The sequence below is a fragment of the Bacillus sp. FSL R5-0560 genome (assembly GCF_037966305.1).
In the GTDB taxonomy this organism is placed as follows: Bacteria; Bacillota; Bacilli; order Bacillales; family Bacillaceae; genus Bacillus; species Bacillus mojavensis.
The window spans coordinates 3187672-3245342 of record NZ_CP150195.1 but is presented as its reverse complement, the minus strand read 5'-3'; the positions used below and the strand labels follow the sequence as shown (position 1 = coordinate 3245342).

General features: G+C 45.0%; 51 protein-coding genes (2 of these 51 only partly in view). 30 read left to right on the top strand and 21 right to left on the bottom strand.

Going from position 1 to position 57671, the window contains the following annotated elements; all coding sequences use genetic code 11:
- The 6 genes in view from NST56_RS17100 to NST56_RS17075 are tightly spaced (at most 28 nt apart) and all read left to right on the top strand, a layout consistent with a single transcriptional unit that may run on beyond the window.
- Positions 1-390, top strand: the end of a protein-coding gene (locus NST56_RS17100) for a 2,3-dihydro-2,3-dihydroxybenzoate dehydrogenase (RefSeq protein ID WP_339177965.1). 396 nt of this gene lie to the left of the window's left edge; the window shows 390 of its 786 coding nt (coding positions 397-786); its start codon lies beyond the left edge, outside the window; the stop codon is at positions 388-390.
- Positions 391-415: 25 nt separating this feature from the next.
- Complete coding sequence (gene dhbC / locus NST56_RS17095; RefSeq protein WP_326218272.1) at positions 416-1612, top strand: isochorismate synthase DhbC; 1197 nt, start codon at positions 416-418, stop codon at positions 1610-1612.
- Between the two features lie 28 nt (positions 1613-1640).
- Entirely contained in the window at positions 1641-3260 is a 1620-nt protein-coding gene (locus NST56_RS17090; protein WP_339177961.1) for a (2,3-dihydroxybenzoyl)adenylate synthase, read from the top strand.
- 25 nt (positions 3261-3285) lie between these two features.
- The gene (locus NST56_RS17085) at positions 3286-4221 is read left to right on the top strand and encodes an isochorismatase (protein WP_339177958.1); all 936 of its coding nucleotides are present in this window, start codon (positions 3286-3288) and stop codon (positions 4219-4221) included.
- A gap of 18 nt (positions 4222-4239) precedes the next feature.
- Positions 4240-11379, top strand: a complete 7140-nt coding sequence (locus NST56_RS17080) for an amino acid adenylation domain-containing protein (RefSeq protein ID WP_339177956.1) — start codon at positions 4240-4242, stop codon at positions 11377-11379.
- A gap of 13 nt (positions 11380-11392) precedes the next feature.
- Positions 11393-11602, top strand: coding sequence for an MbtH family protein (locus tag NST56_RS17075; RefSeq protein ID WP_010331714.1), 210 nt, complete (start codon positions 11393-11395; stop codon positions 11600-11602).
- A 52-nt stretch (positions 11603-11654) separates the two neighbouring features.
- Here NST56_RS17075 and NST56_RS17070 read toward each other — a convergent pair whose 3' ends face one another.
- The 3 genes from NST56_RS17070 to NST56_RS17060 form a co-directional block, all read right to left on the bottom strand.
- Positions 11655-12332, bottom strand: a complete 678-nt coding sequence (locus tag NST56_RS17070) for a YukJ family protein (protein WP_010331713.1) — start codon at positions 12330-12332, stop codon at positions 11655-11657.
- A 113-nt stretch (positions 12333-12445) separates the two neighbouring features.
- Entirely contained in the window at positions 12446-13582 is a 1137-nt protein-coding gene (gene ald / locus NST56_RS17065; RefSeq protein WP_339177954.1) for an alanine dehydrogenase, read from the bottom strand.
- Positions 13583-13683: 101 nt separating this feature from the next.
- Positions 13684-14907: a PucR family transcriptional regulator gene (locus tag NST56_RS17060; protein ID WP_029441141.1), complete on the bottom strand. Its 1224-nt coding sequence runs from the start codon at positions 14905-14907 to the stop codon at positions 13684-13686.
- A gap of 498 nt (positions 14908-15405) precedes the next feature.
- On the opposite strand from NST56_RS17060, the gene NST56_RS17055 reads away from it, so the two are divergent.
- From NST56_RS17055 to NST56_RS16980, 16 genes are all read left to right on the top strand, one after another.
- Positions 15406-15699 carry a WXG100 family type VII secretion target gene (locus NST56_RS17055; protein WP_003220661.1) on the top strand — a complete coding sequence of 98 codons (294 nt, stop codon included), beginning with the start codon at positions 15406-15408 and terminating at the stop codon, positions 15697-15699.
- A 69-nt stretch (positions 15700-15768) separates the two neighbouring features.
- Positions 15769-16008: an ESX secretion system protein YukD gene (gene yukD, locus NST56_RS17050; protein ID WP_010331710.1), complete on the top strand. Its 240-nt coding sequence runs from the start codon at positions 15769-15771 to the stop codon at positions 16006-16008.
- 14 nt (positions 16009-16022) lie between these two features.
- A complete protein-coding gene (gene essB, locus NST56_RS17045; RefSeq protein ID WP_326329810.1) occupies positions 16023-17378 on the top strand; it encodes a type VII secretion protein EssB in 1356 nt (451 codons plus the stop codon).
- 60 nt (positions 17379-17438) lie between these two features.
- Positions 17439-21926: a type VII secretion protein EssC gene (gene essC / locus NST56_RS17040; RefSeq protein WP_339177949.1), complete on the top strand. Its 4488-nt coding sequence runs from the start codon at positions 17439-17441 to the stop codon at positions 21924-21926.
- Positions 21923-25150, top strand: coding sequence for a type VII secretion protein EsaA (gene esaA, locus NST56_RS17035; RefSeq protein WP_339177946.1), 3228 nt, complete (start codon positions 21923-21925; stop codon positions 25148-25150). Before essC ends, esaA begins: the two co-directional genes overlap by 4 nt.
- 31 nt (positions 25151-25181) lie before the next feature.
- Entirely contained in the window at positions 25182-25634 is a 453-nt protein-coding gene (essA, locus tag NST56_RS17030; RefSeq protein ID WP_268504756.1) for a type VII secretion protein EssA, read from the top strand.
- A 63-nt stretch (positions 25635-25697) separates the two neighbouring features.
- Positions 25698-26429 carry a (S)-benzoin forming benzil reductase gene (locus tag NST56_RS17025; protein WP_229149099.1) on the top strand — a complete coding sequence of 244 codons (732 nt, stop codon included), beginning with the start codon at positions 25698-25700 and terminating at the stop codon, positions 26427-26429.
- Between the two features lie 197 nt (positions 26430-26626).
- On the top strand, positions 26627-27157 hold the full coding sequence (locus NST56_RS17020) for an HD domain-containing protein (protein ID WP_010331704.1): 531 nt from the start codon (positions 26627-26629) through the stop codon (positions 27155-27157).
- A 176-nt stretch (positions 27158-27333) separates the two neighbouring features.
- The gene (locus NST56_RS17015; RefSeq protein WP_010331703.1) at positions 27334-27570 is read left to right on the top strand and encodes a YuzF family protein; all 237 of its coding nucleotides are present in this window, start codon (positions 27334-27336) and stop codon (positions 27568-27570) included.
- 259 nt (positions 27571-27829) lie between these two features.
- A complete protein-coding gene (locus tag NST56_RS17010) occupies positions 27830-28939 on the top strand; it encodes an AI-2E family transporter (RefSeq protein ID WP_339177942.1) in 1110 nt (369 codons plus the stop codon).
- Between the two features lie 59 nt (positions 28940-28998).
- The gene (locus NST56_RS17005; RefSeq protein ID WP_010331701.1) at positions 28999-29220 is read left to right on the top strand and encodes a spore germination protein; all 222 of its coding nucleotides are present in this window, start codon (positions 28999-29001) and stop codon (positions 29218-29220) included.
- Positions 29221-29293: 73 nt separating this feature from the next.
- Positions 29294-29542, top strand: coding sequence for a YueH family protein (locus tag NST56_RS17000; RefSeq protein WP_010331700.1), 249 nt, complete (start codon positions 29294-29296; stop codon positions 29540-29542).
- A gap of 70 nt (positions 29543-29612) precedes the next feature.
- On the top strand, positions 29613-30011 hold the full coding sequence (locus tag NST56_RS16995) for a DUF1694 domain-containing protein (protein ID WP_168748645.1): 399 nt from the start codon (positions 29613-29615) through the stop codon (positions 30009-30011).
- A gap of 96 nt (positions 30012-30107) precedes the next feature.
- Complete coding sequence (locus tag NST56_RS16990; RefSeq protein WP_168748644.1) at positions 30108-30659, top strand: isochorismatase family cysteine hydrolase; 552 nt, start codon at positions 30108-30110, stop codon at positions 30657-30659.
- 15 nt (positions 30660-30674) lie between these two features.
- Complete coding sequence (locus NST56_RS16985; RefSeq protein WP_010331697.1) at positions 30675-32144, top strand: nicotinate phosphoribosyltransferase; 1470 nt, start codon at positions 30675-30677, stop codon at positions 32142-32144.
- Between the two features lie 135 nt (positions 32145-32279).
- Positions 32280-33509 carry an EAL and HDOD domain-containing protein gene (locus NST56_RS16980; RefSeq protein WP_010331696.1) on the top strand — a complete coding sequence of 410 codons (1230 nt, stop codon included), beginning with the start codon at positions 32280-32282 and terminating at the stop codon, positions 33507-33509.
- On the opposite strand, the gene NST56_RS16975 is transcribed toward NST56_RS16980, so the two are convergent.
- Positions 33485-33853, bottom strand: coding sequence for a hypothetical protein (locus NST56_RS16975; protein ID WP_010331695.1), 369 nt, complete (start codon positions 33851-33853; stop codon positions 33485-33487). The genes NST56_RS16980 and NST56_RS16975 overlap by 25 nt on opposite strands.
- A 460-nt stretch (positions 33854-34313) precedes the next feature.
- Between NST56_RS16975 and degQ the strand changes: the two genes are divergently transcribed.
- The 6 genes from degQ to NST56_RS16945 all read left to right on the top strand — a co-directional run bounded on the left by degQ (position 34314) and on the right by NST56_RS16945 (position 39111).
- Positions 34314-34454: a degradation enzyme regulation protein DegQ gene (gene degQ, locus NST56_RS16970; RefSeq protein ID WP_010331694.1), complete on the top strand. Its 141-nt coding sequence runs from the start codon at positions 34314-34316 to the stop codon at positions 34452-34454.
- Between the two features lie 184 nt (positions 34455-34638).
- Positions 34639-35499, top strand: a complete 861-nt coding sequence (locus tag NST56_RS16965; RefSeq protein WP_268471516.1) for a polyprenyl synthetase family protein — start codon at positions 34639-34641, stop codon at positions 35497-35499.
- Positions 35500-35511: 12 nt separating this feature from the next.
- Positions 35512-35676 (top strand): competence pheromone ComX, encoded by a 165-nt coding sequence (comX, locus tag NST56_RS16960; protein WP_268471515.1) that lies wholly within the window; start codon positions 35512-35514, stop codon positions 35674-35676.
- Between the two features lie 11 nt (positions 35677-35687).
- Complete coding sequence (locus NST56_RS16955) at positions 35688-37988, top strand: histidine kinase (RefSeq protein ID WP_339177936.1); 2301 nt, start codon at positions 35688-35690, stop codon at positions 37986-37988.
- A gap of 80 nt (positions 37989-38068) precedes the next feature.
- Positions 38069-38713, top strand: a complete 645-nt coding sequence (gene comA, locus NST56_RS16950; protein ID WP_010331690.1) for a two-component system response regulator ComA — start codon at positions 38069-38071, stop codon at positions 38711-38713.
- 17 nt (positions 38714-38730) lie between these two features.
- Complete coding sequence (locus tag NST56_RS16945; protein ID WP_339177933.1) at positions 38731-39111, top strand: hotdog fold thioesterase; 381 nt, start codon at positions 38731-38733, stop codon at positions 39109-39111.
- A 38-nt stretch (positions 39112-39149) separates the two neighbouring features.
- On the opposite strand, the gene mnhG is transcribed toward NST56_RS16945, so the two are convergent.
- The 7 genes from mnhG to NST56_RS16910 are packed head-to-tail and all read right to left on the bottom strand — an operon-like array spanning position 39150 to position 44918.
- Positions 39150-39524, bottom strand: a complete 375-nt coding sequence (gene mnhG / locus NST56_RS16940) for a monovalent cation/H(+) antiporter subunit G (protein ID WP_010331688.1) — start codon at positions 39522-39524, stop codon at positions 39150-39152.
- A complete protein-coding gene (locus tag NST56_RS16935) occupies positions 39508-39792 on the bottom strand; it encodes a Na(+)/H(+) antiporter subunit F1 (protein ID WP_024122677.1) in 285 nt (94 codons plus the stop codon). The genes mnhG and NST56_RS16935 overlap by 17 nt, the downstream gene beginning before the upstream one ends.
- On the bottom strand, positions 39792-40268 hold the full coding sequence (locus NST56_RS16930) for a Na+/H+ antiporter subunit E (protein WP_010331686.1): 477 nt from the start codon (positions 40266-40268) through the stop codon (positions 39792-39794). The genes NST56_RS16935 and NST56_RS16930 overlap by 1 nt, the downstream gene beginning before the upstream one ends.
- Positions 40269-40273: 5 nt before the next feature.
- Positions 40274-41755, bottom strand: a complete 1482-nt coding sequence (locus NST56_RS16925; RefSeq protein WP_326334359.1) for a Na+/H+ antiporter subunit D — start codon at positions 41753-41755, stop codon at positions 40274-40276.
- Positions 41748-42089 carry a Na(+)/H(+) antiporter subunit C gene (locus NST56_RS16920; protein ID WP_010331684.1) on the bottom strand — a complete coding sequence of 114 codons (342 nt, stop codon included), beginning with the start codon at positions 42087-42089 and terminating at the stop codon, positions 41748-41750. Before NST56_RS16920 ends, NST56_RS16925 begins: the two co-directional genes overlap by 8 nt.
- Positions 42089-42520 carry a Na(+)/H(+) antiporter subunit B gene (locus NST56_RS16915; protein ID WP_024122673.1) on the bottom strand — a complete coding sequence of 144 codons (432 nt, stop codon included), beginning with the start codon at positions 42518-42520 and terminating at the stop codon, positions 42089-42091. Before NST56_RS16915 ends, NST56_RS16920 begins: the two co-directional genes overlap by 1 nt.
- Positions 42513-44918, bottom strand: a complete 2406-nt coding sequence (locus NST56_RS16910; RefSeq protein ID WP_010331682.1) for a Na+/H+ antiporter subunit A — start codon at positions 44916-44918, stop codon at positions 42513-42515. Before NST56_RS16910 ends, NST56_RS16915 begins: the two co-directional genes overlap by 8 nt.
- A 233-nt stretch (positions 44919-45151) precedes the next feature.
- On the opposite strand from NST56_RS16910, the gene NST56_RS16905 reads away from it, so the two are divergent.
- Positions 45152-45367, top strand: coding sequence for a hypothetical protein (locus NST56_RS16905; protein ID WP_010331681.1), 216 nt, complete (start codon positions 45152-45154; stop codon positions 45365-45367).
- Between the two features lie 36 nt (positions 45368-45403).
- Here NST56_RS16905 and maeN read toward each other — a convergent pair whose 3' ends face one another.
- From maeN to maeL, 7 genes are all read right to left on the bottom strand, one after another.
- Positions 45404-46750 carry a sodium/malate symporter MaeN gene (maeN, locus tag NST56_RS16900; RefSeq protein WP_229149082.1) on the bottom strand — a complete coding sequence of 449 codons (1347 nt, stop codon included), beginning with the start codon at positions 46748-46750 and terminating at the stop codon, positions 45404-45406.
- Between the two features lie 153 nt (positions 46751-46903).
- Entirely contained in the window at positions 46904-47863 is a 960-nt protein-coding gene (gene nupQ, locus NST56_RS16895) for a guanosine ABC transporter permease NupQ (RefSeq protein ID WP_010331679.1), read from the bottom strand.
- Positions 47864-48910: an ABC transporter permease gene (locus tag NST56_RS16890; protein ID WP_339177923.1), complete on the bottom strand. Its 1047-nt coding sequence runs from the start codon at positions 48908-48910 to the stop codon at positions 47864-47866.
- Positions 48903-50435, bottom strand: a complete 1533-nt coding sequence (locus tag NST56_RS16885; protein ID WP_339177920.1) for an ABC transporter ATP-binding protein — start codon at positions 50433-50435, stop codon at positions 48903-48905. Before NST56_RS16885 ends, NST56_RS16890 begins: the two co-directional genes overlap by 8 nt.
- Before the next feature lie 130 nt (positions 50436-50565).
- Positions 50566-51645 carry a guanosine ABC transporter substrate-binding protein NupN gene (nupN, locus tag NST56_RS16880; protein ID WP_339177917.1) on the bottom strand — a complete coding sequence of 360 codons (1080 nt, stop codon included), beginning with the start codon at positions 51643-51645 and terminating at the stop codon, positions 50566-50568.
- 469 nt (positions 51646-52114) lie between these two features.
- Positions 52115-52822, bottom strand: coding sequence for a two-component system response regulator MaeM (gene maeM / locus NST56_RS16875; protein ID WP_010331675.1), 708 nt, complete (start codon positions 52820-52822; stop codon positions 52115-52117).
- Positions 52815-54416, bottom strand: a complete 1602-nt coding sequence (gene maeL, locus NST56_RS16870) for a two-component system sensor histidine kinase MaeL (protein ID WP_029441167.1) — start codon at positions 54414-54416, stop codon at positions 52815-52817. Before maeL ends, maeM begins: the two co-directional genes overlap by 8 nt.
- Positions 54417-54593: 177 nt before the next feature.
- Between maeL and NST56_RS16865 the strand changes: the two genes are divergently transcribed.
- A complete protein-coding gene (locus tag NST56_RS16865) occupies positions 54594-55151 on the top strand; it encodes a YufK family protein (RefSeq protein ID WP_268471507.1) in 558 nt (185 codons plus the stop codon).
- A gap of 17 nt (positions 55152-55168) precedes the next feature.
- On the opposite strand, the gene NST56_RS16860 is transcribed toward NST56_RS16865, so the two are convergent.
- The 3 genes from NST56_RS16860 to NST56_RS16850 all read right to left on the bottom strand — a co-directional run.
- On the bottom strand, positions 55169-55582 hold the full coding sequence (locus NST56_RS16860) for a thiol-disulfide oxidoreductase DCC family protein (RefSeq protein ID WP_229149077.1): 414 nt from the start codon (positions 55580-55582) through the stop codon (positions 55169-55171).
- Between the two features lie 18 nt (positions 55583-55600).
- Complete coding sequence (locus tag NST56_RS16855; protein ID WP_168748634.1) at positions 55601-57475, bottom strand: transglycosylase domain-containing protein; 1875 nt, start codon at positions 57473-57475, stop codon at positions 55601-55603.
- Positions 57476-57567: 92 nt separating this feature from the next.
- On the bottom strand, positions 57568-57671 hold the 3' end of the coding sequence (locus tag NST56_RS16850; RefSeq protein ID WP_339177910.1) for a multidrug efflux MFS transporter. Its footprint extends 1075 nt past the window's final position; the window shows 104 of its 1179 coding nt (coding positions 1076-1179); its start codon lies off the right edge, out of view; its stop codon occupies positions 57568-57570.

Genomic DNA, 57671 nt, shown 5'->3' with positions numbered 1-57671 from the left:
AACCGCAGATCCGGTTCGATTGTAACAGTAGGATCAAATGCAGCCGGTGTGCCAAGGACATCTATGGCGGCATACGCCTCATCAAAGGCAGCGGCCGTGATGTTTACAAAGTGCCTTGGCCTTGAGCTTGCAGAATACAACATTCGCTGCAATATTGTTTCTCCCGGATCAACGGAAACAGACATGCAGTGGTCTTTATGGGCTGATGAAAATGGAGCAGAGCAAGTCATCAAAGGATCGCTTGATACATTTAAAACGGGAATTCCGCTCAAAAAACTGGCCCAGCCTTCGGATATTGCAGATGCCGTGCTCTTTTTGGTTTCTGAGCAGGCAGGCCATATTACGATGCATAATTTATGTGTAGATGGCGGCGCGACCTTAGGCGTATAAGTTAACTCAAAGGAGGTTTATGAAGATGTTGGAACAAAACGTTATATCTGAAACGAAGGCGGAGCATTTGCTTCATGAGTATCAGCCGGGCGCTTTTTTCTTGGCTTCCCCTCATCGTGTGCTGCTTGGAAAAGGAATAAGTGAAGCCGTGCCGGATGCAGACGGACAAAACCAATTAGAAACCTTACCCGGCCGCATTGCTGAGGCGCTAAACAAAGCAAAGCAATTGGGGCAAAGCCGTCCGGTTGTTGTGGGAGCTGTTCCATTTGATTATTTAAAACCGCCCCGGCTCGTCGTTCCGGAGGAGGTACGGTGGTCGGGACCGCTTCAATTCGGTGATGCCAAGATTGAACAGCAGCCGGAACATACATATCACATACAGCCTGTTCCTGCACCGGAGGACTATAAAAAAGGTGTAGAACAAGGATTGGCAAGCATTGCTGACGGCACACTCAGCAAAATCGTCCTGTCCAGATCGCTGCATCTGACATCACCTGAAGCGATACAAACGGGTGAACTGCTTCACCATCTGGCGCGGCATAATACACACGGTTATACTTTTGCAGCCGAGGTATCAGGCCCAGATGACTCATCTTCCCATCGGACATTACTCGGAGCAAGTCCCGAGCTTCTCGTTTCAAGAATGGGAACTCAGGTGGTATCCAATCCGTTAGCGGGATCTAGACCTCGCAGTGATGATCCTGTTGAGGACAAGCGCCGGGCCGATGAATTGCTTTCTTCCGCAAAGGATCTTCATGAGCATGCTGTTGTGGCTGATGCGGTTGCCGCCGGGCTGCGGCCTTTTTGCCGGACGCTGGACGTTCCGGAAAAGCCTTCGCTGATCCAAACGGAGACGATGTGGCATTTGTCCAGTGTCATTAAAGGAGAGCTTTCTGACCCGACTGTAACCTCGCTGGAGCTAGCCGCCGCGCTTCATCCTACGCCGGCAGTCTGCGGTACACCGACTGACCTTGCAAGAGAAGCCATCCGGGAAATTGAACCTTTTGACCGCGGTTTCTTCACCGGCATGGTAGGCTGGTGTGACGATGCAGGCGATGGCGAATGGATCGTTACGATTCGCTGTGCAGAGGCTGAAGAACGTTCACTTCGTCTTTTTGCAGGGGCCGGTGTTGTAGCTGGATCAAAAGCAGAGGACGAGCTTCAGGAGACATCCGCAAAGTTTCGGACGATGCTTCGCGCAATGGGTGTCAATCACATATGATCAGAAATAATTGCAGGAGGGAAACAGCATGCTGAATGGATTTACGCCGTGGCCTAAGGAGTTTGCGGAAAAGTACCGGGAGAACGGTTGCTGGGCCGGTGAGACTTTTGGAGACATGTTAAGAGACCGGGCTGCCAAACATGGCGATCGAATCGCGATTACATGCGGGGACACCCATTGGAGCTATCAAGAGCTTGACACAAGGGCTGACCGTCTGGCAGCCGGATTGCAAAAGCTCGGTATTAAACCAATGGATCGTGTAGTCGTGCAGCTGCCGAATATCGCGGAGTTTTTTGAAGTCATCTTTGCACTTTTTCGGCTGGGAGCGCTCCCGGTCTTTGCACTGCCTTCTCATCGAAGCAGTGAGATTACATATTTTTGCGAGTTTGCTGAAGCGGAGGCTTATATTATCCCCGATTCCCATTCGGGATTTGACTACCGTACACTTGCCAGACAGGTTCGAAGCAAGCTGCCGTCCTTGAAACACGTCATTGTCGCAGGTGAGGCGGAGGAATTCCAGCCGCTTGAGGCACTGCATACAGAACCTGGCGAGCTGCCTGAAGTAAAATCTTCGGATGTGGCGTTCCTACAGCTTTCTGGCGGAAGCACCGGCTTATCGAAACTGATACCGCGAACCCACGATGATTACATATACAGCCTGCGGATGAGCGCGGAGGTTTGCTGGCTTGATCACAGCACTGTGTACTTGGCCGCATTGCCGATGGCGCACAATTACCCGCTGAGCTCACCCGGGGTGCTAGGCGTATTATACGCTGGAGGAAAAGTGGTTTTATCTCCTTCTCCGAGTCCGGACGACTCGTTCCCTTTGATTGAACGGGAACAGGTGACAATCACAGCTCTTGTCCCGCCGCTTGCAATGGTATGGATGGACGCTGCTGCCTCACGAGATGACGATTTATCAAGCCTTCAAGTGCTGCAGGTAGGCGGCGCGAAATTCAGCGCTGAAGCCGCGCGCAAAGTGAAATCTGTATTCGGCTGCACCTTGCAGCAGGTCTTCGGAATGGCAGAAGGGCTCGTTAATTATACAAGGCTTGATGACCCCGAGGAAGTTATTGTCAATACCCAAGGTAAGCCGATGTCTTCTTACGATGAAATACGTGTGTGGGATGATCAGGATCGTGACGTGAAACCTGGTGAAACGGGGCACCTGCTGACACGGGGACCGTATACGATCCGGGGATACTATAAGGCTGATGAGCACAATGCGGCTTCGTTTACCGAGGACGGGTTTTACCGCACTGGCGATCTAGTGAGACTGACATCCGACGGTTATGTTGTCGTGGAAGGACGGGCAAAGGATCAAATCAACCGCGGCGGGGAAAAAGTGGCGGCTGAAGAGGTTGAAAATCATCTTCTGGCGCATCCGGCTGTGCATGATGCGGCAATGGTCTCAATGCCAGACCAATTTCTTGGTGAAAGATCATGTGTTTTCATTATTCCCCGGGATCAAGCACCGAAAGCCGCAGAGCTCAAAGCTTTTCTAAGAGAACGCGGGCTTGCAGCATATAAAATTCCAGACCGGATCGAATTTGTTGAGTCCTTCCCGCAGACAGGGGTAGGAAAGGTAAGCAAAAAGGCGCTTCGCGAAACGATCGCCGAAAAACTTCTTGCAGGTTCAAAAAAATAGAAACGATTTGAAAGGGAGTGTTCAAATGGCTATTCCTGCCATTCAGCCGTATCAAATGCCGACAGCGTCTGATATGCCAACAAACAAAGTATCATGGGTGCCTGATCCAAATCGGGCAGTCTTCTTAATACACGATATGCAGAACTATTTTGTCGACGCGTTTACAGCTGGAGCGTCTCCGGTAATAGAGCTTTCAGCAAATATACGCAAACTGAAGGACCAATGTGTTCAACTCGGGATACCTGTTGTCTACACAGCGCAGCCCGGCAGTCAAAACCCGGAGGACCGGGCATTGCTGACTGATTTTTGGGGACCTGGATTAAGCAGCGGTCCTTACGAGGAAAAAATTGTGGCCGAGCTTGCGCCGGAAGACGATGATCTCGTATTGACAAAATGGAGATACAGCGCATTTAAGAGAACGAATCTGCTTGAGATCATGCGTGAACAGGGGCGTGATCAGCTGATCATCTCTGGGATTTATGCTCATATTGGCTGTCTCGTTACAGCATGTGAAGCGTTTATGGAAGACATCGAAGCATTTTTTGTTGCTGATGCAGTTGCGGATTTTTCTGAGGACAAGCATAAAATGGCGCTTAATTATGCGGCTGGGCGCTGTGCGTTTACGGTGATGACCGACAGCTTGCTTGATCAGCTGAAACATACGCCTTCTGCGGCTCAGAAGCCATCAGAAAAAGCTGAAAAAGATAGATTTACCTGCGAGAGTATCCGCACACAAATTGCTGAGCTTCTCCAAGAATCTCCTGATGACATTGCAGATAATGAGGACTTACTGAATAGGGGACTTGATTCTGTAAGGATCATGACATTAGTGGAACAATGGCGCCGTGAAGGAGCCGAGGTGACATTCGTCGAACTGGCTGAACGGCCGACGATAGAAGAATGGCAGAAATTGCTTTCAATCCGCATTGAGAGAGTGTTGCCAAACGCGGACTATTTATAAAAGGAGGTAAAAAGACGGATGCCTGATACAAAAGATCTTCAATATTCTTTAACCGGAGCGCAAAGCGGTATTTGGTTTGCTCAGCAGCTTGATCCGGACAATCCAATCTACAATACAGCCGAATATATAGAAATCAACGGCCCAATCGATATTTCTCTTTTTGAAAAAGCCTTACGGCACGTCATAAAAGAAGCGGAATCACTTCATGTCCGCTTTGGTGAAGATATGGACGGGCCTTGGCAGATGATGAATCCATCACCGGATGTACAGCTCCATGTCATTGACGTCAGCTCTGAACCTAATCCGGAAAAGACCGCTTTAAACTGGATGAAAGCTGACTTGGCAAAGCCGGTCGATTTACAGCATGACCCGTTGTTCCGCGAAGCTTTGTTTAAAGCCGGGCCTCAGCGTTTCTTTTGGTATCAGCGCATTCACCATATTGCGATCGACGGCTTTGGATTTTCTCTGATCGCCCAGCGGGTTGCACAGGCCTATACTGCACTTGCAGGAGGGCGGTCCGCTGATGATCGTTCCTTCGGCTCTTTGCAGGATATTTTGGCGGATGACGCAGAGTACCGCTCGTCTGATACATATGAAGAGGATCGTCAATTCTGGCTGAATCGTTTTGCGGACAGGCCTGAAGTTGTCAGTTTGGCAGAACGGGCGCCGAGAACCTCAAAAAGCTTTCTGCGCCAGACTGTTTATTTGCCGCCATCAGATGTAAACGCATTGAAAGAAGCGGCGCGCTATTATGCCGGAAGCTGGCATGAAGTCGTGATTGCGGTATCAGCTGCTTATGTACACCGCATGACCGGCTCTGAGGATGTTGTGCTCGGACTGCCCATGATGGGACGGATGGGATCGGCATCCTTGAATGTTCCGGCTATGGTGATGAATCTTCTCCCGCTGAGGCTGTCTGTGAGTCCTTCGATGAGCTTTTCGGAGCTTGTGCTGCAGATTTCCCGGGAAATCCGCAGTATCCGGCAGCATCATAAATACCGCCATGAGGAACTGCGGCGGGATCTGAAACTAATAGGAGAAAATCATAGATTATTTGGCCCGCAAATTAATTTGATGCCTTTTGATTACGGTCTCGACTTTGCCGGAGCCCGTGGGACCACGCACAATCTTTCAGCCGGTCCTGTTGATGATTTGTCGATAAATGTCTATGACAGAACAGACGGAAGCGGGCTGCGAATTGATGTGGATGCCAATCCTGAAGTGTACAGCGAGTCAGAAATAAAGGTGCATCAGCAGCGGATATTACAGCTTTTACAAACGGCATCAGCCGGTGAGGACATGCTGATTGGGCAAATGGAATTTCTTTTGCCGGCAGAAAAAGCACGGGTCATAAGCGAATGGAATGAGACAGCAAAACCCGAGCAGCTGCTCAGCCTTCCGGATATGTTTGAGGAGCAGGCAAAACGTTCGCCTGAACGTATCGCCCTGATTTGCGATCACATTCAATTAAGCTATCAAGAGCTGAATGAACAAGCAAACCGCCTTGCGCATCTTTTGATAGAAAAAGGTCTTGGCCCGGAGCAGTTTGTCGCCTTGGCTCTGCCGCGGTCTTCCGAGATGGTAGCTGCAATGCTTGCCGTACTAAAGACTGGCGCTGCTTATCTTCCGCTTGATCCGGAGTTTCCAGCCGACAGAATTTCATACATGCTGAAGGATGCGAAGCCATCATGCATGATAACGACTGAGGAAATTGCAGCCACTTTGCCTGATGATATAACGGCACCGCAGCTTGTGCTGGATCAGCCTGTGACAAAAGAAATTGTGAAGCGTTATTCTGCCGACAATCCAAATGTACATGTATCTCTTGTTCATCCGGCGTATATCATCTATACATCAGGATCAACAGGAAGGCCAAAGGGTGTTGTTGTCACGCTGAAAAGTTTAAGTAATTTTCTGCTGTCTATGCAGGAGACATTTTCTCTCAATGAACAAGACAGGCTGCTGGCTGTGACGACCGTCGCTTTTGATATTTCTGCTTTGGAATTGTTCCTCCCGCTTATCAGCGGAGCGAGTATTGTTGTTGCTCAAAAAGAAACAATCCGCGAGCCGCAGGCATTAGCTAAAATGATTGAATATTTTGATATAACGATTATGCAGGCCACGCCGACCCTGTGGCATGCGTTGGTCACAAACGAACCTGAGAAACTTCGGGAGCTCAGGGTGCTTGTCGGGGGAGAGGCCCTGCCGAGCGGACTTTTGCAGGCCTTGCAGGCACTTGATTGTCCAGTAACTAATTTATACGGCCCTACTGAAACAACCATTTGGTCGGCGGCAGCTTTTCTCGAAAAAGGTGTGCAGGGTGTGCCTCCGATCGGAAAGCCGATTTGGAATACACAGGTATATGTGCTCGATAATAGTTTGCAGCCCGTTCCGCCAGGCATTGTTGGGGAGCTCTATATTGCCGGAACCGGCTTGGCCCGCGGATATTTAGGACGCCCTGATTTAACGGCGGAGCGCTTTGTTGCTGATCCGTACGGACCGCCGGGCACACGGATGTACCGGACCGGAGATCAGGCCCGCTGGCGTGCGGATGGGTCTCTGGATTACATTGGGCGGGCCGATCATCAAATCAAGATTCGCGGTTTCCGCATTGAGCTTGGAGAAATTGATGCCGTGCTTGCTAAACATCCGCAAATTGAACAGGCTGCGGTTGTCGTTCGAGAGGATCAGCCGGGAGATAGACGATTAGTGGCGTATCTGGTTGTTTCTTCAGCTCTAGATATTGCTGAGCTTCGCCGTTATGTTGGTGCCAGTCTGCCTGATTATATGGTGCCTGCGGCATTTGTGGAGATCGATGAACTGCCATTAACACCTAATGGAAAGCTAGACCGGAAGGCATTGCCGGCACCCGATTTTAGCGCATCTGTCACTGACCGGGGACCTCGAACGCCTCAAGAAGAGATACTGTGTGATCTGTTTGCAGAGGTTCTAGGTCTTGCACGCGTAGGTATTGATGACAGTTTCTTCGAGCTGGGCGGCCATTCTCTCCTTGCCGCCCGTTTGATGAGCCGAATTCGTGAGACGATGGGAGCTGAGCTGGGCATCGCCAAGCTCTTTGACGAACCGACAGTTGCCGGACTTGCTGCACATCTTGACCAGGCGCAGAGTGTCCGTCCCGCTTTGCAAAGAGCTGAACGTCCCGAGAACATTCCGCTTTCTTTTGCACAGCGCCGGCTATGGTTCCTCCATTGTCTGGAAGGGCCAAGTCCTACTTATAATATCCCGGTTGCCGTCCGTCTTTCAGGTGAACTGAACCAAGAAGCGCTGCAAGCGGCACTGTATGATCTCATCAGCCGCCATGAAAGCCTTCGGACCATCTTCCCTGAATCACAGGGGACATCTTATCAGCATATTTTAGACGCCGATCAAGCCCGTCCTGATTTATATGTTACAGAAATAAAGAAGGAGGAGCTTTCTAAGAGGCTTGCCGCTGCTGCTCGCTACAGCTTTGACCTTGCAGCTGAGCCTGCTTTCCGTGCCGAGCTCTTTGTTATCGGTCCCGATGAGTACGTGCTCCTGCTGCTCGTGCACCATATTGTCGGAGACGGATGGTCATTGACCCCTCTGACTCGTGATCTGGCTGCTGCTTATACCGCCCGTTGTCACGGGAGAGCCCCCGAATGGACACCGCTTGCTGTGCAGTATGCGGATTATGCGCTCTGGCAGCAAAGTCTGCTCGGAAGCGAGCATGATCCAGACAGTTTGATTGCCGGTCAGCTAGCTTTCTGGAAAGAGAGACTGGAAGACCTGCCCGATCAGCTCGAACTGCCAACTGATTATTCACGTCCGGCTGAGCCGAGTCATCAGGGAGATACAATCCATTTCCGTATAGACTCAGAGCTTCACCGCCGCTTGCTGGAGCTGGCGCGTGCCAATAAAGTAAGTCTGTTTATGGTGCTTCAATCAGGGCTTGCCGCCTTGCTGACGAGGCTCGGAGCTGGAACGGATATTCCGATTGGAAGCCCGATCGCGGGGCGGAATGACGATGCGCTTGGTGATCTTGTGGGACTGTTTATCAATACATTGGTGCTCAGAACAGACACCTCTGGTGATCCGAGTTTCCGTGAGCTTCTGGACAGAGTGCGGGAAGTGAATCTGGCAGCCTATGAAAATCAGGATCTGCCGTTTGAGAGACTTGTAGAGGTGCTCAATCCTGTTCGGTCCCGGGCGACGCATCCATTATTCCAAGTCATGCTCGCGTTCCAGAATACGCCTGACGCAGAACTGAACCTGCCTGGTACAGAAAGCAGCCTGCACATTCATAGCGTAGGATCTGCCAAATTTGATGTAACGTTAGAAATCAGGGAAAGCCGTCTTGATGACGGGACACCAAATGGACTGGAAGGATTGCTTGAGTACAGCACCGATCTTTTTAAACGTGAAACTGTTCAAGCTCTTGCTGATCGCCTTCTGCGGCTGCTTGAGGCTGCCGAGGCTGCTCCTGACCAGAAAATCGGAAGCCTGGATATTCTAGCACCAGAGGAGCGCAGCATCACGGCGACGGATTGGCAAAGTGTTTCTGAAAAGATTCCGCAAGCGTGTCTCCCGGAGCTGTTTGAGAAACAAGCTGCGTTGAGCCCTGATTCCATTGCTGTCGTGTATAAAGATAAGGCGATGAGCTATACGGAGCTGAATGAGAGGGCGAACCGGCTTGCCCGGCTGCTGATTAGCAAAGGCGTCGGATCGGAGCAATTTGTGGCATTAGCATTGCCTCGCTCTTTGGATATGACTGTTGGACTGTTAGCGGTACTGAAAGCGGGAGCTGCATACCTGCCGCTTGATCCGGACTATCCGGCCGACCGAATCGCTTTTATGCTGAACGATGCCCGGCCTGCGATTATCATCACGAGCTCACAGGTGGAAAATCAAATCCCGCCTGCAGAAAATGTGCCGAAAATTGTACTGGATGATCCGAAATTATGCGAGAAACTAAAAACATATAGTCCTTTGAATCCTGATCATTCGGACAGGATTCGCCCGCTGTCACCTTTCAACACGGCTTATGTTATTTATACATCCGGTTCAACAGGCGTTCCAAAAGGCGTCATGATTCCTCACCAAAATGTGACGAGGTTGTTTGGAGCGACCGATCACTGGTTCCGTTTCGGTTCAGACGATGTGTGGACAATGTTCCATTCCTACGCGTTTGACTTCTCTGTTTGGGAGATTTGGGGACCTTTGCTGCACGGCGGACGGCTTGTTATCGTGCCTCATGACATCAGCAGATCTCCGGAAGCGTTTCTGCGTCTGCTGGTAAAAGAGGGTGTGACCATTTTGAACCAGACACCATCAGCGTTCTATCAGTTTATGCAGGCGGAAAGGGAGCAGCCTGATCTCGGACAGGCGCTCAGCCTTCGATATGTTGTTTTTGGCGGAGAAGCGCTTGAACTCAGCCGTTTAGAGGATTGGTATCATCGCCATCCTGAACAGATGCCAAAACTGATCAATATGTATGGTATTACTGAAACAACAGTGCATGTCAGCTATATCGAATTAGACCGGAATATTGCAGCTATAAGAGCAAACAGCCTGATCGGCTGCGGAATTCCCGATCTAGGCGTGTATGTGCTGGATGAGCGTTTACAGCCCGTTCCGCCGGGTGTGGCTGGAGAACTGTATGTGTCAGGAGCCGGATTGGCCCGAGGCTATTTAGGACGGCCCGGTTTAACGGCGGAACGCTTCATCGCTGACCCATTCGGACCACCGGGCACACGGATGTACCGCACGGGAGATGTAGCCCGCAGGCGTGCTGACGGCTCTCTCGATTATGTCGGCCGTGCCGATCATCAAGTGAAAATTCGGGGCTTCCGAATTGAACTGGGAGAAATTGAAGCCGCGCTTGTTCAGCATCCACAGCTGGAAGATGCGGCAGTGATCGTTCGTGAGGATCAGCCGGGAGATAAACGGTTGGCAGCTTATGTCATACCTTCCTCGGAAGAAACGTTTGATACGGCGGAACTGCGGAGGTATGCTGCCGAGAGACTGCCGGATTACATGGTGCCTTCAGCCTTTATGACGATGAAAGAATTGCCGCTGACGCCGAATGGAAAGCTTGACCGTAAAGCGCTGCCTGCTCCAGATTTTGCTGCTGCGGTGACAGGTCGCGGGCCGAGAACCCCGCAGGAAGAAATCCTTTGTGACTTGTTTATGGAAGTGCTTCATTTGCCGCGTGTCGGTATTGATGACCGTTTCTTCGATTTGGGCGGACATTCCCTGCTCGCAGTTCAGCTGATGAGCCGCATACGTGAAGCACTCGGGGTTGAACTCAGCATTGGCAATCTATTTGAAGCGCCGACTGTGGCAGGGCTTGCCGAAAGACTGGAGATGGGTTCAAGCCAAAGCGCTCTTGATGTTTTGCTGCCGCTCCGAACAAGCGGAGACCGGCTTCCGTTGTTTTGCGTACATCCGGCGGGGGGACTTAGCTGGTGTTATGCAGGATTGATGACATCATTAGGAACGGATTACCCCATCTATGGACTGCAAGCGCGGGGAATTGGACAGCAGGAGGCGCTTCCGAAAACGCTCGATGACATGGCTGCCGACTATATAGAACAGATTCGGACGATCCAGCCGAAAGGGCCGTACCATTTGCTTGGCTGGTCCTTAGGCGGAAATGTCGTTCAAGCAATGGCAACACAGCTGCAAAAGCAAGGGGAAGACGTTTCTCTATTGGTTATGCTGGACGCCTATCCAAACCACTTCCTTCCTATAAAAGAGGCACCGGATGATGAAGAAGCGCTTATTGCCCTTCTCGCGTTAGGCGGGTATGACCCAGACAGCTTAGGAGACAAGCCGCTTGATTTTGAAACAGCTATTGAGATTCTGCGGCGAGATGGCAGCGCGCTTGCGAGCCTGGATGAATCGGTCATTTTAAACCTAAAGAATACGTACGTTAATTCTGTCGGCATTTTAGGCTCATATAAGCCGAAAACCTTCCGCGGAAATGTTCTGTTTTTCAGATCAACTATCATTCCTGAATGGTTTGACCCGATTGAACCTGATTCGTGGAAGCCTTATATTGATGGACAAATTGAACAAATCGACATTGACTGCCGCCATAAAGATCTCTGTCAGCCGGAACCGCTCGCAGTCATTGGCCGGGTTCTGGCAGCTAAATTGGAAGAAATGAATCAATGAAGGAGGAAAAGCAATGGCAAATCCTTTTGAAAATGCGGATGGCGTATACCTTGTTCTCATCAATGAAGAGGGCCAATATTCCTTGTGGCCCGGCTTTATCGATGTGCCGAGCGGCTGGACAGTCGTTCATGAACAAAAAGGGCGTGAGGCTTGTCTGGACTACATCCAATCGCATTGGAGCGATATGAGGCCGAACAGCTTAAAGCCTGTCGAAAATGTCTAAATGCATTGACGGTAAAAAAAAGAGACTGCAGCAGGCAGTCTCTTTTTCTATCTTACGCAGACGTTTGGGTATGATCGCAATCTCTGACAGGGTTCCCGTTTTCATCCGTACACCATGACTGGGATAAAAACGCTAAAAACACAGCGGCCCACTGATCGGCAAATTGAATCAGAATGCCTCCGTCATGCCAAGAGCCGTTGTCTTTTTTCCAGCGGGTATCCAGCGCATTGCCTTGATTCATGTGGATGTTGTGCATACCGTTTGTCGGGGTAAAGCCGAATATTTTATCTGCCGCCTGTTCAGGTCCAAATTTTGACCCGAATATATAAACCGGCGCTTTCTCTTCTTTCGCTTTCTTCATATACGTTTCAATAAAGTCATTTAAATCATTATCAGGCCCCGTGATTTCATGAGGCAAAGGCTTCATTTCCCGTGAATCAAAAAGATTGCCCCGCACATAATCCAGTGCTACTTCACGGTTTTCGTCATTGATCTTCGTATATCCATACGGCATGTTCGGAAGGATGGTAATGGAGCTCGAATCAAACTGATCGTCTGCCAAATACAATACTTCAGATTCCTCGGAACTGGACATGACATTGATGGCGCACCTGTAATACGTATTCTCTTCACCGAGCATCTTGACTTGGAAATGAGGACTGTCATCATCTGTTTCCCGCTTCATATCTAAGACAACGCCTTTTAACACGCCATATTGCTGAACAGCCATATGAATCCCCCTTTATGATCAAGTTCTTCGTTTTAATTCGAGACGTCATTTCCTTTTTCCTTTTTAAAAGATAAAAAAAGCTTGCAGAAATTTTTCTGCAAGCTCAATATGAATTAAGCGCCGGCCACAGATGATTCATCCTGTAAGGCTTTCTCGGCAGGGACATATTCGTATCCTAAATCTTTGGCAACAGCCTCATAGGTCACGTGGCCGTTTGCTGTGTTTAATCCCGCTCTTAGTGCCGCATTGTCTTCAAGTGCTTTTGCTGCCCCTTTGTTTGCGATTTGCAGTGCATATGGAACCGTAACGTTCGTTAACGCAATTGTTGAAGTGCGAGGCACAGCGCCCGGCATGTTCGCAACAGCATAGTGAACGACGCCGTGTTTTTCATATGTCGGCTGATCGTGTGTCGTAATGTGGTCGACAGTTTCGACGATGCCGCCTTGGTCAATTGCAACATCCACAATCACTGAACCAGGTTTCATTTGTTTCACCATTTCCTCTGTGACAAGCGTCGGCGCTTTAGCACCAGGGATTAACACGGCGCAAATGAGAAGGTCCGTTTCGGCTACCGAATCGGCGATATTGACAGGGTTAGAAATTAACGTTTTAATTTGATGGCCGAATATATCATCAAGCTGACGCAAGCGATCCGCGTTTAAGTCGATGATCGTCACATCTGCACCGAGGCCGACAGCCATTTTTGCCGCATTGGTTCCGACTACGCCCCCACCGATAATGGTTACTTTTCCTCGGGCAACGCCAGGCACTCCGGCAAGGAGGATTCCTTTTCCGCCTTTAGGTTTCTCTAGGAACTGGGCTCCGATCTGCGCTGCCATTCTGCCTGCAACCTCGGACATCGGTGTAAGCAGAGGCAATGCCCGTCCCTCACTTACCGTTTCATACGCGATCGCTGTGACGCCTTTATTCTTCAGTGCCTGTGCAAGCTCCGGTTCAGCCGCTAAGTGGAGGTAAGTAAACAGTACAAGCCCTTTTCGGAAGTATGCATATTCTTCCGGAAGCGGTTCTTTGACCTTCATGACCATTTCAGCGTCCCAGACCTGTTTCGGATCAGCAATGATTTCCGCTCCTGCTGACTCATAAGCTTCATTTTCAAAGCCGCTTCCAAGGCCTGCGCCTGATTCAACCAGCACGCGGTGACCGTTTGAAACGAGCTGAGAAACGCCCCCAGGCGTCAAAGCGACACGGTTTTCATTGTTTTTTATCTCTTTAGGAACCCCAATGATCATATCTATTTCCTCCCGTATATGTGATATGTTTAGTGTAGCTTGATTTTTTGGAAAATTCTTTGTTTGAAACAGAAAATAAAAAAACATGGGTTTGTGAAATTTCACAAACCCATGTTTCGAAGTTTGATATCCAAATATATAGTAAACTTTTGATTCACATTTTTTAAATCGATCTCAGCGATCTGGCTGATTCGCTTCAGCCGGTAATTCAATGTATTAACGTGAATATTCAAGACCTTAGAGGCGGTATTCACATTGCTGTCGGCTTCAATAAAACGTTCGAGCGTTTCGACCATATTGGACTGGTGATCCCGGTCGTACTGCTCGAGTTTTGAAAGGGAGTAGTTGAAATATCCCGTTTGCTTCCGTTTCTCATCTAACACGTCCAAGTATTGATAAATGCCTAATTCTGAAAAACTGAAGAGATGCTTGGTTTCTTCAGCAAACCGTTCCTTTGCTTTCAATACGGACAGTGCTTCCTGATATGAGCGGCAGACAAACGAAATCGAGTTGTATATTCCGCCAAATGCAATAGAAGCATCTTCTATTTTATAACGTTCCCTCAGCTGTCTTTGCGTGCTGAAAGCGAACTGTTTTAAATCTTGAAAAGGACGATCCGTTTTTGGCGCGGTTAAAATGATAAGTTCATTGGAATCAACGGTCGTCAGCAGAGCATGAACCTGCTGGGTCGTTTCCTGCAGATAATGAAGCTGCTGTTCTGTTTTTTCGGTCAGCTCGCCGTTTACCCGGATGATCATCACGGAAAATTCAGAGGGAACGACCATTCCAAGCTTGTTAAACCCATCCGTCATGTCCTGTTCTTGATAGATGTGTCCAGTCAGCATTTTCCAGAAAAACTCTTGGCTGCGTTCCTCATTTTTCGTTTTTCTGATTTGGAGCTTAAGCAGCTTATTTCTTACTGCATTAGCCGCCATTTTTAATGTCAGCAGATCATCATCCGACAATGTTTTTTGAATTTCAAGCGCCCAAATAAACCCCAGCACTTGGTTGTTCTTCCAAATCGAAATCGCGACGCGGTTGCTTAGTCCGACTTCGTCAATTTCCTTCACTCTGATCGGCTGGTCTGTTTTTAGCAGCGCGGGAATCGTCCCGTCTTTCCACAATTTATTAATAACCTTCTCCGGCACTCTTCTGCCAATGATCGTAGACGTCCGGGCAGGGTCAGTGCAATCGCTGTGGGTGCTGTAGGCTAGCAGTTTGTGGTTCACATCTTCAATGGTGATCGGACATTGCAGCACTTCACTGATATGATCAGCCACATCTTCCAGTCTGTCAAAACTGTATTTAAACGGATCCTTTGGCATGGTCATCATTATCCCTACTTTTCCATCCTTGTATTCTTTGTTCTCTTTGACATCAAATCGTCTTGCTTTTATTATGATTGTTCTTGTTTGTGAAAATCAACAACAAAGAATACAGTTTAATAGAAGTGTACAAAGCCAAAAAACACTTTTTAAATATAATGAGATACATGTTCTGTGATGAGTGTTTCAGAAAAACTGAACCTTTTCAGAGATGGTGCTGTAGCATCAAATTTTCTGAAAGGTTTTTTTTGGGAGTTAGAGAATCATTTGGGTCTTTTGGATTATTCCAAGAAGGCGACGTGGATTGAGAAAATAAACCTATTTGTTTAACAAAATATGTAATTTTTAAGAGGCGAGAGGTAAACCATTGGACTCATTTTGTAAAATTAAAACATATTTGTTTGACTGTACCGAAAAACTGTTTTTATAATAATTACGTTCTAAAAATAAGTGAATTAGCCCATATTTAGGCTGATGGCACAGGAGGTAATGAGGAATATGGCAGGATTAATTCGTGTCACACCCGAAGAGCTAAGAGCGATGGCGAAGCAATATGGCGTTGAAAGCCAAGAAGTATTAAATCAGGTTGATCGTTTAAACCGAATGATCTCTGATTTAAAAAGCATGTGGGAAGGTGCTTCTAGCGAAGCGTTCGCAGATCAATACGAGCAGCTCAAACCTTCATTTATCAAAATGTCAGATTTGCTTCAAGATGTTAACCAGCAGCTTGATCAAACAGCAAATACTCTTGAGTCTACTGACCAAGACATCGCAAATCAAATCCGCGGATAACAGTATGAAAGGGAAGGAGCGCCTGATTCACCAGAAGACGGCGCTCTTTCTATGTAAGGGTGAATAAACATGTATATTGATATTACGATAGATTTGAAACATTATAACGGAAGTGTCTTCGATCTCAGATTGTCAGATTACCACCCGGTGAAAAAAGTCATTGACATCGCTTGGCAGGCCCAAAGCGTTTCCATACCTCCGCGCGAAGGGCACTGGATCAGAGTGGTCAATAAGGATACGGTGTTTTCCGGAGAATGCAAGCTATCTGATTGCGGCATTACAAGCGGAGACCGGCTTGAAATATTATGAAAGGATCTGGTTGAATGTCAGGTGAACAAACATCATATTTAGAAAACCAATTAGAAGCTGCTGCTAAGAAAACGGAAGACGGCTTTACATTTACCTTTCAACGGGAAAAAATAAAGCTTCTGGACGGTCTCGAAGCGAACGTGATCAAGGATGTAAATCCATTCTTTCATAAAGAGATCGATGTGACGGAAGACGAAGTGATCATCACAATCCAACCTCCTCCCTCCTATAAAGAATTTCGCTTGATAAAAGCTAAAGATAAAAAAAGCAAATGGCAGTTTGCCTATCAGCTTGTTCAGGCTGTACAGCAGCACAAGTTATCAAGGCTGCATTTGATTGTGGCCCCGGAAAACATTGTATTCGATAAAGGGCTGACCCCATATTTTCTTCATTACGGCGTAAAAGAAAGCATTCCTCCTTACGAGCATGATGAGGAGAGAGTCTGGCAGGAACTGAAAGCTGCAGCGGCTTTGGCAGTTGACGGCGCTTTTGCATTTGAGGACTACTTGAAATTCAATGAAACGCTGACATTCTCTCCGGAGACAAAAGCGATATTGGATGCGAAGTCCTATGATGAACTGCTCGAGCTGATTCAGACACATATCGATGAGCTCGAAGCCAAAGCCAAAACATACATACATATCCCGAAAAAGAAATGGAACATCCAAAGATATATCGGCCTGGGACTCATTGTGTTGCTTGTGCCGGCTCTGATCTATTCGATGTACGCTTTATTTTTCGCGCAGCCGAAGCATCAGGCAATTGTGGAAAGCAACCGTGCTTTCTTAAACAAGCAGTACAGTGAGGTTATCAGCACGCTGGCTAAATATGATGCGGAAAGCCTGCCTGATTCAGTGCAGTATCAGCTTGCAATGTCTTATGTTGAGGTTGAAAAATTAGGCGACACTCAAAAGAAACAAATTGAAAATAATTTGGTCACGCTCCAATCAGACCCACAGCACTTTCTTTATTGGATAGACATAGGGAGAGGCGAGAATAAAGAAGCCGTTAGTATCGGAAGAAAGCTGGAGTATAACCCGTACATAGGGCTGGGGCTGATTCGATATAAGGCTGAAATATTAGCAGATGACAGTATGAAAGATGATGAAAAGCAAAAAGAACTGGATACGGTACAAAGCGAGATCGATCAAATTACCAAACAAATGAAAGAACAAAAAGAAGAAGCGATAACAGACACGGCAGAAACTGATACAGCCAGCCAAGCCGCTGAAGAACAATCAGACAAAGAAAAGCAGCAAGCTGAAGAGAAAGCGGCAGAAGAAAAGGCCGCAGCCGAGGAAAAAGCGAAAAAAGAAGAACAAGAGAAAAAAGAGAAAGAAAAGAAAGATGAGAAAAAAGATGACAAATAAAGTGAAACATGAAGTTCAGGTCATCGCACGCCGTATTTCGGCCGTTAGGGGGTTCGCCATTTGAGTCTATTATGGGTTTTCTACCAGCAAAACGTCCAAAAACTAAAACTGTCTGACCTCCCTGCGTCCCAGCCGGTGACCATAGGGCCAGATGTGAAGGATTCCATTACCATCGGCACCATTCCGTTTGAGAACGGAGTAATTTCTCTTCAGAGGAAGGAATCCGGCAGCCATTACGATGTTTTCCTGGGAAATGATTGCCTAGGCAGTCTTGAAACTGATGCATCATTTTCTCTTCAAACGGACCAGCAGGATATCCGTCTGTTTTTAATTGCCGGCAAGCCTGAAAAATCCGTTTATTTTACAGGAAACAGAGACGAGATGACATGTTCCTCAGAAAAGACAGAAGCAGATATCTACTTGAACGCGAATGATTTTGCTTTTGCGGAGCAAAGCACATTTTCATTACTGCATATCGGCAAGAAATGGTCGATTCTCCCAGAAAGCGGGAATGTGTTCTTGAACGGCGAGAAGGTAATAAGTGCTGCACCGCTCAAACCGGGAGATGAAATATTCTGGAATTTTACGCTAATGAGAGTAACTGAACAAGACCTCTTAGAAATCGTTCATTACACACCGCTTGAAACAGTGTTAACCAAAACGGTCAAACCAAGCACAGAAATGCAGAAAAAATATCCGCAGTACAGAAGAACGCCGCGGATGGTGTACGACCTGCCAGATGACCGTGTGTCCTTCAGTTTTCCCTCTCAGGAGAGCGATCAAACCAATAGAGGGCTGTGGCTCGTCATCCTGCCGCCGCTTGTGATGCTGATTGTGATGGGCGTTGTCGCCATCATCCAGCCGCGCGGCATATTTATACTCGTTTCTTTGGCGATGTTTATGATGACCCTTATTACCTCGACCGTTCAATATTTCCGGGATAAAAACCAGCGGAAAAAACGCGAGGAAAAGCGGGAGCGTGTGTATAAGCTTTACTTAGATAATAAGAGAAAAGAGCTTCAGGCGCTTGCTGAAAAGCAAAAGCAGGTTCTTGACTTTCATTTTCCTTCTTTTGAACAAATGAAATACTTAACAAGTGAAATCAGTGACCGAATTTGGGAAAAATCACTCGAAAGCAAGGATTATCTCCAGATTCGGCTCGGGACCGGAACAGTTCCTGCAAGCTATGAAATCAATATGAGCGGCGGAGACTTGGCGAACCGTGATATTGATGACCTTATGGAGAAATCGCAGCACATGCAGCGTGTCTATAAGGACATCCGCAATGCGCCGGTTACGGTGGATTTGGCGGAAGGGCCGATGGGCCTTGTCGGGAAATCTCAGATTGTTAAGAATGAGATTCACCAGCTGATCGGCCAGCTGTCGTTCTTTAACAGCTATCACGATTTGCGTTTCGTTTTTATTTTTCATGAAGAAGAGTATAAAGACTGGGAGTGGATGAAGTGGCTTCCGCAATTTCAAATGCCCCATATTTATGCAAAAGGTTTTATTTATAATGAACAGACCCGTGACCAGCTCCTGTCTTCTCTTTACGAATTGATAAGAGAGCGTGACTTGGAAGAGGACAAAGAAAAAGTGCAGTTTAAACCGCATTTTGTTTTTGTCATTACAAATCAGCAGCTGATTTCAGAGCACGTCATTCTTGAATATCTGGAAGGACAGCATGAGCATCTGGGCATCTCTACCATTGTCGCTGCGGACACAAAGGAAAGTTTATCAGAAAACATTACGACCCTTGTCCGCTATATCAACGAAAATGAAGGCGACATTTTAATACAAAAGAAAAAAGCAGTAAGAATCCCGTTCAGGCTCGATCAACATCAGCGCGAGGACAACGAACGGTTTTCACGCACGCTTCGCACGCTGAACCACCAGGTGGGCATTACGAACTCCATTCCGGAAATGGTCTCGTTCCTAGAGCTTTTCCATGCGAAGGAAGTAAAAGAAATCGGAATCCAGCAAAGATGGCTGACGAGTGAATCGTCGAAATCGCTGTCGGTGCCGATCGGCTATAAAGGGAAGGATGACATTGTACATTTGAACCTTCACGAAAAAGCCCACGGGCCGCACGGTTTGCTCGCGGGAACAACAGGTTCGGGGAAAAGTGAATTTCTTCAGACCTATATCTTGTCACTTGCGGTGCACTTTCACCCGCATGAGGCGGCTTTCTTATTAATTGACTATAAAGGCGGAGGAATGGCGCAGCCGTTCCGCAATATTCCCCACCTGCTCGGCACGATCACTAATATTGAAGGCAGCCAAAACTTCAGTATGCGTGCGCTTGCTTCGATTAAAAGCGAGCTGAAAAAAAGGCAGCGTCTGTTTGATCAATATCAAGTCAATCACATCAATGATTATACAAAGCTGTACAAGCAGGGGAAAGCAGAAGTAGCAATGCCGCACTTATTCTTAATTTCCGATGAGTTTGCAGAGCTGAAAAGCGAAGAGCCTGATTTTATCAGAGAGCTTGTCAGTGCCGCACGTATCGGCCGAAGCCTCGGTGTACATTTGATTTTGGCGACACAGAAGCCGGGCGGTATCATCGACGACCAAATTTGGAGTAACTCGCGCTTTAAAGTAGCGCTTAAAGTTCAGGATGCCACCGATAGTAAAGAGATTTTGAAAAACAGCGATGCCGCGAACATCACTGTTACCGGACGCGGTTATTTGCAGGTCGGAAACAATGAAGTGTACGAGCTGTTCCAATCCGCTTGGAGCGGGGCCCCTTACTTAGAGGAAGTTTACGGAACAGAGGATGAAATCGCAATTGTCACTGATACCGGCCTGATCCCGCTTTCTGAGGTCGACACCGAAGAAATGGCGAAAAAAGAAGTTCAATCAGAAATCGAAGCAGTGGTTGACGAAATCGAACGCATTCAAGAGGAAATAGGAATTGAGAAGCTGCCGAGCCCTTGGCTGCCGCCGCTTGCGGAACGTATCCCGCGCACCCTTTTCCCATCAGAAGAAAAGGACCATTTCCACTTTGCTTATGTTGATGAACCTGATCTGCAAAGACAGGCACCGATTGCTTATAAAATGATGGAAGACGGAAATATCGGCATTTTCGGCTCCTCAGGCTATGGGAAATCGATTGCAGCGGCAACATTCCTGATGAGTTTTGCAGACGTCTACACGCCTGAAGAGCTTCATGTCTATATCTTTGATTTCGGGAACGGAACGCTTCTGCCATTAGCGAAGCTGCCGCACACGGCGGATTACTTCCTGATGGATCAGTCGAGAAAAATTGAAAAGTTCATGATCCGGATCAAAGAGGAAATTGACCGCCGAAAACGTCTGTTCCGTGAAAAAGAAATCAGCCATATCAAAATGTACAATGCGCTGAGCGAAGAAGAGCTTCCATTCATTTTCATCACAATCGACAACTTTGATATCGTCAAGGATGAGATGCATGAGCTTGAATCGGAATTTGTCCAGCTTTCCAGAGACGGACAAAGCTTGGGGATTTACTTCATGCTGACGGCGACGCGCGTAAATGCTGTCCGCCAGTCGCTCTTGAACAACCTGAAAACAAAGGTTGTCCATTACCTGATGGATCAATCCGAGGGATATTCCATTTACGGACGGCCGAAGTTCAGCCTTGAGCCGATCCCGGGGCGCGTGATCATTCAAAAAGAAGAGCTTTATTTCGCCCAAATGTTCCTGCCTGTTGAAGCAGAGGATGATATCGGCATGTTCAACGAGCTGAAAGCAGAAGTGCAGGTTCTTCAGGATCGCTACGCTTCACTTCAGCAGCCGGCTCCGATTCCGATGCTGCCGGAAAGCCTGTCGACGAGAGAGTTTTCTCTCCGCTTCAAGCTGGAACGCAAGCCTTTATCTGTGCCGATCGGGCTTCATGAAGAAACCGTCAGCCCGGTGTACTTTGACTTGGCTAAGCACAAGCATTGCCTGATATTAGGGCAGACACAGCGAGGAAAAACAAACGTCTTAAAAGTGATGCTCGAGCATCTGCTTGATGATGAAACGGAAATGATCGGTTTGTTTGACTCGATCGACCGCGGTTTATCCAAATATGCAAAAGAAACAGATGTCGCATATCTGGAAACAAAAGATGATATTGAGCAGTGGATTGAAACAGCAGAAGACATTTTTAAAACAAGAGAAGCAATGTATGTAGAAGCCGTTCGCCAGGGAGACGCACAAAGCTTGCGATTCTCTCAAGTGGTTCTAATGATTGACGGAATTACGAGATTCCAGCAGACGATTGATACGAGAATTCAAGACCGTTTGGCGAACTTTATGAAATCTTACGCGCATCTTGGCTTCAGCTTTATTCCGGCAGGCAATCACAGTGAGTTCTCCAAAGGCTATGATTCCCTGACGACTGAGATGAAGCAAATCAGACACGCTATCCTGCTGATGAAAAAATCTGAACAAAATGTCATTCCTCTTCCGTACCAAAGACAGGAGCCGGAGATTCAGCCGGGCTTCGGATATGTTGTGGAAAACGGGAAGGAGCAAAAAGTTCAAATTCCTTTATGTTCTGCTGAAAGGGAGAGTGCTAGATGACAGAACAACGAAAAAACTTAATCAAGTTAATATCCGCCGTCATCATTATTTTGCTGCTGCCGGTTTTGTTTTTCCGATTTATCGGGGAAGATCCGACGAAAAAAGCAGCCAATTCCACGCGGCAAATCGCAGTGGTGAATGAAGACACAGGCGTATTGAGTGATGAGGTGAAAGCGGACGATGAAGATGATCAATCCGCCCAGTTCGGTAAGGAAGTAGCTGCCGTTCTGGGGGAACGTCCTGATTATTCTTGGACGGTCGTGAACCGAAGTGCAGCGGAAACAGGCCTGAAATCGAAAAAATACGATGCGATCGTCTACATTCCCTCAGATTTCTCAAAAAATATTTTGAGCTACGACAAAGAGCGTCCTCAAAAAGCCACGCTTGAGTTCAGCATTCAAGATAACCTGAATGCGGTCAACAAAGAAAAAGTGCAGCGTGAGCTTGAAGATGCCCAAAAAACAATGAACAAAAAAATGTCGGCCTTATATTGGAACTTTGTCTCACAAAAAGTGGACAATATCAGAGGAGAGTTTGACAAAATCGTCAATAAAGAATCTGAATTCCAAAATGTCATGTACAATTTCTACAAACCAAGCTCTAACGATTTAGCAGGTGAAATCAAACGCCAGAAAGACCTAATCGATGAGCTGAAGAAATCAATGAATGAAGCCCAAGGCACGACAAAAGAAAAAGCTTCGACAGCGGAGGAAGCCAAAAACACCCTGAAAGACTTCGTTGATACTGTGGAACGATACAAAGAATATCAAGAAAATCAAAAGAAGCTGCTATTGGCAGCCCAGGATTCAACTCAGCAGCAAATCCAGACAGGATTGGATGCCATTTCAGCACAGCAAAAGGCCAATCAGTTCAGCGAGCAGATGAGCGGCCTGTCAACAGGTATCAGCCAAGTGAAAACACAGCTTGGACAAACCAGCACAGTTCTGGCAGCCGCCCAGCAAATCAGGGAAGGCCAAGTGCCTCAGCAGGAACTTGGTATGGCGAAGATACAAAGCGATTTAATTAACCAATACCAGACCGCTTCAAGACAGGCAGCTTTAAACCAAGTATACGGACTGCTTGTTGAAGCGCGCGAGGCGCTCACTGTTGCGAAAGCTGACCCGCAGCCTGATGGAGATGATGGTTCAGATGATGAAGATAAAGACCCGAACGAAGAAAATCCTGAAGAACTGAAAATCGATCTTGAAAAACAGCGTGAAGAATTGAAAAACATTGCCGCTGACATTCAAGATATTTCAGACAATCTGAAGGAGCCTGAAAAAGAGGATCCGACACCGGAGGACCCGGGAACTGAAAAACCGGGAACAGACGAGCCGTCCACTGACAAGCCGGATCATCCAGATGACGGAGGCAGCACCATTCCCGATGATACACAGGGAGACACCGGAAACGATGATAACAGCAGTGATACCGGGAATGACGGGCAAACGGACGGCAATACTCAGGATCAAGACCAGCAGCAGGGAACAGACGGTCAGGAGCAGAACGGAGATGCCTCCAATGGTAAGTCAGACAGCGGACAAACCGAAACGGGCACATCTGCCGAACAGACTGCTTCATCTGACTCAGCCCTTCAATTTATCCAGCTGGCAAATGAAGACGGAACCGGAAGCGACGGAGACACAACAGAGCCCGGAAATGAAGATCAACCAGGAAATGACGACATTTCTGATATCGCAAAAGCAAAAGAACAGCTCAGCAAAGCGTCTGAGCGAATCAAGCAAATTGAAGAAGAGCTCAAAGAAAAAGAAACTGCCCATAATGAAGAGCTGAAAAAGAAATTAGAAGAACTAAAAGAGCAAATGGATGGTCTTAATGATGAAATTGATGACTTGAAAGACCAAGTAAAAAAGCTAGAAGGTAAACTTGAAAATCTTGAAGCGAAACGGAAGAGGGAGTTCGAAGGGATTTACAGAGCGATTCGCGAGCTGGAGAATAAAGATCAGCTTCAATTCCCGGGGGAAATCAACACAGAAAGCATCTCCGCTTTAATGAGATACTATAAATATTTATCTGTGTATGACTCTGTATTATCCGGAACGATAGACAGCACTGCAAAAAACTATGCCATTGACGGCCAGCAGGGCAACGTCAAATCAGTCCTAGCCATTAAACCGGAAGAATCAGCAAGCTGGGAAGATCTCAAAAACAACACGATGCAAACCGATGAAGACATCGACAATTTCATCAATGGCATGACCGAGTTTGCAGACAACTACGGCAGCTATATCCGTGATTCTCAAGCCGGTGTTCTCGATGAACTGACGAAAATCTCTGAAAGTGCGTCTAAAGCGTCAGAACAGCTTGTAACCGGCGCGGCGCAGGAATCTGCAACGTTCAATAATGATGGTCTGTCAGGCACAATGGCACTGAGCGTGCAAGATACGGTCGGCCAGGAAGTGCTGCAAATGTCAGACGTGATGGGCTCATTATCTGAACGCCAGTCAGGCATTATTGATTACACAACCAACATGCAGCAAAGCGTAAATGATGTACAGACGAAAGCTGACACATTAAATAACAACTGGGGTAAAAATGTTGCCTCCACGAAGCTTGTACGCAGTGACGTATACGGCATTCTGGGCAATACATTAGTAGATGGCCAAAACAACGGCTATGTATATGATTACTTGGCAAACCCGCTTAAAATCAGCGGTCAGGTTCCGGAAGAAAAAATTCAGACGGTGCCGCCGGTTGTCATCCTGGTTATTATTTTGATCAGCAGTCTGTTAATCGGATATTTCAGCTCGTATTACCAGAATGCGCCGCTGCTCGTCAAAGGAGCGCTTTTCGGAATTCTGAATATCCTTGTCGGATTGATGATCAGCTTGTTCGGTTTAAATATTTATTCACTGCCGGACGATCAGACGATTAAGTGGTCTGTGTTTACGATATTATTGCTGGTCGCAAGCTCTGCCTTTATTCGGGCGGCATTCCGATTCGGATCAATTCCTGGATGGGTTGCTTCAGCGGCAATGATTTTATTCTATGTTGCCCCGCTTATTGACTTGATTATGCCGAACTTCACATTTGAAGATCCGGTGTCGAAGGTATATATCGACATCCAGTACGGAACAGGGCATTTGTTTACAATGGGAATATCGGTTCTGCTGATCATTACGTTGATTGCAGCGGCTATGCCGCTTGTCATTCGCTTGATAGCAGAAAAAACAGCGGAAAGCGATGAAACGTATGAAGCGTAATCGCAGCTTGGAAAAGGGGATCATGATATGTATGCTCTCCTTTTCCCTTTTCATACCCTCTGCCACTGCTGCCGAAACCGAAGAAAATACGGATGTCGCGCCAAACCAATATGAGAAGAAAGACATTGAAATCGATACGAATTATTTGCATGAAGATTCTTCCTATGAGGAGAAAACAGAACTGCCTGAGGAGCAAAAGGATATTACCTTTGATAAGCCGAAGGATCGGGACACCGAGCTGATAAAGGATTTGTTTACATCAACAGATGCCGAGGGCTCCAACTCCATCGCGGCTCAATCTAAACAGCTGGGGATTACATTTTCCGAGAAACCGATCACAAAAGCGTCATCAACGGAAATGGAAGAAAAAGAATCATCTTCACTCCTGCTTCCGATCATCTATATTGTGCTGATTCTGCTGGGAATCGCAGGCATTGTTTTTCTCATACCAAAGGTTATCGTGCAGGATAATAAAAAGGCGTAAGCGCCCGCGCTTGTTTTGCTTAAAAGCGGCCCGTACAATAAGAACGGAAGGAGGAGGTTTCCAATGGAACTTTATATCATCACCGGGGCGTCAAAAGGACTGGGGAAAGCCATTGCATTACAGGCTTTAGAAAAAGGCCATGAAGTCCATGCCCTGTCCAGAACAACAACAGATGTTTCACATGAGAAACTGACACAGCATCAGATTGACCTGATCAATCTCACAGAGGCTGAACAGCAATTCAAAACATTGCTTTCATCCATCAATCCAGCTGATTATTCAGCCATCACACTGATCAATAACGCCGGAATGGTAACGCCGATCAAACGCGCCGGAGAAGCGTCTCTAGAAGAGCTGCAGCACCATTATCAGCTTAATCTGACCGCGCCCGTGCTCCTAAGCCAGCTGTTTACAAAACAGTTTGCTCTGTACAGCGGCAGAAAAACAATCGTCAATATTACCTCTGGCGCGGCCAAAAACCCATACAAGGGGTGGAGCGCGTATTGCAGCTCAAAAGCCGGACTTGATATGTTTACGAGAACGTTCGGATTTGAACAGGAGGACGAAGAACGGCCGATGAACATGATTTCTTTCTCACCGGGTGTCATGGACACTGACATGCAGGCCGTCATCCGTGCATCATCGAAAAAGGATTTTCACGACATCGAGCGGTTCCGGAAATTGAATGAAACAGGAAGCCTTCGCAGTCCGGCCTTTATTGCCGGCACGCTGCTTTCTTTATTAGAGACAGGCGCGGAAAACGGGCGCATATATGATATAAAAGAGTTTTTATAGAGCAGAGTGAATCTGCTCTTTTTTTATATAAAAAGGCGATAGCTTAAGCGTTCTGGAGTCCGGCTGCATATACTGACTGAAACTCTGCTTTTAGGGTATAACAAACATGAAAACGAAACGAAAATGATATGACATAAGAATTGAGTTTCTCCTCAAATTATGTTAGGATTCTAAAAATATCTAAAGGAGGGGTTTCCATGAGAAAGGTTACATTAATGGATGTCTTCACCCATCCAATTGCACAAAAATATTTACAGCGTTCAGGCGTGGCTCATGCGATTGCCTGCGCCTATCATGCATACAGGCTGTCTGTAAAGGCTGATATCAGCCCTGATTTAGCCACAAAAGCGGCATTGCTGCATGACATCGGCCATTATGAATGGTATACAGACGGAAAGTGGGATTATGAAAAATACAGAAGAAATGACATCCATGCCATTAAAGGGGCGGAACGGGCGCATAAGCTCTTGATTCGTCTTGGTGAAGAACCGAAAGCAGCAAAAGAGATTGCCCTTGCCATTTTGCTTCATACCGATTCCTATCTGCCTGAAGGTGAACTCGATAAAAATACGCTGCAGCAGATTGTCAAAAAAGCGGACGAACTTGATGAAGAACCTGGCGGCCATCACCATTACCGACAAATTGACGAAGCAATCGCACTGAAAAAAATAGAAAAGCTGGACCGCTTAATCGACCAAGCCCAGTCTTCTATCAAAAAGCCTGTATAGATCCCGCCTGTATTCGGAACAGCGTCTGTTTTCTTCGCTGTCTCCGTTTCATCACCATTTCCTTACACCCACACTCCCCAATCGTCTCCGCATCCCCTGGTGTTATCCGGTAAGCCTGTGTCATTATCCTTACCCGTGGCATAAGCTGAGATAAAACATATAAAGGGGATTGAAGTATGGCCAACCAAGGTAGTCCGCAACTGGTCTCATTAGTCGATCCTTATGTCTATCAGACCATTAAAAAGCTCATCGGCTCAAAATTCATTATTCAAACAGTACGAGACACGGTCAGAGGCAGACTGATTGATGTAAAACCAGACCATATCATCATTGAAGCAGCCCGAAATTCTGTTTTTTTAATCAGTATCCAGCACATGGTTTCCGTCACGCCAGATTACAGTGAACGGGTGTAACAGTGCTTGCGTTTGAAAAATAGGCGTACACCGGGACGTCCTATTTTTCAGTTAAGCGCTGTAAAAACGCCCCGTCATCGTTGAAAACAGAGACACCTTATGTACATAAGTCAGTCCGGCGTCCCTGCCGTATGTCACAGTCTGCATAATCAACAGTCCATTCACTGATTAAAAGTTCTGATATCAGTTCATTTTTGTTACAATAATGGGGTGCAAGTTCTTTTATCTGTAAGACAAAGAAAAACTAGGAGGAACAAGCTTGTTGAAATCAAAAGTCCATTTTTGGACATTGCAAATTTTATTTGTTTTGCTGATTATTTTCGTAGCAACAAAAGTTTCATTTGTGTTTCAGCCGTTTATCGTGTTTATCACGACATTGTTTTTCCCGATGCTGATCGCAGGAATTCTGTATTTTATTTTTAATCCGGTCGTCCGCCTGCTTGAGAAAAAAATGCCGCGGACATTATCGATTCTGCTCATTTATTTAGTATTTATCGGTTTGCTTGCCTTTGTTTCTGCGGCAGTCGGGCCTGTCATTACATCGCAGGTGACTGGGCTGTTTAACAATCTTCCTGAATATATAAAACAGATTCAGACATTGACAAAGGATTTATCTCACTCTCAATGGTTTACCTGGATGATGACACAGGATTATGTATCCATATCAAAAATTGAACAGTCTCTGACAAGCTTTCTCCAAAACCTGCCGCAAAATATTACATCCAGTTTATCCGCGGTGTTTGGTGTCGTGACTAATATCACACTTGTCATTATCACTGTTCCGTTTATCCTCTTTTATATGCTGAAGGATGGACACCGTTTTCCGCACCTGGCAGTCAAAATACTTCCGGCTTCATACCGGACAGAAGGTCTAAAAATCTTTAAAGATTTATCCGACACACTCGCTGCATATTTTCAGGGACAGCTGTTAATCTGTCTTTTTGTAGGGACAGCGTGCTTTATCGGATACTTGATAACAGGGCTGCCATATGCGCTGATTCTTGGAATTGTCATGGCCATTACAAATATCATTCCATATGTCGGACCTTTTCTCGGCGCTGCGCCGGCTGTCATTATCGGCTTTATGGATTCACCGGCCAAAGCGCTTTTTGCGATCATCGTGGTTGTGATCGTTCAGCAGCTCGACGGAAATCTGCTTTCTCCGCTCGTTATCGGAAAACGTTTGAATACGCACCCGCTTACCATCATTTTGCTGTTGATCGGAGCCGGAAGCTTCGGCGGCATTCTCGGCATGATTTTAGCTGTGCCGGTGTATGCGGTAGTCAAGGCGTTTTTCTTGAATATCGTGCGGCTGATCAAGCTGCGCCAGCGTTCACGCCTTGAAGAAAACGAACGTCCCGCTGAATAGGCGGGCACCATCGGCTCCTTTCCGCATATGATGCTGTAAATCAGTGCGGAGGTGGGGAAATGCCTGCGATTGTAGGGCCAATATATATTATGTCTATATCAGGTGATGCTGCAGCCAGCTTTGGAGATGTGTTTGCGATTGCGCCGAAAAGCGTTGATCACACAGGTGCTGGGTCTGGCACATTTCAGCTTGGGGATTTTGTGAAGATCAATAACGAATATAGTAAAACAAATTTTAACGATGCCGATATCATTGATGATACCGTTTCGTTTAACGGGTAACAGCCTTTTCTAGAGAGGCTGTTGCTTTTTTATTGTATAATATGGATAGTCTTTTAAATAGCGAGGTCATGTTATGAAAATCAGAAAAGCAAATATCAGTACACAAACAGGAATGATCACTGATGTATATCTGCATGAAAACAGAAAAGAGCTGCATACGCTCGTAGCCGTTCCGCAGCTGGAGTGGAGCACGATAATTTCATACGAGGAAGAAAAATCATCGCTGCCAGAACGGCTGGAGGCTTCTTTGCGCCGGCATACAGAGGAAGAGCCTGCTGGTGAGCTGGCAAAAAAAATCATTCACTGGGTAACGGAAATGTAACAGCCGTTGAAAGTTTAGCCCCCGCAGGATCAGGCGATAATGAAGACAAACAAGACGGGAGGACGAGCTTTTGAGTGATGAAACGCTGGATCTCTATTTACAGCAAGGAATGTACGGGCCGCTGGAAACAAAACCTGACGAGCGCCACTTGTTTTTAGGCTCATTGCGGGAAAGAGTGCTTTTGGCACTGACAAAAGGGCAGGTGCTCAGAAGCAAACCATATGACGAAGCGGAGCAGGCGTTTAAACGTAATAAACATATATCTCTTCTGATCAATGGAGAGCTACAGTATCAGTCTTATTCCCCTTATGTAAAAATGGCGAACCGAAACGGAGTGCCTTTTAAGGTCGTATCTGATCTTCAGTTTCAGACGCCTTTAGGCCTTGTCATTGCGGCGGACAGTGCGGTAAATCATGAATCTATATATATTCAGGACGACATTTTTAATCGGTCGGTGCTGAAATCTTAAGAGACAAACGGACCGTTTGTCTTTTTATTCATGGCAATTCCCTTACAACGGGAGATAAGATATAATGTTCTCATACTGATGGCGGGGAGGCCGGCTATGAAAAAAGCACTTATTTGTATTGATTATACGAATGATTTTGTGGCGAGTGACGGAAAATTGACCTGCGGGGAGCCCGGCAGAATGATTGAAGAGGCGATCGTCAATTTGACAGAACACTTTATCACAAACGGTGATTACGTCGTATTTGCAGTAGATTCTCACAATGAAGGGGATCAATATCACCCTGAAACCCGTCTGTTTCCACCGCATAATATCAAGGGTACGGAAGGAAAAGACCTGCACGGAAAGCTTTTGCCTCTATATCAGAAACATGCACATGATCATAATGTATATTACATGGAAAAAACGAGATATTCTGCTTTTGCGGGTACTGATTTAGAGCTGAAACTCAGAGAGCGGCAGATTGACGAGCTGCATTTAGCCGGCGTCTGCACAGATATCTGTGTCTTGCATACAGCGGTTGATGCATACAACAAAGGTTTCCGGATTGTTGTGCATAAACAGGCTGTTGCCAGCTTTAATCAGGAGGGGCATACGTGGGCTCTTTCCCATTTTGCAAACAGCATCGGAGCGCAAGTGGCAGAGTAAGGAAGGGGAAAAACAGTGTTAGAGTACGGTTTTAAAGATGACAGCCTGTCATTACATACAGACCTTTATCAAATCAATATGGCGGAAACTTACTGGAGAGACGGCATTCATGAAAAGAAAGCAATTTTTGAGCTTTTTTTCAGAAAGCTTCCGTTTGAGAATGGCTATGCGGTTTTTGCGGGCTTGGAAAAAGCCATTGAATATCTGGAAAACTTCAAGTTTACCGATAGTGACCTGACTTATTTACGAGATGAGCTTGGTTATCATGAAGATTTTATTGATTATTTGAGCGGTTTATCTTTTACAGGTTCTCTTTATTCCATGAAAGAAGGAGAGCTGGTTTTTAACAATGAGCCGATTATGAGGGTGGAAGCTCCCCTTGTAGAAGCGCAGCTTATTGAAACAGCTTTGCTTAACATTGTGAATTACCAAACATTAATCGCGACAAAAGCGGCGCGCATCAAGGGCGTCATTGGCGACGAAATTGCACTTGAATTCGGAACAAGACGGGCACATGAAATGGATGCGGCTATGTGGGGAGCGAGAGCAGCCTTAATCGGCGGCTTCAGCGCGACAAGCAATGTAAGAGCCGGAAAGCGCTTTAATATCCCGGTATCAGGCACACATGCACATGCGCTTGTGCAGGCCTACCGCGATGAATATACAGCGTTCAAAAAATACGCGGAAACGCATAAGGATTGCGTCTTCTTAGTCGACACGTATGATACGCTCCGTTCAGGCATGCCGAATGCGATTAAAGTGGCCAAGGAATTCGGAGACCGCATCAACTTCATTGGCATCCGCCTGGATAGCGGCGATTTGGCATACCTGTCAAAAAAAGCCCGGAAAATGCTTGATGAAGCAGGGTTTACAGACGCGAAAGTCATTGCATCGAGTGACTTGGATGAGCATACCATTATGAATTTAAAGGCTCAGGGAGCGCGCATAGATGTCTGGGGTGTCGGCACGAAGTTGATTACAGCCTATGACCAGCCGGCTCTCGGTGCAGTTTATAAGCTCGTCGCCATCGAAGAAGACGGAGAAATGGTCGACACGATCAAAATTTCATCCAACCCTGACAAAGTGACGACACCTGGCAGAAAGAAAGTGTACCGAATTATTAATCAGTTAAATCATCATTCTGAAGGTGATTACATTGCGCTTTATGACGAGCAGGTGAATGACCAGAAGCGGCTGAGAATGTTCCACCCGGTTCATACCTTCATCAGCAAATTCGTCACGAATTTCTATGCGAAGGATCTTCACGAGCTGATTTTTGAAAAAGGCATCCTATGCTACCAGAACCCTGAGATTTCTGACATTCAGCAATACGTACAAGACAACCTCAGCCTTCTGTGGGAGGAATATAAGAGAATCAGCAAACCTGAAGAATACCCGGTTGATTTAAGCGAGGACTGCTGGAGCAACAAAATGCAGCGGATCCATGAAGTGAAAAGCAGACTTGAAGAAGAGCTCGAAGAATAAAGCAAACTGGCCTTTCGTTCGCGAAGAGGCCAGTTTTTTTGTGGGAATAATATTTTTCATGTTTAGACAAATTTCGTCAAATTATTTGATATACTTAGGGTGGAAAGCCGCGTGTTTTGTAAGGAGGATAAATCAATGAGGGTGTTTGTTGCAAGACAGCCTATATTTAATCGAAAAGAACAGGTTGTCGCTTATGAACTTTTATATAGAGAGAGCGAAGAGAATGTGTATTCCGCTGCAGACGGCGATCAGGCTACAACAGATTTGGTGATTAACAGCTTTTTAAACATCGGAATCGAGAAGCTGACGGAAGGAAAACGCTGTTTTGTTAATTTCACTGAAAGCCTGATGTTTTCGGATCTCCCCACCTCCTTCAATCCAAAACAGCTTGTGATTGAAATCCTTGAAGATATACCGATTACTCCAGCTCTCGTCTCAAGGTGCAGAGAGCTGAAAAAAATGGGGTATACGCTGGCACTCGATGATTTTTACGCGATAAACCCGAAAAATGAAAAATTATTGGAAAAGCTCATGAGCTATATTGATATATTGAAAATTGATTTTCTTAAAACCACCCGAATGGAACGCCGAAACATTTTGCAAACCTACAGCAGTTGCGGCCTGATTTTTTTAGCTGAGAAAGTAGAAACACGCAAAGAATATGAACAGGCGGTGCAAGATGGCTTTCAGTTATTTCAAGGCTACTTTTTCAGCGAACCGCGTATCATCAGCGGCCATGATCTGTCGACCCATTTTTATTCTTACTATGAATTGCTCAACGAATTAAGCAAAGAGCAGCCTAACATCCAGCGTGTAACTGAGTACATAGAACGTGATTTATCACTGTCATATCAAATTTTAAAATTCTTAAACTCTTCTCATAACCGCTTAACCCAAAAGATCGACAGCATTAAGCAGGCTATCATGCTTCTTGGGTTTAACGAAATCAAACGGTGGATATACATCCTATCCTTTAAGGATTTAAGCAGAAAAGGGAATTCCAGCAAACACGAAATCATAAAAATTTCTTTAATGAGAGCAAAACTATGTGAACTGTTGGCAAGAAAAACAGCGCGCCCGCAGCCGGCCTCGTATATGCTGATCGGGATGTTTTCTCTCATAGACACCCTTTTGCACAGAGAAATAGAAGAGATTATTCAAGAATTGCCTTTAATAGATGAAGTAGGTCAAGCGTTATTAGGTCATCAAAATGACTATTACCAAATGCTTGAGCTTGTGAAGTTAATCGAAACCAACAATTGGGACACTTGCGGAGAATTAGCAAAAGAATTGGACAAGGAAGAAGCGTACGACTGTTATTTGGAAGCCTTGGAGTGGTGTCATAAGCTCATGGGCGAAAAGTAATTGCGGTCTTCTGACCACCGCAACGCCACGATGATTCGGCTTTGCGTGCTGATTAGGCTGATGTATATGCCATCGGGATTAAAGACCGAATCCACATCATGCCGGACGCCTGTCTGTTTGATCAGACGTTTTACTGTCTGTTTATCTGACTGCTCCGCTGCGGTCATGATGCGGCGCGAAAGCTCCTGTGACCCCGCAATGCGCCTAAGTACAAGCTGAGCATCAGCAAGCAGCCCGGCGGCATCCTGTGCGGAACGGATAAAGGTCGCTGTATTGGCGGCAGGAGCGGGCGGACGGCGTATGTCGTACGGATAGACGTAGAGCCAAGGATAAGGATATCTCATGGAAGCACCTCGCAAAAAGGGGATATGTCTATATGTATAGATCACTCAGGTGCCGAATATGACAAAGCGAAAAGGCCACAACTTTGCGTTGCGGTCTTTTCGGTGTTTGTCGGTCACGATACGCCAAGAATCGCGTATTAAACTTTGAAAAAGCAGCAAGGGGGACTATAGTCTTACTTGGTGAAACAGTTAAATACAATAAAATCAAAGGAATTAAGAATCTTTCTCAATTCCATCCGAAATCACCGTTTTCACACGTAGAAAAATAGTCCTGTTCTCATTGTGATTCCTTTAAGCACAAAGACCTATTGATATTTGCGGTGTCACGCAGGATCTTTTTGTATACTTTTCGGTGAAAAATAACTCGAAACCAGATACACTATTAGTAACAGATCAAATACCTAGGACTCGTTCACCATACACAATTCATTGATCTTTCAAAAAAAGGAGTGTGGAAACGATGGAAAAGAAACTTGAAGAAGTAAAACAATTGTTATTCCGACTCGAACTTGATATTAAAGAAACGACAGATTCATTACGAAACATTAACAAAAGCATTGATCAGCTCGATAAATTCACATACGCAATGAAAATTTCGTAAAAAAGACTTGGAAACAAGTCTTTTTTTTCGTTCTTCCCGTACAATAAATGGATAAAGTATTATATGATTGTTAAAAAACGAAAAACCTGCTGTCCTTTAAATGTCCCATTTAGTAAAATGGAATGGGAGGGGGGAAGTCGTTATTGAGCAGATATGTTTAGATTCTGTCCAGATCAAGGAGAGAATGAAGGAGATTGTAAGCCGAAAAATAATGAATCGGGACTTGGAACGATATCTTCAGAATTTTATTGAGTCTAAGGATACTTTTGAGTTTGCTGATTTGGCTCTTCATCATTATTTAGCTTTTAACGGTCAGGACAAAAAAGCAATCGAATTGCTAGCTACCGGAATTGAATTGCTTATACTCTCATTCGATATTTATGATGACTTAGAGGATAAAGATAATAGAAATGCTGTATGGATGAAGATTGACTCGTCTATCGCTTTAAATGCCGTTACAGCTCTTTACACCCTAAGTATACAAGTGATGTGTCAAGCTAGTCATGAACCAGAATTTTCACAAAAGATATTGAATTTTGCGTTACAATCAATTCAAGGCCAGCATGATGATATTGTGAATGCGCCGCAAACTGAAGAAACCTGTCTTGAAATGATCAAAAATAAATCAGGAGCGCTAACGGCATTGCCCTGTGTTATGGGAGTAATGCTGGCAACCGGCAAATACCATCCCATAGTGGCTTCTTATTCTTATGAACTTGGCATTATTGCACAAATCGAAAATGATTACCAAGGTTTATATTATTTAAATAACGATTTTGTTCAGAAAAAGAATACATTGGCATACTTATACTTAAATAAACGTTTTAATGAAGCCTCTGAAGAAATCTTGAGTTGGTATGAAAATGCTGCATTATTCTTATCATTAGATCCCAAATATATAAAAGCAAAACTAACTGAGGCAGGCGTAGTGCAATATTTACTTGTGATGAAACACTTGTCATTACAAAAACTCAAAAAAGAAATCGCTAGATTAGAATTGCAAGAGAATAAGATAGAAGAATTAATAACAGGAATAATAAAATAAAGGAGGATTTATATGCAGGAAATTGTTGGATACTTAGTGAAAAATCCGGAAGTTTTAGATGAGGTCATGAAAGGCAGAGCCTCTTTATTGAATATAGATAAGGATCAATTGAAAAGCATAGTTGATGCTTTTGGAGGATTGCAAATTTATACCAATGGTAATTGGGTTCCTTCGTGAGGCTTTATTAAATGAGGGCATGGTACAACAAAGTTTCAATTTTTTTAATTTTAGTAAGTTTAGTCTATGTAACTTATTTAACGTATATAAGTTCGAGTAAACTTTTAGTTGGTGCAGCAGTAGCCAAAAACCATGACAATGAAGTCGTGGTAACAGACATTGAGGAATTCTCTACGGCTTACTATTCTGGATTACAAAAAGGGGACGTTATTAAAAGTATTAATAATCATAAAGTTAAACGTCCTCTTGAAGTTCAGAAATATAATTCAAACCATGTGACTTCAATTGTTGTCGAGAGGGATGGAGAAAAGGTTAAAGTTAAGCCTGATTTAATGAATGATGGGAATTTTTCTACTTTTATAATCCCACTAATATTTTATATAGCTTGTCTATTTTGTTGTTTCTTCGTCCTGAAAATAAATGAATCGAAAAAACTATTCTCTGCTTTAATTTTAATCATTTTTTTGTTATCTGCTTCCTTAGCATATTTAAGTGCGGGTGGATCCGCAAAGGGGGATTTGTTAAGCAGATGTATAATGGTATTCACTTTAACATCTGTAATGTTAAACTATCTTCTCTTCTTATATCAATATTTTAAAGAGCTAGGTACTGTGTTATTTAACAAAAAAGTTTTTATATTATATTCAATTCCATTTTTAAATCTAGTTTTTGAATTGTTTCGTACTCAACTTTTCTTTAGGCATTATGTGCCTAAAATAAATTTACTATCGTTCTTTATTTCATTTATAATCGTGAGCGTTTATTTTGGATCTATCTTAATTAAAAGTAAGGATACTGAACAAGCGCATATTATAAAAGTTCTTACCATAATTAATATTTTATCTTTTTCGCCGTTCTTGTTTTTATATATAATACCTTATGTATTCTTAGGCACAGATGGCATTTCTTCTTTTCTGGCTGCTTCATTTATGTTCCTAATACCATTTTCTTTGGTTTATCAATTTATGACAAATAAAATTTATAATGTGGATTTTATTTTAAGCAGGTTAAAATATTATGGAATATTAGCATTAACGCCTACAATTATTTTAGTTACTGTATTTGAGTTAATGGGAAGTCCAGCTGGAGATTATTATTATTTCAGACTTGCGATTCTGATGTATATTATTATGGTGGCAGTGTTTTATTATAAAGAAGTACTTGATTTCAGATTTAGATTAAAGAGAGTTTCGGAAAAATTTAATTATCAAGACAGTATATATAAATTTACGCAGCTCATTAGAGACTCAATATCTTTGAATCAAGTATTTGAAGAACTGAAAAATACTATACTTGAGGTCTCCCTTGTTAGCCGAGCACATGTATATGAAGTTTCAGCTGACGGAAGTATTAAACTGTACAATGGTGAGCCCGTAAATTCATTTGAAAAAGTCTATCAAAAAGAATTTAGAAAAGTCACACCCGAAATAGGAAAAATCGTTGAATTTAATAAAGGCTTTGTCATGAAGATAGGTGAACGCGGCGGAAAATCATTTGTGATTCTTTGTTTATCTAAAATGAATACGCCCCGTCTTACACTTGAAGAACTTTCTTGGCTGAAAACCTTGGCGTTTTATACAAACGTATCGATTGAAAACGTCATGAAAATCGAAGAGCTGATGAGTCATTTAGAAGAAATAAAACAACAGGAATCAAACCCCGTTTGGCTCAAAAAACTCATGTACACGATCGAAGAAAAACAACGTTCCGATCTCGCCCGCGATCTCCACGATTCAGTTCTTCAGGATTTGATTTCATTAAAGCGGCAGTGTGAGCTGTTTTTGGCTGATTTTAAGAAGGATGATGATCCATGCCGTGAAGAGGTGCAGGACAAGCTCGTGCAGATGAATGAGCAGATGTCTGATGTGATTTCGATGACGAGGGAGACGTGTCATGAGCTGCGGCCGCAGCTTTTGTATGATTTGGGACTGGTGAAGGCGTTGTCCAAGCTGGTGGCGCAGCAGCAGGAGCGGGTTCCGTTTCATATTCGCTTAAATACCGGCAGATTTACGGCGTCGCTTGATTTGGATTCGCAGCTGAATTTGTACCGGATCATTCAAGAGTTTTTATCGAATGCAGTGAAACACTCTCAGGCGACGGAAGTGCTTATTATGCTGATCAGCATTCAAAACAAAATTGTTCTTCATTATGAGGACGATGGTGTGGGATTTGATCAAGAGAAAACCAACGAACATTCCATGAGTATGGGTCTTTCTGGCATTAAGGAGCGAGTCAGGGCTTTAGATGGACGCCTCCGAATCGAAACAAGTGAAGGAAAGGGCTTTAAGGCCGATATTGAAATGGAATTGTAATGGTTTTATAACGGAAACGACTTGGCATAAGCCAAGTCTTTTTTATAAAATGGAAATGAGTGAGTAAAAGGGAGGAAAACATGAAAAAGATACTAGTGATTGATGACCATCCGGCTGTCATGGAAGGCACCAAGACAATTTTGGAAACGGATTCGAATTTGTCTGTTGATTGTCTCAGTCCTGAACCCAGCGAACAGTTCATACGCCAGCATGATTTCTCATCATATGATCTCATTTTAATGGATTTGAACTTAGGCGGCGATGTCAATGGGATGGAGCTTTCTAAACAGATTTTACAAGAGAATCCTCATTGTAAAATTATCGTATATACCGGTTATGAGGTCGAGGATTATTTTGAGGAAGCGATTCGTGCGGGTCTGCACGGCGCCATCAGCAAAACCGAATCAAAGGAAAAGATCACCCAATACATATATCACGTGCTCAACGGAGAAATTTTAGTCGATTTCGCTTACTTTAAACAGCTGATGACTCAGCAAAAAACAAAGCCGGCCCCTTCCTCTCAAAAAGAACAAGATGTGCTCACACCAAGAGAATGCCTGATTCTTCAAGAAGTTGAAAAAGGTTTTACCAACCAAGAAATTGCAGATGCGCTTCATTTAAGCAAGCGGTCCATTGAATACAGCCTGACGTCGATTTTCAACAAGCTTAATGTCGGTTCCCGGACGGAAGCGGTGTTGATTGCAAAATCAGACGGTGTGCTTTAAATAAGGGAGTGTAAACTATGGATATGAAACATACATTGCTTGGCGCGCTGGGAATTGAAATTGTAGAAAGCACAGCGGAACGCTGCGTGGCAGTGATGCCGGTAGATCACCGGACAGTCCAGCCCTTTGGTTATTTGCATGGAGGCGCTTCAGTGGCTCTTGCGGAAACTGCGGCGAGCGTGGGTGCGCAGCATCTAATCGATTCTAGTACACAAGTATGTGTCGGTTTGGAGATCAACGCCAATCATCTGAAATCTGTCAAGGAAGGAACGGTAAAGGCCGTAGCCGAGCCCGTTCATAAAGGCAGAACGACCATTGTGTATCAGGTTCACATTTATGACGAGCAAGAAAGGCTGATCTGTATATCCAGATGCACGCTGGCTGTCATCACAAAATAAAAAAACAGCCGGAACTCTGCCTGTCCGGCTGCTCATTTTTATAGGTAAGAATCCTCTTTTCGTTTAATCACAAAGTTTCTGATTCCGTTATAGTCATCCTGTACACTTCTTTCATCCAGCTTGACGCCAGAGTTGTACGCAGCTCGGCAGATCAAGTGTCCCCCGACCGGCGACGTGATAAAGATAAAGAAAATTCCGAGCAGAATTTTTGCCGATATCTCTCCTGTTATAAACCACAAAAAGAAGAAGACACCGAGCAGAATCATATTGACGCCTAACGTTGAGCCTTTAGAAGCAGCGTGAGAGCGTGTGTACATATCGGGAAGGCGAAGCGTCCCGAAGGAAGCCACAAGACAAATTAGCGCCCCCATTAGGATCAATATTGCCACTGCTATTTTAGCGATCACGATCATTTTCGATAATCTCCCCTTTCTCTAAGAATTTAGAAAACGCAATGGTTCCGATAAAAGACAAAATACCCAGCAATAATATGATATCAAGAAAAATACTTGTATTCAGCAGGATGGAGACAAGCGCTGTCATCGCTATCAGATTAATGCCGATTGCATCCAGAGCCACAACGCGGTCAGGAACAGTCGGCCCTTTGATGACGCGAACGACATACAACAGGGTGGACACCGCCATAATGCCGAGCGCGATTTGAAGGATTAACGTAAACATCAGCGGCTCACCTCCTGTATGGCTTTTTCAAATGACTCACGAATATCAAAAATCGCTTTTTCGGCATCCTCAATATCCATCGCGTGAATATAGAGAATGGTCCGGTCATCGGAAATATCCATTACCAATGTTCCCGGTGTTAATGTAATAAGCAGTGAAAGCAGGGTAATTTCCCAATCCGTTGTCAGTTCCGTTTTAAATGCGAATATGCCTGGTTTGATATCCAGTTTTGGCGATAGGACTGTTTTCAGCACACTGACGTTGGCAAGGTATAATTCCCTTATAAAGATCAAAAAAAGTTTGATAATCGAAAACATTTTCCAGAGATAAAACGGATGAGCAAGGAAGCGCCGGAAGAAAAAGAGGGAGATCATTCCCAGGATAAAGCCTGTAATGAATCCGGCGGCGCTTCCATCATTGCTCAGGAACATCCAGCAAAAAGCAAGAAACACATTTAATAAAATTTGAAATGCCATGCGATCTACTCCTTCAAAACAGCTTCAATATATTTTTCCGGATTCAGCAATGTCTCGGCCGCTTGATCAACGTACGGTGACACCCATTCTGTACCCAATCCGAAGAGAAGAGACAGGAAGAGAAAAATAGCTGCCGGATATAGAAGTCCTTTAGCTGTTCTAAGATTTTGCTTTGGTGTTTCTTTTTCTTCGCCCCAAAACGCATGAATAAAGATCCTCAACACGGAATACAGGACGAGCAGGCTTGAAAGCAGGATCAGCATGGAAATCGTAAATTCACCCTCAGCGAAGCCGCCTTCCGCAATTTTAAATTTGCCTACAAATCCGCTGAGAGGCGGGATGCCGGCAAGAGATATAGCCGAAATGAAGAACATCCATCCAAGAATGGGGTATCGCTTGATCAGCCCGCCCATTCGTTGAAGGCTTGCTGTTCCAGTCAAAGCGATCAGCGTGCCTGCCAGCATAAATAATGCGCCTTTAATCAGCATGTCGTGAATCAGATAGTAAATCGCACCTTGAATGGATGCCGGCGTATGAACTGCAACACCGAACAAAATAACGCCGACAGCGGTAATAATGTTATAGATCACGATTTTCATGACATTCTGATAGGCAAGTGAACCGATGACACCGAAGATGACAGTGAGAGCCGCGAGCCATATCATCAGCTGGTGGGTAAACGCTGTATCGTGAATGAAAATCAGTGTAAACACTCTTGTGATCGCATATAATCCGACCTTTGTCAGCAATGCGCCGAACAATGCGGAGATGGCTGCCGGAGGAGCGTAATAAGAGCCGGGAAGCCAAAAGTAAAGAGGGAAGATTCCGCCCTTCATACCAAACACGATGAGTAACAGGACGCCGATTACAGTAATCAGCCCAGTTTGGCCGGATTCGCTGATTCTCACACTTAAATCCGCCATGTTTAAGGTACCGGTCACAGCGTATAAAAAGCCTACGCCGATGACAAACAATGCTGATGACACGATATTAAACACAATGTATTTAATCGATTCCCGCAGCTGAATTTTTGTGCCGCCTAATACAATCAGCATATAAGAAGCGATCAGCAGAAGCTCGAAAAATACGTACATATTAAATAAATCGCCTGTTAAAAACGCTCCGCTTACCCCGGCCAGCAAAAACTGCACGCCGGAGTAATAAAAGGCTTTTTCCCGTTTCTCACCGATAGAACGGAAGGAATAAAGCACAACCAATAAGCCGATAACTGCCGTTGTGAGAACGAGCAGGCTGGCAAATTGATCTGCAACAAGCACAATTCCGTAGGGGGCTTTCCAGCCGCCCAAATTCAGTGTCTGAATGCCGTTTGTAAAAACGGTCTGTACGAGTAAAGCACTGATCACAATCCCGAGTGCGGATGCAGCAGTGCTGAAGATCCGCATGAGCATGATGTGTTTGTTCATGAAAATCAGCAGAATGGCCGACAAGAGCGGGATCAGGATTGGCAATATAACAAAATTATTCATGTTGATCATTTCCCCTCATTTGATCCATATTGTCCGATTTCAATTCCTGATAGGCCCGAAACGCCATGACGAGGATGAAGGATGTAACCCCAAAAGAAATGACAATAGCGGTCAAAATCAGGGCTTGCGGAAGCGGATCGACAAATGACTTGGCATGCTCGCTCAAAATCGGAGCGGCGCCTTTTTTTAATCCTCCCATAGTTAAAAGCATTAAATGAACGCCGTGGCTTAAAAGCGCTGTACCGATAATGACCCGAAGCAGGCTTTTAGACAGCAGCAAATAGGTAGCGGCCATAAATATAATACCGGCCGTAACAGCCATTAAGATTTCCATTATTCTTCCTCTCCAATCGTTTGAATAATGGTCATCGTAATGCCTACGACTACTAGATAAACGCCTAAATCAAAAAGTGTCGCCGTGGCAAGCTCCGTTTTCCCTAAAATCGGCAGATGAAAGTAGCCGAATGTGTGGGTTAAGAAGGGCGCCCCGAAGACAAAGGAGCCAACTCCTGTTAAGACAGCGAGCAGAAGACCGGCTCCCGCGACGTAAATGAAATTAACCGGCAAAATGGAACGCACGGTTTTTAAATCATAAGCCAGCAGCAGCAAAACGATGGAAGAGGATGTGATTAGCCCGCCGACAAATCCTCCTCCAGGCGCGTTATGGCCTGATAAAAATAAATAGAAAGAGAAAAGCAAAATGATAAAGGATACAAGCTTTGTAACGGTCTGCAAAATAAGGTCATTTGTTTTTTGTTCATTCACCGCTTTTCCCCTCCTCTTTTACTTTTGTTTTAATCATGCTGAAGATGCCGAGAGCGGCAATCGTTAATACCGTAATTTCAAACATTGTATCAAAACCCCTGAAATCAACGAGAATGACATTGACGACATTATCTCCTCCGCCTAGATCATGGCTGTGCTTTGTAAAGTAGGAGGCGATACTGTCTTTTGTCCGCTGGCTTGAGGATGCGATACCGAGCAGGGTGACAATCATGCCGACTCCTAAAGCGATGATAAAGTTTGTCATTCGGAACGTTCTCGTTTTCTTTTTCAGCCGCAGTTTCGGCAAATGATAGAAACAAAGCAGAAACAGGGCGACGGAAATCGTCTCAATGACCAGCTGGGTCAAAGCCAAATCGGGCGCTCTGAAAATAACAAAAAACAATGCAAGTGTATAACCGACAACACCAAGTGAAATAATCGCCGTCAGTCTGGATCTGGCAAATACAGTCGCCGCTGTCGCGCTGATCATCACAAGTGTCAGAATCATTTCGAATATGCCGATTTTCGCCATCCCCTCAGTTGTAAAGGAAAATCCGCCTTTCAAAACGAGAGCCCCGCTCATCAGAATGATAAATCCAGCGAAGATATACAGAAGATAATCCCGTAAAAATCCGGTCATATATTGTTTTGTCACTCGATAAGAGCCTTTTTCCATGATGGTCAGGAGCTTCTCATATAACCGATTGAGCGTGAGTTTCGATGGAAACAGCTTATAGATCGCTTTCCACCTATTCATCGTCAAGTATCCGATCGTACCGACAACGATAATGCCCAGTGTCATCAGGACTTCGGCTGTAAACCCATGCCACTGCGAAATATGAACATGAAACTTCTCATGGCTGTCCAGCAGTGTCGGATAGATCGAATTCATCGCAGGCTCTATCAAGCTGTAGGACAATATATTCGGGAAAAAGAAGAGACTGACAGCGAGCGCAACAAGAATGACAGGTGATACGAGCATACCAATCGGCGCTTCATGAGCCTGTTTTTCGAGTTTTTCAGGCTGGTAATTGCCTTTAAATGTTTTAAACAGCAGTTTCATGCTGTAGATAAATGTAAACACACTTCCTGCCCAAGCGAGGACAGGGAACAGCGCTCCCCACGTCTGGACGTTGAACAAATCGACATGTGTCACACGAAGCATGCTGGTGAAAAACATTTCTTTACTCAGAAATCCGTTAAACGGCGGGAGACCAGCCATTGAGAATGTGCCGATCAAGGAGATCGTAAATGTAATCGGCATAATCGCCATCAGTCCGCCGAGTTTTCTGACATCCCGAGTGCCTGTTTCATGATCAATGATGCCGACTGCCATAAACAAGCTTCCTTTAAAGGTAGCATGATTGATGAGATGGAAAATGGCAGCCATGGCGGCAACTGTGTAATACTCTGTATGGCCGTAATGCAGGGCTGCAGCGCTGACACCAAGCATCGAGATGATCATGCCGAGCTGGCTGACCGTTGAAAACGCCAAAATGGATTTTAAGTCGGTTTGTTTGACGGCATGGAATGAACCCCAAACCATGGTAAAAATCCCGACGAGAGAAACAATCCAAAACCACTGAGCTGAAAAGGCGAAAATCGGACTGAATCGTGCAATCACATAAATTCCCGCTTTGACCATCGTGGCTGAATGGAGATACGCGCTGACAGGCGTCGGCGCTTCCATGGCATCAGGCAGCCAAATGTAAAAAGGAAACTGGGCGGACTTTGTAAATGCGCCTAGTAAAATCAAAATCATCGCCGGAATAAATAAATCATGGCCGGCAATCAACTGAACCTGATTGATCATTTCTCTGATACTGAATGAATCTGTGATCAGATAAAGGAGAATGAATCCTCCCAGCATACACAGTCCGCCGCTTACCGTAATCAAGAGCGATTTTGCTGCGCCGTAGCGAGATTTTTCACGCTTGTACCAATATCCAATCAGCAAAAAGGACGAAAGGCTGGTAAGCTCCCAAAACATGTAGAGAACCATGACGTTGTCAACAAGAACAACACCGAGCATGGCGCCCATGAACATTAATAAATAGACATAAAAAGGCCCAAGCTGTTCTTTTTCTTTCGATAAATAAAAGATACTGTAAAGAGTGACCAACGAGCCGATCCCTGTTATCAGTAAGGCGAATAGCAGTCCGAGACCGTCTACATAAACGGTAAAGTTAATGCCTAATGAAGGAATCCACTCCAATACCGATCGTAATGTTTCTCCCGATTGAGTCATTCTGATCATTGGAAGAAAGTATATAAACAGCAAGACGGGCAGGATCAGAACAAACCAGCCCGTATGCACTCTTTTTGCGTATTTTGCCAGAAAGGGAATGATAAAAGCAAATACAAAAGGCGATAAAATAGCAAAATGTAAGAGCTGCAAAGACAAGACCTCCTTTTCTCTAATTGAAACTTGTTCTATGTATAAATAATTAGAATATACGGTCAAACGACCCAGTCCAAATTATATCGCACTTTTTTGGAAGCCGCCATGCTTCAACCTTCCGCGATTGAATTTTACGAGTTCTTTTGACCTCAAAATAAGTTTAACAAAAATCAGATCATTTGTATATTTAAAATCGCTCCTGATCAAGCTGTATGTAAGGAGCTGATCATGTGAAGAGAAAGGTCCTTATGTGCTCAGGTTTATTCTGCTCGATATTTGCAGGGGCATTCATGCTGAATCAGTATGACGGCCGTGCCCGTGTGGCAGACAATGATGATTGGGAACTGTATTTATTGGAGCACCACCTGTCAACTAACATGAGTGAGGCGGAATCTAAGGATAGGCCGTTTGGGTCCAGGGAGTATATGCGGATTGTGAACAAATAAAAAAGAGTTCCGTCTAAAACGGAACTCTTTTTCTGATTATGAAGTGAAAAAGCGAAGTAAAATTGTCGCGCAAATGACAGTTCCTGCTCCGCCGAGGCGGGTAGAAATTTGGGCGAATGGCATAAGGCCCATTCTTCCTGAAGCGGACAAAATGGCGACATCTCCCGTTCCGCCGAGACCGCTGTGACAGCAGGTCACGATTGCGGATTCAACAGGGTACATGTTCATCAGTTTGCCTACAAAGTATCCGGAAGAAATCATGGCAACGACAACTGAAATACAAATGATGACAAACGGAATAGAAATCACAGATGCCACGTCATCTAAAGGGATAAAGAGAATCCCGAGGCCTACCATAAGCGGCCATGTAAAGCTTGATGAAATAAACTTATAAAGCTGATATGCGCCATCCTCCATTTTTTTCGGAAGGATATTTGCATATTTGATTGCGGCTGCTGAAATAATCATTAAAATAGCGCCTGGGATGAAGATAAATTTCTCCAGTAAACCGCCGAAAATAAAGAACGTACAGGCGAGCAGAACTCCGGCTCCCATCAGTTTAAAGTCAATTTTAGCTTCAGCCTCTTTTTGATTGAAAATATCGTTTGCTTTCTTAGATTTAACGAGACGCCCATTGCCGTTTAGGTCAGGACGTTTTTCGCCCAGTTTTTTCATTAAAGCGGCACAGATAATAGCGAAAACGTTTCCAATGATAGCGGCAGGAACCAGCTGCGACACATACACATCAGCGGAAGACCCCAATATTTGCGAATAAGCAATCGAGAGAGGCAAAATTCCTTCACCTATTCCCCCGGCAATAATCGGCACAACAACAAAGAAAAAGGAATCATAGGCACTGTAGCCGAAGATGAATCCGACGAGCACGCCAGCCGCAACCGCCGCAATTGTGCCCGCTACTAAAGGAACGAACATTCTGATGAATCCCTGTATTAAAACAGTTCTGTTCATTCCAAGAATGCTTCCTACAACAAGACAAGCGATATAGAAATAAAGAAAGTTAGATGTTTTCATTAAATTGGTAACAGCATCTAATGATGATGGATTCAACACATTATAAAAAACTAAAAAAGATGGCACAAACAAAGATAGAATAGCAGGACCGCCAATATCCTTCAAAATCGGAATCCGCTGGCCGATATCGCCAAGAAAGACACCTAAAATCATAATGATGGCAAACCCGCCCAGCATGTTTGCGGGCAGCTCGTTGTAATAAGCCGAAAGAATAATAATGACAGCTAATGCTGTATATAATGGGAGAGGAATTACGCCGATTTCCCAGGTCCATATTTTTTTAAACAGGCTTTTCTCCTGTGTGTCTTTGTGCTCAGGTAAAACTTCCTCTGTTTTGTGAATTGCTCCCATTGTCGTACACCCCCATGTATTGTTTGTTACAGTCTACAAGAAAGCGCTAACAAAGAATATTTTTTTAAGTTAAATAATTAATAAACAATTAAATTAAGAGGGTATTTTGGATCAGAAAAAATCCCTGAGAAGCCGCTTCCCAGGGAGATATGCTTACCGTTTTCCTTTGATATAAGGCACACCGTTTGCTTTTGGCGCATCTGCGCGTCCGATAAAGCCGGTTAAGGCCAGAATGGTTAATACGTAAGGGGCAATCAGCATATATACATTCGGTATGTCCTTAAAAAGAGGGAGCAGAGAGCCGATGATGCTTAAGCTTTGGGCGAATCCGAAAAACAGGGCGGCGCCGAGTGCGCCGATCGGATGCCATTTTCCGAATACAAGTGCCGCGAGTGCGATAAACCCTTGCCCGGAAATGGTAGAATGCGTAAAGTCGAGCGCAATGGTTGACGCATATACGCCGCCCCCGAGGCCGCCGAACAATCCGCTGATCATCACGCCGATATAGCGCATTTTGTAGACATTGATCCCCATAGTATCGGCCGCCATCGGATGTTCTCCGACGGAACGAATACGGAGGCCGAACGGCGTTTTAAACAAGATAAACCACGAAATAAAGGCCAGGACAATTGCGAGAATAGACGTATAATAGACATCTGAAAAGAAGATTTTTCCCAATACAGGGATGTCGCTCAAGCCGGGAATACTCGTTTTATAAAAAGGCTCGGGAATTTTGTCTGTTTGCGCTTTTCCGTAAATCAGCTTTACGATAAATAAAGTAGCCCCAAGCGCCAGCATATTAATGGCGACGCCGCTGACTGTCTGATCTGCGCGAAACGATATCGCCGCTGCCGCGTGAATCAGTGAAAACAGCGCGCCGGCTGCCATGGCGGCAACGAGTGAGAGCCATGGCGCCGCGGCTCCCAATTCAGGGCCTAAAAATAAATTGAATAAAACACTGGTGAATGCTCCGATAATCATGAGGCCTTCGAGACCGATATTGACAACGCCTGATCTCTCGGAAAATACGCCGCCGAGAGCAGTTAAAATAAGCGGGGCTGCGTATACGAGTGTGGCCGGGACAATGATTGATAAAATCTGCAGAACGTCCACTTAGTTCGCCCCCTTTTTCTTCAACTTATTCGCGACAAAACGAATGGCATAGCTTGAAGCAACAAACAGAATGATAATGGCAATCACAATATCGACAACCTCAGAAGGTACGCCTGATTCAATTGGCATATTTAACGCTCCGATTTTGAGGCCGCCAAGCAAAGCTGCCGCAAGCACAACACCGGCTGCAGTGTTCCCACCCAGGAGAGCGACGGCAATACCGTCAAAGCCGACGCCGGTAAATGCGCCTTTGACAGCTGCGTATTCAAACGTTCCCAGACCTTCCATGGCACCTGCAAGGCCTGCAAAAGCTCCTGAAATGAGCATGGAGGTCATAATATTCTTCCGCACGCTCATACCGGCGTACTGAGACGCGTGCTGATTGAATCCGACTGCCCGAAGCTCAAAGCCTTTCGTTGTTTTGTTAATCATAAACCACATAATAACAGCTGCGAGAAGGGCGATGACGATCCCCCAGTGAAGCCTTGAATAGTCCGTAATCTGCTCAAGAAACGGCGAGCGAAGTGAGGCGGATTCGTGAATTTTTTCCGTCTTATCCTGATTGTCTGTCATGACTTTTGAAATCAAATAATTGGTCATATGCAGTGCGATATAATTCATCATAATAGTGACAATGACCTCGTGAACATAGAACCGTGCTTTTAAAAAGCCGGGAATAAATCCCCATAAACCGCCTGCTGCAGCCGCTGTGAGCAGTGCAAGCGGCATATGAATATAAGCAGGTCCGTCAAACGCCGTTCCGACCCAAACGGCAGCTGTCCAGCCCACTAGCAGCTGTCCCTCTACCCCGATATTGAAAAGTCCGGTTCGGAATGCGAAAGCAACAGCTAATCCGGATAAAATATAAGGTGTAATCTGCCGGACGGTTTCCCCGATGTAATAGGTTTCTCCAAATATCCCATTCCATAAAGCGGAATAGCCGCTGGTCACACTGTATCCGCTCGCAAGCATAATAAGTGCGCCGGCCAGCAAGCCGAGCATGATCGCAATGAGCGGCACGAGTAAATGAGAGAGTCGTTTAACCATTTGCTTTCCCCGCTTCCCTTTGCGTGCTTCCCGCCATCAAGAGGCCGAGCTCTTGCTCAGTGGTATCCAGCGGATTAACGCTGGATATAATGCTGCCTTCAAAAATGACGGCGATTCTGTCACTGAGATTCATGATTTCATCAAGCTCAAACGATAAAAGAAGAACGGCTTTTCCGGCATCACGCTGTTCAATGAGTTTTTTATGGACAAATTCAATCGCTCCAACATCAAGGCCGCGAGTCGGCTGGGCTGCGATTAACAAGTCAGGATTTCGGTCAATTTCCCTTCCGATAATTGCTTTTTGCTGGTTTCCGCCTGACAACGCCCGCGCGTGAGTATATTCATCGGGGGTTCTGACATCGTACTCGCTGATCACGCTGCGGGCTTTCTTATACATTTCGCCTTTATGTAAAACACCGAATGCTGAATAAGGCTTTTTGTAATAGCTTTGGAGCACGATATTTTCACCGATTGGAAAATCCAGGACGAGACCGTGTTTGTGGCGGTCCTGCGGAATATGCCCGATTCCTGACTCCGTTACGTTTCTCGGCGTCAGGTTTTGTATCTGTTTTCCGTTTAGGGAAATGGTTCCAGACTCCGTTTTTCGGAGTCCTGTAATCGCTTCAATCAGCTCTGACTGTCCGTTTCCGTCAACGCCGGCTATGCCGACAATTTCTCCGGCATTGACAGAGAGCGACAAATCCTTTACAGCTTCTACTCCGCGAGTATCTTTTACGGTAATTCTATCAATCGCCAGCACTGCAGATCCCGGCTGAGCCGCTTTTTTTTCTGTTTTGAACAATACCTCGCGGCCGACCATCAGACTGGCGAGCTCGTCTTGATGTGTATCCCGGACATCCAGTGTTTTGATGCCTTTTCCTTTGCGGATAATGGTAACGCGGTCACAAACCTCCATGATTTCTTTCAGTTTATGGGTGATTAAGATAATTGATTTTCCCTCATTGACGAGGTTCTTCATAATTTGAATGAGCTCTTTGATTTCATGAGGCGTCAACACAGCTGTCGGTTCATCAAAAATCAGGATGTCAGCCCCGCGGTAGAGGGTTTTTAATATTTCTGCACGCTGCTGCATGCCGACGGATATGTCTGCTACCTTTGCCTCGGGATTAATTTGAAGTCCGTATCGGTCGGAAATGTCCTGAACCTCTCGGACAGCCCGTTTTCGGTCAATCTGCCCGAGCTTTTTCGGCTCCTTCCCGAGAATAATGTTTTCAGCAACTGTAAATGTATCGACAAGCATAAAATGCTGATGCACCATGCCGATTCCGAGATCATTCGCTTTGTTCGGGCTGTTGATGTGCACCTTCTCACCGCGGACCCGAATTTCTCCCTGTTCTGGCTGATACAGCCCGAACAGGACGTTCATCAAAGTTGATTTGCCCGCTCCGTTTTCACCGAGCAGCGCGTGGATTTCGCCTTTTTTGACCTGAAGATTAATGTTGTCATTTGCGACGATACCGGGAAACTCCTTGCGTATATTGAGCATTTCAATGACATATTCCACAGAATTGACCGCTCCTTTTTTTCATGCTATTAAATTAGAGACTGGCAATAGAAAAGCCGCAAGGAAATGTGCAGCTTTGCTCTGAAAGAAAAACAAGGGATAAGGGCTCTTCTCCTTATCCCCGCGATTCTTATTCAGCTTTGAAATTTTTCAGCTCTTTCTCTGTTCCCGGCACTTCTAGTCCGTCGATAATTTTTTTCTTCCAATCATCAACCGCTTTGATTACATCATCCGATAGGTTTTGTTTAGAGGAAGAAATGCCGACTCCGTCTTGATCAAGCCCGTATGTAAGCGTTTCTCCGCCGGGGAATTTGCCTTCGCTTGCTTTCTTCGTTAAATCTTCAACTGCTGTATCAACCTTTTTGACCATGGAAGTAAGGGTGACGTTATCGTCTGTTCCTTCTACTTGGCCTTCTGCGTATTGATCTTTATCGACTCCGATCACCCAAACGTCACGCTTCGGGTCTTCTTTTTTCAGGTTCTTGGCTTCTGTAAAGACACCTGTGCCGGTGGCGCCTGCGGAGTGGTAAATCACATCAACGCCTGACTTATACATGCTCTCGGCGGTTGCTTTTCCAACGTCCGCTTTATCGAATCCGCCTGCATACTTCACCTGGACAGTTGCGTCAGGTTTTACGGCCTGAACCCCTGCACGGAAGCCGACTTCGAATTTTTTGATTAACTCGGATTCCATGCCGCCCACAAATCCGATTTTTCCTGATTTGCTTGTTAAGGCTGCGGCCACTCCGACAAGAAATGAGCCTTCCTGCTCTTTAAACGTAATGCTTGCGACGTTGTCTTTATCGACGACTGCGTCAATAATCGCAAAGTTTGTATTTTTGCGCTGATCGGCGATTTCACTGATTGAATCTTCCATCAAGTAGCCGACGCCATAGATCAAGTCGAAATGCTCACGCGCTAATTTATTTAAGTTTGTTGTATAATCTGCATCTGATTTAGATTGCAGGTAGTCGTATCCGTTTTTTCCTTTTTCCAGACCATTATCTTTACCGAAGGCTTGGATGCCTTCCCATGCTGATTGGTTAAAAGATTTGTCATCCACCCCGCCAATGTCGGTAACCATCGCCACACTGAATCTGTTTTTGCCTTCACTGTTACCGCTGCTTTTTTCGCTGTTTCCGCACGCTCCTAAAATGGTGCCCGCTGCGATGACAAGTGACATCGCCAATCCGATTTTGCGTTTCTTCAAGATATAACCCCCCAGAAAAATTTGGCCTGAGCTGATCCGGTCAGTCATGGGATGGATGCCTCACTCAATTCTTAGAATCGATAAAATTTTCAGATAATAACAATTAGAATGAGCTGAGACAGTTCTGATCTTCCCTTAGTAAGTGTGATGTGGGTGTTTCCTTCGAAAGGCGGGGAAGAGAAGGATGCGGAAGGTGTTCCGGGCGGAAAACCGTGACATCTCTTTCTGAAGTGTGACTTATGACTTAGTCTAGGGATCAACTAACCAATCATAATTTATCATTTTACATACAAGAAATAAATAGAATTACGCATAATTTTTTAAAAAATATGTATTTTTAGAATTGTATTTCAAATATGCCGAAAAGTCCTTTATTATTTTTGTATAGCTTATTGGCGAAAGGTTCAAGCAGCTTGGCAAAAGATGTGACAGAGAAAAACGCACTGCTCGATATGAACAGTGCGTTTTTTTATAAATATTGCTTAATTCCGTTAAGGTTGGCTGTATTGACATTGTACTGAAACACCGGTCTCCCGATCGTTCCGTACGCCATTTCGACATTCAGAACCTGTATATCCTCAAGAAATTTTAAGTATTTTCGGATGGATACTTGAGATATTTCAGTATGATTCGCCAGGTCTTCTGTCGTAAAGGATTCGTTTTCAAAGGATTGTATGCTGGACCAAATCAGCTTCAGCGTGCTTTTTGTCAGCCCTTTTGGCAGATGCACTTTTTCTGTCGCTTCCTTCTTATGAAACAGTTCCGCGTCCAATTCTTTTTGGCTCATGTTTCGGTGGGTGGAATAGACTTTTTGTTTTCGTCTGTAATCAGAAAGGGCAGTCTGAAAACGTTCAAATTCAAACGGTTTGATTAAGTAATCCACAGCTCCGTAACGAAGTGTTTTTTTGATGACGTCCAGCTCGCTTGCCGCAGAGATGACAATCACGTCAACCGCTTCATTTTGCGCTCTTAATTCCGTCAGCAGCTCAAGCCCGTTTTTACCCGGCATGTAAATATCAAGCAAAATGAGGTCGATGTGATGCTCGCCTAAAATATGCAGAGCGCTTTGAAAGGAAGAGGCGATTCCTTTCAGCTGAAAGCCTTCTATTTGGCTTAAATATCGTTTATTTAATTCACCCACCATGGGGTCATCTTCAACTATTAGTACATTAATCATGGTTTTCCTCCTTCGGTTCGTACGGGATTCGAAGACTGAATGTGGTTCCTTCATTTTTTTCGCTGGTGATAATCATTTGACCCTTCAAATTCTCCATGCTTTGCTGGGTGAAATAAAGGCCGAATCCCCGGTTTTTGCCCTTTGTTGAATAGCCTTGTTCGAATACCTTGACTTGGTCTTCTTCAGACATGCCGGCTCCTGTATCGGTAATTTCGATGTCCAATATTTTGTCATGAAATCGCATGGACATCGTGATTTGTTTTTTCGGCATATTGGCAACAGCATCTAAGGCATTGTTGATCAGATTTCCGATAATCGTAATCAATTCATGAATGACTGAAGGATCTGCTGCATTTGGAATAACCCCGCTGCATTCAATATCGAGATTTGCGCCCTGCTCTCGTATGTAACTCTGCTTTCCCAACAGAAAACCGGCCAGTACGGAGCTTTTGACATCATTTATGATTTCACTTGTTTCTGATTTTTGCTGAATGGCAATATCTTTAATATAATCTCCAAGATCGTCATACTCTTTCAGCTGGACGAGACCTAATATCACATGCAGTTTGTTCATAAATTCATGAGACTGCGCTCTCAGTGCGTTTGCATACATTTTAACACCGGAAAGCTGTTCAGCTAAATGTTTTACCTCGGTTTTGTCCCGGAATGTCGCAATCGCTCCGACGGTTTGTCCTTTCAGCTGGATGGGCACTTCATTAAATACAAGCTCTAATCCGTTAATGCGCACATCTCTGTCTTGAAGAGGTTTTCTGGTCTCAATGACATTTTTCAGGCGGCTTTTTGGCAGGATGTCATTGACATCCTGATCGACGGGATTTGTTTCTATGCCCATTTTAATGAAAAGACGCTTCGCTTCCGCATTGGCAAGCTTGATTTTGCCGTGCTCATCGACAGCGAGTATGCCTTCTTTCGTTGATTCAAGCATGGCGCTCCGTTCTTGAAGAAGTGTCGCGATTTCATATGGTTCAAGTCCGTACATGATATTTTTCACCGTACGTGCGACGATAACAGCCCCGATGACGCCGACGAATATACTGACACAAATAATAAAATAGAGCGGCCGTAAGCTGTGGCTGATGACTTCGTCAATTTCATTCACTGTGATGCCAACCGCAACGGCTCCGACTTGTTTTCCATTCTTGGCATAGACAGGCACAAACGCTCTCTGCGATTTCCCAAGCGTGCCTGAGGCGGTGCTGATATGGACATGTCCTTTTAATACTTCGGCTTCATCCCCGCCGCTGAATTTTTTTCCGATTTTGCTGCGATCCGGATGGGTTCTGCGAATGCCGTTCATATCCATAACGACGACAAATTCTGTGCCGGTAATTTTCTGGACGTCCAGCGTATAGCTGAGCAGTTCCTTCTGTTTTTTTCCGCTCTCCAAAGCGGAGGCAGTGATCGGTGCGTCGGCAACCATTTCAGCAGTTTGCAGGGCTGTGTCTCTTTCCTGATCACGTATCCTTTTAGAGGTTTGGGCACCAACAGTAAAAAAGGTGATGAGCAGTGCGATTAACACAACGATGCAGACAAATATGGTGAGTCTGGTTTGCAGTTTTAATGTTTTTTTCATATAAAACTTCCTTACGTTTTATGATTCCTGCGTACTACTTTACTCTCAAAATGGCGCTTTGTGAAGATTTGGGACCGTAATTCGTAAAAAGGAGAAAAAATGGAATAATTTATCTTGTCAATGTGTTTTAAGTCCTCCATAATAAATGAGGTAGATTATAGAAAGGGACTTTTTTATATGAAAAATACTTATTTGACAGGATACTTTCCGCTGATTGCGATCCTGCTTTTTAGTTCGTCTTTATCCATTTCAACCTCACTCTATGCATTGAAGATGCTTTCTTCATTTGGAATGTACGATGGAATGCTCGATTACTTCTCAGAGAAAGGAATCAGACTAGCGTTATTTGCGGCTTTTGCGCTTTTATATTTTATGGTTCTGTCCGCTCTGAAATTAATTGCGAATACCGTGACTGAGCTGTCACTGCTGTTTTTCGCAAATGATCCTGAAGGAAACAACCTGAAAACAATCAGAATGGGCTCTATCATTTATTTAGGCGGCGGGATCGTATCCTTTGTGCTATTGCAAAATGTCATCTGGATTGTGATCTGGTTTGCAGTTGTTACACTTGCTTACTTTGTGTTCGTTGTTTACAGGATTTATTCAACACTTTCTATCATGTCATTGGTCGGATTCATTCTAATGGAACTGCTGTTTTGGTTTACCTTTGTTATCGGTATTCTGTTCATATTTATCAAGCTTTATAATAGCATAATGGCTAGCTTACCTGTGTAAGCTAGCCATTTTTTCGTTTATGGTAAAAATCTATTTTTTATAGAAGGGGAGGGGAGCATACATTCATTTTTTTTGCCGAACCACTTATAGCGGTTTTTGGCGATAACGGAATAGAGCATATCTCTGACAGGTTTCGGCACTGCAAGAAACAGGACAAAGAGCCGCCATGGGCCCCGCAGATGCCTGAAAACCTTTATGGCTGCAGTTGACTTAGTGTAAACCTGGCCGTCTTCAATAAAGACAAAGCTGTCAAAATGCTCAGTCGGAAGCCCGCTTTTTTTCAGCAGGCTCTGTCCTGTTTCCGATTGAAGCGATGCAAATGAAATTAAACCGTTTGGATCACGTTTTATGATAAATTGAACGGCCCCGTTGCATAAATTGCACACACCGTCAAACAGTAATACGCGATTTGGAATTTGTTCTGATGTCACTGCAGATCCCCTCCGATTTTAATAAGCTGCTTGCAGCGTTCCTTTCCAGATGGAAAGCTGAGGGCTGATACTGTGAAGGTATTCAACGCTGCTCGGTGTATCTTTTCCAACCCAGACACCCATTGTGTACGTATCTGTCAGGCCGACGAACCACATATCATGATAATCATTTGAGGTTCCCGTTTTTCCGCCGATATAAGGCGCATTAAAATATGCTTTTTTCCCTGTCCCGCTTTTGACAACGGAAGACATCAGTTTTTTCAGCTGCATGTTTGTGCGGACGCTAAATATTTGTGTCGCTTTGTCATTCCATTTATAAATCGTTTTTCCTTTTAAATCCGTCACTTTTGTAATCGCGTGGCTCGGCGTGTAGCTGCCGCTGTTGCCGAATGTTGTATACGCCTTTGTCATCTCGAGAGGCGTCATGCCGTGTGTAAATCCGCCAAGCGCCGCCGGCAGCAGATAGTCGCTGTTGACAAGCTTTGAAAAATGATACGGTTCAATATAGCTGAAAGCTTTTTGGATGCCTACACGGTCCAGCATTCTGATGGCCGGTGTATTATACGAGTTTTTAAACGCTGTATCAAGCGTCACTGTGCCGTATGTGCGGTTATTGTAGTTTTGCGGACAGTAATCCCTGCTGCAAAATTTGCCGGCATCAATTGTGCTGCTTGCTGTCGCACCTGTCTGTTCAATATAAGGTCCGTAATCGAGAAGCGGCTTAATGGATGACCCCGGCTGTCTGTATGCTTGGTAGGCACGGTTAAAATCATACTTATGATAGTTTTTTCCGCCGGATAGAGCGACAACTTGATGCGTCTGGTGATTAATAACAGCCGCTCCGCCCTGTACGCCCGCATACGGCAGCTTCGAATTCATCTGTGCTACGACTTGATTTTGCATGTACGGATCAAGTGCGGTATAAATTTTTACACCGTCTTTCAGAAGTGTGCTGACTCTAGCGGACAGCTCGTTTTCTATTTTGTCTTTTTGTTTTCCTGACGCTTTTTGAAGACGCTTATCATAACCTTCAGATTCAGACACGAGTTGAGTGAATTCATCATTTACGTAGGAAACGTAGTCTGGAAATTTGTCTTCTTTCTCCTCGACATCCAGTTTGATTTTTTGTTTTACGGCTTTCTTCAGCTCTTTGTCCGTTATAACCCCGGCATTTTTTAACCCTTTAAGCAAGCGTTCTTGACGGCTTTTCGTGTAGTCAAAATGCTTGAGAGGATCATATAATGTAGGGTTATTAGGTATAGCGCAAATAAAAGCCATTTCTCCCAGTGTGAGAGATTTCAGCGGTTTGCTGAAATAAAATTCAGCAGCTGATCCGACGCCATAAACGCCGTTATTAAAATAAATCGTATTTAAGTAGGCTTCAAGAATCTCATTTTTTGTATACTTTTTCTCAAGCTGATAGGAGTACGCGAGCTCAGTCAGTTTGCGGCTGAAAGAGCGCTCGTGGCTCAAATACAAGTTTCTTGTAAGCTGCTGTGTGATGGTGCTGGCCCCTTGGTCAATCTTTTTGTCCTTCACGTTGGAAGCGGCCGCCCGCACCATCCCCATAAAGTCAAACCCTTTATGTTCGTAAAAATGGCGGTCCTCGGAAGTTAAAAATATCTGTTTGACTTCTTCGGGAATCTTGTTGAAGGGAACCAGCACTCGGTTCTCATCATCGCTGACGATTTCCGAGACCAGAGACCCGTCCCTGTCGTACATGTAGCTGTTTTGAACAAGGCTGATCTCTTTCAAATCAATATTCTTATCAAGCACCTGATCCAGGGACTTCATTTGTTTTACTTCTTTTCCGGAAGCGATAACTGTAAATGCAAACAATGGGATTATGCAAAGGAGCAAAATCCATCCGATAATTTTTCGTAACATGGTCACTCTCTTTTCTCCTAAATTCTAGCCATATCGTACCATTCTTTTGAGTTTACGAGAAGGTTAAATTTAGAAGACTCCTCAATTTTTGCTGAAAATCAGCTTGCTTTGGCATACGATTCTTTTTGGAATTTCTTCATGATCCAAAGCAGGCAGGCACCTGCGAAAAAGAGAAATGCTGTGACATAAAAGGCTGCAGAGA

Coding starts and splice junctions, on each gene's coding strand:
- dhbC (WP_326218272.1), top strand. CDS start 416: ATGTTGGAACAAAACGTTATATCTGAAACGAAGGCGGAGCATTTGCTT.
- NST56_RS17090 (WP_339177961.1), top strand. CDS start 1,641: ATGCTGAATGGATTTACGCCGTGGCCTAAGGAGTTTGCGGAAAAGTAC.
- NST56_RS17085 (WP_339177958.1), top strand. CDS start 3,286: ATGGCTATTCCTGCCATTCAGCCGTATCAAATGCCGACAGCGTCTGAT.
- NST56_RS17080 (WP_339177956.1), top strand. CDS start 4,240: ATGCCTGATACAAAAGATCTTCAATATTCTTTAACCGGAGCGCAAAGC.
- NST56_RS17075 (WP_010331714.1), top strand. CDS start 11,393: ATGGCAAATCCTTTTGAAAATGCGGATGGCGTATACCTTGTTCTCATC.
- NST56_RS17070 (WP_010331713.1), bottom strand. CDS start 12,332: ATGGCTGTTCAGCAATATGGCGTGTTAAAAGGCGTTGTCTTAGATATG.
- ald (WP_339177954.1), bottom strand. CDS start 13,582: ATGATCATTGGGGTTCCTAAAGAGATAAAAAACAATGAAAACCGTGTC.
- NST56_RS17060 (WP_029441141.1), bottom strand. CDS start 14,907: ATGCCAAAGGATCCGTTTAAATACAGTTTTGACAGACTGGAAGATGTG.
- NST56_RS17055 (WP_003220661.1), top strand. CDS start 15,406: ATGGCAGGATTAATTCGTGTCACACCCGAAGAGCTAAGAGCGATGGCG.
- yukD (WP_010331710.1), top strand. CDS start 15,769: ATGTATATTGATATTACGATAGATTTGAAACATTATAACGGAAGTGTC.
- essB (WP_326329810.1), top strand. CDS start 16,023: ATGTCAGGTGAACAAACATCATATTTAGAAAACCAATTAGAAGCTGCT.
- esaA (WP_339177946.1), top strand. CDS start 21,923: ATGACAGAACAACGAAAAAACTTAATCAAGTTAATATCCGCCGTCATC.
- essA (WP_268504756.1), top strand. CDS start 25,182: ATGCTCTCCTTTTCCCTTTTCATACCCTCTGCCACTGCTGCCGAAACC.
- NST56_RS17025 (WP_229149099.1), top strand. CDS start 25,698: ATGGAACTTTATATCATCACCGGGGCGTCAAAAGGACTGGGGAAAGCC.
- NST56_RS17020 (WP_010331704.1), top strand. CDS start 26,627: ATGAGAAAGGTTACATTAATGGATGTCTTCACCCATCCAATTGCACAA.
- NST56_RS17015 (WP_010331703.1), top strand. CDS start 27,334: ATGGCCAACCAAGGTAGTCCGCAACTGGTCTCATTAGTCGATCCTTAT.
- NST56_RS17005 (WP_010331701.1), top strand. CDS start 28,999: ATGCCTGCGATTGTAGGGCCAATATATATTATGTCTATATCAGGTGAT.
- NST56_RS17000 (WP_010331700.1), top strand. CDS start 29,294: ATGAAAATCAGAAAAGCAAATATCAGTACACAAACAGGAATGATCACT.
- NST56_RS16990 (WP_168748644.1), top strand. CDS start 30,108: ATGAAAAAAGCACTTATTTGTATTGATTATACGAATGATTTTGTGGCG.
- NST56_RS16980 (WP_010331696.1), top strand. CDS start 32,280: ATGAGGGTGTTTGTTGCAAGACAGCCTATATTTAATCGAAAAGAACAG.
- NST56_RS16975 (WP_010331695.1), bottom strand. CDS start 33,853: ATGAGATATCCTTATCCTTGGCTCTACGTCTATCCGTACGACATACGC.
- degQ (WP_010331694.1), top strand. CDS start 34,314: ATGGAAAAGAAACTTGAAGAAGTAAAACAATTGTTATTCCGACTCGAA.
- NST56_RS16965 (WP_268471516.1), top strand. CDS start 34,639: ATGAAGGAGATTGTAAGCCGAAAAATAATGAATCGGGACTTGGAACGA.
- comX (WP_268471515.1), top strand. CDS start 35,512: ATGCAGGAAATTGTTGGATACTTAGTGAAAAATCCGGAAGTTTTAGAT.
- NST56_RS16955 (WP_339177936.1), top strand. CDS start 35,688: ATGAGGGCATGGTACAACAAAGTTTCAATTTTTTTAATTTTAGTAAGT.
- comA (WP_010331690.1), top strand. CDS start 38,069: ATGAAAAAGATACTAGTGATTGATGACCATCCGGCTGTCATGGAAGGC.
- NST56_RS16945 (WP_339177933.1), top strand. CDS start 38,731: ATGGATATGAAACATACATTGCTTGGCGCGCTGGGAATTGAAATTGTA.
- mnhG (WP_010331688.1), bottom strand. CDS start 39,524: ATGATCGTGATCGCTAAAATAGCAGTGGCAATATTGATCCTAATGGGG.
- NST56_RS16935 (WP_024122677.1), bottom strand. CDS start 39,792: ATGTTTACGTTAATCCTTCAAATCGCGCTCGGCATTATGGCGGTGTCC.
- NST56_RS16930 (WP_010331686.1), bottom strand. CDS start 40,268: ATGGCATTTCAAATTTTATTAAATGTGTTTCTTGCTTTTTGCTGGATG.
- NST56_RS16925 (WP_326334359.1), bottom strand. CDS start 41,755: ATGAATAATTTTGTTATATTGCCAATCCTGATCCCGCTCTTGTCGGCC.
- NST56_RS16920 (WP_010331684.1), bottom strand. CDS start 42,089: ATGGAAATCTTAATGGCTGTTACGGCCGGTATTATATTTATGGCCGCT.
- maeN (WP_229149082.1), bottom strand. CDS start 46,750: ATGGGAGCAATTCACAAAACAGAGGAAGTTTTACCTGAGCACAAAGAC.
- NST56_RS16890 (WP_339177923.1), bottom strand. CDS start 48,910: ATGGTTAAACGACTCTCTCATTTACTCGTGCCGCTCATTGCGATCATG.
- maeM (WP_010331675.1), bottom strand. CDS start 52,822: ATGATTAATGTACTAATAGTTGAAGATGACCCCATGGTGGGTGAATTA.
- maeL (WP_029441167.1), bottom strand. CDS start 54,416: ATGAAAAAAACATTAAAACTGCAAACCAGACTCACCATATTTGTCTGC.
- NST56_RS16865 (WP_268471507.1), top strand. CDS start 54,594: ATGAAAAATACTTATTTGACAGGATACTTTCCGCTGATTGCGATCCTG.